47 protein-coding genes, 2 pseudogenes and 1 riboswitch (2 of these 50 running past the window's edge) are annotated in these 56,379 nt (G+C 72.1%); of the genes and pseudogenes, 21 read left to right on the top strand and 28 right to left on the bottom strand.

Translation table 11 applies throughout. The features are described from left to right. Nucleotides 1–364: the 3' end of a hypothetical protein gene (locus tag AB0J21_RS00240; protein WP_363143468.1), read on the top strand. 620 nt of this gene lie to the left of the window's left edge; the window shows 364 of its 984 coding nt (coding positions 621–984); its start codon lies off the left edge, out of view; it ends in the stop codon at nt 362–364. A 124-nt stretch (nt 365–488) separates the two neighbouring features. On the opposite strand, the gene AB0J21_RS00245 is transcribed toward AB0J21_RS00240, so the two are convergent. Both AB0J21_RS00245 and AB0J21_RS00250 read right to left on the bottom strand, forming a co-directional pair. Next, nucleotides 489–671, bottom strand: coding sequence for a hypothetical protein (locus tag AB0J21_RS00245; RefSeq protein WP_363143469.1), 183 nt, complete (start codon nt 669–671; stop codon nt 489–491). A 161-nt stretch (nt 672–832) separates the two neighbouring features. Further along, nucleotides 833–1,909, bottom strand: a complete 1,077-nt coding sequence (locus AB0J21_RS00250) for an acyl-CoA desaturase (RefSeq protein ID WP_363143470.1) — start codon at nt 1,907–1,909, stop codon at nt 833–835. Nucleotides 1,910–3,183: 1,274 nt separating this feature from the next. On the opposite strand from AB0J21_RS00250, the gene AB0J21_RS00255 reads away from it, so the two are divergent. Continuing rightward, nucleotides 3,184–3,531: an SH3 domain-containing protein gene (locus AB0J21_RS00255; protein WP_363143471.1), complete on the top strand. Its 348-nt coding sequence runs from the start codon at nt 3,184–3,186 to the stop codon at nt 3,529–3,531. A 132-nt stretch (nt 3,532–3,663) separates the two neighbouring features. Further along, nucleotides 3,664–5,007: an MFS transporter gene (locus tag AB0J21_RS00260; protein ID WP_363143472.1), complete on the top strand. Its 1,344-nt coding sequence runs from the start codon at nt 3,664–3,666 to the stop codon at nt 5,005–5,007. 67 nt (nt 5,008–5,074) lie between these two features. Here AB0J21_RS00260 and xylA read toward each other — a convergent pair whose 3' ends face one another. Further along, nucleotides 5,075–6,241 (bottom strand): xylose isomerase, encoded by a 1,167-nt coding sequence (gene xylA, locus AB0J21_RS00265; RefSeq protein ID WP_363143473.1) that lies wholly within the window; start codon nt 6,239–6,241, stop codon nt 5,075–5,077. 219 nt (nt 6,242–6,460) lie between these two features. Between xylA and xylB the strand changes: the two genes are divergently transcribed. The 3 genes from xylB (at nt 6,461) to AB0J21_RS00280 (ending at nt 10,182) form a co-directional block, all read left to right on the top strand. Continuing rightward, on the top strand, nt 6,461–7,921 hold the full coding sequence (gene xylB, locus AB0J21_RS00270; protein WP_363143474.1) for a xylulokinase: 1,461 nt from the start codon (nt 6,461–6,463) through the stop codon (nt 7,919–7,921). A 291-nt stretch (nt 7,922–8,212) separates the two neighbouring features. Next, a complete protein-coding gene (locus AB0J21_RS00275) occupies nt 8,213–9,385 on the top strand; it encodes an ROK family transcriptional regulator (protein WP_363143475.1) in 1,173 nt (390 codons plus the stop codon). A gap of 191 nt (nt 9,386–9,576) precedes the next feature. Beyond that, nucleotides 9,577–10,182: a peptidoglycan recognition family protein gene (locus tag AB0J21_RS00280; RefSeq protein WP_363143476.1), complete on the top strand. Its 606-nt coding sequence runs from the start codon at nt 9,577–9,579 to the stop codon at nt 10,180–10,182. Between the two features lie 244 nt (nt 10,183–10,426). Here the strand turns inward: AB0J21_RS00280 and AB0J21_RS00285 are convergent, their stop codons facing one another. Next, complete coding sequence (locus AB0J21_RS00285) at nt 10,427–11,536, bottom strand: FAD-dependent monooxygenase (protein WP_363143477.1); 1,110 nt, start codon at nt 11,534–11,536, stop codon at nt 10,427–10,429. Nucleotides 11,537–11,695: 159 nt separating this feature from the next. On the opposite strand from AB0J21_RS00285, the gene AB0J21_RS00290 reads away from it, so the two are divergent. Then, entirely contained in the window at nt 11,696–12,658 is a 963-nt protein-coding gene (locus AB0J21_RS00290) for a TetR/AcrR family transcriptional regulator C-terminal domain-containing protein (RefSeq protein ID WP_363143478.1), read from the top strand. A 97-nt stretch (nt 12,659–12,755) separates the two neighbouring features. Here AB0J21_RS00290 and AB0J21_RS00295 read toward each other — a convergent pair. The 8 genes and pseudogenes from AB0J21_RS00295 to AB0J21_RS00330 form a co-directional block, all read right to left on the bottom strand. After that, nucleotides 12,756–12,839: pseudogene (locus tag AB0J21_RS00295) on the bottom strand (hypothetical protein); the annotation flags it as partial. Nucleotides 12,840–13,050: 211 nt separating this feature from the next. Next, nucleotides 13,051–14,013 (bottom strand): PfkB family carbohydrate kinase, encoded by a 963-nt coding sequence (locus AB0J21_RS00300; protein WP_363143479.1) that lies wholly within the window; start codon nt 14,011–14,013, stop codon nt 13,051–13,053. Next, a complete protein-coding gene (locus AB0J21_RS00305) occupies nt 14,010–15,491 on the bottom strand; it encodes a cytosine permease (RefSeq protein WP_363143480.1) in 1,482 nt (493 codons plus the stop codon). Before AB0J21_RS00305 ends, AB0J21_RS00300 begins: the two co-directional genes overlap by 4 nt. A gap of 104 nt (nt 15,492–15,595) precedes the next feature. Next, on the bottom strand, nt 15,596–16,597 hold the full coding sequence (locus AB0J21_RS00310) for an ADP-ribosylglycohydrolase family protein (RefSeq protein ID WP_363143481.1): 1,002 nt from the start codon (nt 16,595–16,597) through the stop codon (nt 15,596–15,598). After that, nucleotides 16,594–17,313, bottom strand: coding sequence for a GntR family transcriptional regulator (locus tag AB0J21_RS00315; RefSeq protein ID WP_363143482.1), 720 nt, complete (start codon nt 17,311–17,313; stop codon nt 16,594–16,596). The genes AB0J21_RS00310 and AB0J21_RS00315 overlap by 4 nt, the downstream gene beginning before the upstream one ends. 160 nt (nt 17,314–17,473) lie before the next feature. After that, a complete protein-coding gene (locus AB0J21_RS00320) occupies nt 17,474–20,884 on the bottom strand; it encodes a CARDB domain-containing protein (protein WP_363143483.1) in 3,411 nt (1,136 codons plus the stop codon). 681 nt (nt 20,885–21,565) lie between these two features. Beyond that, nucleotides 21,566–21,958 (bottom strand): VOC family protein, encoded by a 393-nt coding sequence (locus AB0J21_RS00325; RefSeq protein ID WP_363143484.1) that lies wholly within the window; start codon nt 21,956–21,958, stop codon nt 21,566–21,568. A 65-nt stretch (nt 21,959–22,023) separates the two neighbouring features. Next, nucleotides 22,024–22,956, bottom strand: coding sequence for an NADP-dependent oxidoreductase (locus AB0J21_RS00330; protein WP_363143485.1), 933 nt, complete (start codon nt 22,954–22,956; stop codon nt 22,024–22,026). A gap of 424 nt (nt 22,957–23,380) precedes the next feature. On the opposite strand from AB0J21_RS00330, the gene AB0J21_RS00335 reads away from it, so the two are divergent. The 4 genes from AB0J21_RS00335 (at nt 23,381) to AB0J21_RS00350 (ending at nt 28,424) form a co-directional block, all read left to right on the top strand. Continuing rightward, entirely contained in the window at nt 23,381–24,940 is a 1,560-nt protein-coding gene (locus tag AB0J21_RS00335; RefSeq protein WP_363143486.1) for a Y4yA family PLP-dependent enzyme, read from the top strand. Then, nucleotides 24,930–26,249 carry a pyridoxal-phosphate dependent enzyme gene (locus AB0J21_RS00340; protein WP_363143487.1) on the top strand — a complete coding sequence of 440 codons (1,320 nt, stop codon included), beginning with the start codon at nt 24,930–24,932 and terminating at the stop codon, nt 26,247–26,249. Before AB0J21_RS00335 ends, AB0J21_RS00340 begins: the two co-directional genes overlap by 11 nt. A gap of 61 nt (nt 26,250–26,310) precedes the next feature. Then, nucleotides 26,311–27,534 (top strand): aminotransferase class V-fold PLP-dependent enzyme, encoded by a 1,224-nt coding sequence (locus AB0J21_RS00345; RefSeq protein ID WP_363143488.1) that lies wholly within the window; start codon nt 26,311–26,313, stop codon nt 27,532–27,534. A gap of 134 nt (nt 27,535–27,668) precedes the next feature. Continuing rightward, complete coding sequence (locus tag AB0J21_RS00350; protein ID WP_363143489.1) at nt 27,669–28,424, top strand: class I SAM-dependent methyltransferase; 756 nt, start codon at nt 27,669–27,671, stop codon at nt 28,422–28,424. A 30-nt stretch (nt 28,425–28,454) separates the two neighbouring features. Here AB0J21_RS00350 and AB0J21_RS00355 read toward each other — a convergent pair whose 3' ends face one another. From AB0J21_RS00355 to AB0J21_RS00365, 3 genes are all read right to left on the bottom strand, one after another. Next, nucleotides 28,455–28,613, bottom strand: a complete 159-nt coding sequence (locus AB0J21_RS00355) for a hypothetical protein (RefSeq protein ID WP_363143490.1) — start codon at nt 28,611–28,613, stop codon at nt 28,455–28,457. Between the two features lie 194 nt (nt 28,614–28,807). Beyond that, nucleotides 28,808–30,340: a DEAD/DEAH box helicase gene (locus tag AB0J21_RS00360; protein WP_363143491.1), complete on the bottom strand. Its 1,533-nt coding sequence runs from the start codon at nt 30,338–30,340 to the stop codon at nt 28,808–28,810. Nucleotides 30,341–30,649: 309 nt separating this feature from the next. Beyond that, nucleotides 30,650–30,853: a cold-shock protein gene (locus AB0J21_RS00365; protein WP_363143492.1), complete on the bottom strand. Its 204-nt coding sequence runs from the start codon at nt 30,851–30,853 to the stop codon at nt 30,650–30,652. A 900-nt stretch (nt 30,854–31,753) separates the two neighbouring features. Here AB0J21_RS00365 and AB0J21_RS00370 point away from each other — a divergent pair. Beyond that, the gene (locus tag AB0J21_RS00370; RefSeq protein WP_363143493.1) at nt 31,754–32,410 is read left to right on the top strand and encodes a hypothetical protein; all 657 of its coding nucleotides are present in this window, start codon (nt 31,754–31,756) and stop codon (nt 32,408–32,410) included. A gap of 33 nt (nt 32,411–32,443) precedes the next feature. Here the strand turns inward: AB0J21_RS00370 and AB0J21_RS00375 are convergent, their stop codons facing one another. From AB0J21_RS00375 to AB0J21_RS00385, 3 genes are all read right to left on the bottom strand, one after another. After that, nucleotides 32,444–33,397 carry an NADPH:quinone oxidoreductase family protein gene (locus AB0J21_RS00375; protein ID WP_363143494.1) on the bottom strand — a complete coding sequence of 318 codons (954 nt, stop codon included), beginning with the start codon at nt 33,395–33,397 and terminating at the stop codon, nt 32,444–32,446. Nucleotides 33,398–33,512: 115 nt separating this feature from the next. Next, nucleotides 33,513–34,148: an XRE family transcriptional regulator gene (locus AB0J21_RS00380; protein ID WP_363143495.1), complete on the bottom strand. Its 636-nt coding sequence runs from the start codon at nt 34,146–34,148 to the stop codon at nt 33,513–33,515. A 1-nt stretch (nt 34,149) separates the two neighbouring features. Next, nucleotides 34,150–35,451 (bottom strand): alpha/beta fold hydrolase, encoded by a 1,302-nt coding sequence (locus tag AB0J21_RS00385; protein WP_363143496.1) that lies wholly within the window; start codon nt 35,449–35,451, stop codon nt 34,150–34,152. Nucleotides 35,452–35,720: 269 nt separating this feature from the next. Here AB0J21_RS00385 and AB0J21_RS00390 point away from each other — a divergent pair, with 269 nt between their 5' ends. After that, complete coding sequence (locus AB0J21_RS00390) at nt 35,721–36,881, top strand: betaine/proline/choline family ABC transporter ATP-binding protein (RefSeq protein ID WP_363143497.1); 1,161 nt, start codon at nt 35,721–35,723, stop codon at nt 36,879–36,881. 60 nt (nt 36,882–36,941) lie between these two features. Here AB0J21_RS00390 and AB0J21_RS00395 read toward each other — a convergent pair whose 3' ends face one another. The 3 genes from AB0J21_RS00395 to AB0J21_RS00405 are packed head-to-tail and all read right to left on the bottom strand — an operon-like array spanning nt 36,942 to nt 39,225. After that, nucleotides 36,942–37,889 (bottom strand): ABC transporter substrate-binding protein, encoded by a 948-nt coding sequence (locus AB0J21_RS00395; protein WP_363143498.1) that lies wholly within the window; start codon nt 37,887–37,889, stop codon nt 36,942–36,944. After that, nucleotides 37,886–38,557: an ABC transporter permease subunit gene (locus AB0J21_RS00400; RefSeq protein ID WP_363143499.1), complete on the bottom strand. Its 672-nt coding sequence runs from the start codon at nt 38,555–38,557 to the stop codon at nt 37,886–37,888. The genes AB0J21_RS00395 and AB0J21_RS00400 overlap by 4 nt, the downstream gene beginning before the upstream one ends. Beyond that, complete coding sequence (locus AB0J21_RS00405; protein WP_363143500.1) at nt 38,554–39,225, bottom strand: ABC transporter permease; 672 nt, start codon at nt 39,223–39,225, stop codon at nt 38,554–38,556. The genes AB0J21_RS00400 and AB0J21_RS00405 overlap by 4 nt, the downstream gene beginning before the upstream one ends. A 157-nt stretch (nt 39,226–39,382) precedes the next feature. Between AB0J21_RS00405 and AB0J21_RS00410 the strand changes: the two genes are divergently transcribed. After that, entirely contained in the window at nt 39,383–40,348 is a 966-nt protein-coding gene (locus tag AB0J21_RS00410) for a pirin family protein (protein ID WP_363143501.1), read from the top strand. Between the two features lie 157 nt (nt 40,349–40,505). After that, nucleotides 40,506–40,967, top strand: coding sequence for an SRPBCC family protein (locus AB0J21_RS00415; RefSeq protein WP_363143502.1), 462 nt, complete (start codon nt 40,506–40,508; stop codon nt 40,965–40,967). 255 nt (nt 40,968–41,222) lie between these two features. Here AB0J21_RS00415 and AB0J21_RS00420 read toward each other — a convergent pair whose 3' ends face one another. Then, nucleotides 41,223–42,518: an MFS transporter gene (locus AB0J21_RS00420; RefSeq protein ID WP_363143503.1), complete on the bottom strand. Its 1,296-nt coding sequence runs from the start codon at nt 42,516–42,518 to the stop codon at nt 41,223–41,225. 97 nt (nt 42,519–42,615) lie between these two features. Here AB0J21_RS00420 and AB0J21_RS00425 point away from each other — a divergent pair, with 97 nt between their 5' ends. Together AB0J21_RS00425 and AB0J21_RS00430 are read left to right on the top strand one after the other, a co-directional pair. Further along, complete coding sequence (locus tag AB0J21_RS00425) at nt 42,616–43,539, top strand: LysR family transcriptional regulator (protein WP_363143504.1); 924 nt, start codon at nt 42,616–42,618, stop codon at nt 43,537–43,539. A gap of 376 nt (nt 43,540–43,915) precedes the next feature. Continuing rightward, a complete protein-coding gene (locus AB0J21_RS00430) occupies nt 43,916–44,251 on the top strand; it encodes a hypothetical protein (protein WP_363143505.1) in 336 nt (111 codons plus the stop codon). 290 nt (nt 44,252–44,541) lie between these two features. Here the strand turns inward: AB0J21_RS00430 and AB0J21_RS00435 are convergent, their stop codons facing one another. Beyond that, a complete protein-coding gene (locus tag AB0J21_RS00435) occupies nt 44,542–46,113 on the bottom strand; it encodes a CocE/NonD family hydrolase (protein ID WP_363143506.1) in 1,572 nt (523 codons plus the stop codon). 165 nt (nt 46,114–46,278) lie between these two features. Between AB0J21_RS00435 and AB0J21_RS00440 the strand changes: the two genes are divergently transcribed. Continuing rightward, nucleotides 46,279–46,920, top strand: a complete 642-nt coding sequence (locus AB0J21_RS00440; RefSeq protein WP_363143507.1) for a TetR family transcriptional regulator — start codon at nt 46,279–46,281, stop codon at nt 46,918–46,920. 194 nt (nt 46,921–47,114) lie between these two features. On the opposite strand, the gene AB0J21_RS00445 is transcribed toward AB0J21_RS00440, so the two are convergent. Then, the gene (locus AB0J21_RS00445) at nt 47,115–49,340 is read right to left on the bottom strand and encodes a CocE/NonD family hydrolase (RefSeq protein WP_363143508.1); all 2,226 of its coding nucleotides are present in this window, start codon (nt 49,338–49,340) and stop codon (nt 47,115–47,117) included. Nucleotides 49,341–49,632: 292 nt separating this feature from the next. On the opposite strand from AB0J21_RS00445, the gene AB0J21_RS00450 reads away from it, so the two are divergent. Further along, nucleotides 49,633–50,319 carry a TetR family transcriptional regulator gene (locus AB0J21_RS00450; protein ID WP_363143509.1) on the top strand — a complete coding sequence of 229 codons (687 nt, stop codon included), beginning with the start codon at nt 49,633–49,635 and terminating at the stop codon, nt 50,317–50,319. A 150-nt stretch (nt 50,320–50,469) separates the two neighbouring features. Next, on the top strand, nt 50,470–51,096 hold the full coding sequence (locus AB0J21_RS00455; RefSeq protein WP_363143510.1) for a DUF6417 family protein: 627 nt from the start codon (nt 50,470–50,472) through the stop codon (nt 51,094–51,096). Nucleotides 51,097–51,414: 318 nt separating this feature from the next. Here AB0J21_RS00455 and AB0J21_RS00460 read toward each other — a convergent pair whose 3' ends face one another. Then, the gene (locus AB0J21_RS00460; protein WP_363143511.1) at nt 51,415–52,611 is read right to left on the bottom strand and encodes an FAD-dependent monooxygenase; all 1,197 of its coding nucleotides are present in this window, start codon (nt 52,609–52,611) and stop codon (nt 51,415–51,417) included. Between the two features lie 210 nt (nt 52,612–52,821). Between AB0J21_RS00460 and AB0J21_RS00465 the strand changes: the two genes are divergently transcribed. Next, nucleotides 52,822–53,280 carry a MarR family transcriptional regulator gene (locus tag AB0J21_RS00465; RefSeq protein ID WP_363144062.1) on the top strand — a complete coding sequence of 153 codons (459 nt, stop codon included), beginning with the start codon at nt 52,822–52,824 and terminating at the stop codon, nt 53,278–53,280. Nucleotides 53,281–53,394: 114 nt separating this feature from the next. On the opposite strand, the pseudogene AB0J21_RS00470 reads toward AB0J21_RS00465, so the two are convergent. The 3 genes and pseudogenes from AB0J21_RS00470 to AB0J21_RS00480 form a co-directional block, all read right to left on the bottom strand. After that, nucleotides 53,395–53,499, bottom strand: a pseudogene (locus AB0J21_RS00470) (hypothetical protein); the annotation flags it as partial. Then, nucleotides 53,478–53,572: riboswitch (cobalamin riboswitch) on the bottom strand. Its footprint overlaps the pseudogene before it by 22 nt. 84 nt (nt 53,573–53,656) lie before the next feature. Further along, nucleotides 53,657–56,047: a SpoIIE family protein phosphatase gene (locus AB0J21_RS00475; RefSeq protein WP_363143512.1), complete on the bottom strand. Its 2,391-nt coding sequence runs from the start codon at nt 56,045–56,047 to the stop codon at nt 53,657–53,659. A 148-nt stretch (nt 56,048–56,195) separates the two neighbouring features. Beyond that, nucleotides 56,196–56,379, bottom strand: partial view of an iron-containing redox enzyme family protein gene (locus tag AB0J21_RS00480; RefSeq protein WP_363143513.1) — the 3' end only. Its footprint extends 848 nt past the window's final position; 184 of the gene's 1,032 nt are visible here — the last part of the coding sequence; its start codon lies off the right edge, out of view; it ends in the stop codon at nt 56,196–56,198.

Here is a 56,379-nt window from a genome sequence, read left to right on the forward strand (position 1 = left end):
AAAGGACGGGGCCGGGGACGGCGACGGGCGGAAGCGGGCCGGGGACGCCGACGACGGGCAGGAGCGGACGGGTTGCGCCGGCCCTTCGCCGGTCAGCCGTGGCCTCGTGCGCCGGGTGCTGGCCGAGGCGCGGGGCTACCTCAGTGCTCCGCCGCCTCCGGGCCGGGTGCGGTCGGCCTTCGCCACGGACGAGGCACGGATGCTGCGGGCCGACGGACCGGGCTGGTCGCTCGTGGCCCGGACCGACGACATCGCCTTCGTCCTTCTCGACGAGGAGCCCGGCGAGATCTTCCCGGTTGGTCGCGGGCCCGAGTTGCCCGGCCTCCTGACCGCCCTGGACGAGATAGCGGTGCACCCCGCCTGAGGAAACCGCCCGGCCCGAGCGCGGCGCGCCCGAGCGGGCCCCCGCCCGGCCCCGGGGCGCCACGCTTCCGGCCACCGGCCGTGGAGCGGGGCGCCCCGGGCCTGCTCTCAGCGCCCCGGGCGGCTCAGCGGCGCAGTTCCTTACGCCCCGCGCGGCGCAGTCTGCGTCGCTGTGAGGGGTCCAGCGCCAGGTAGGCGGCGGCCGGTACCCCGAGAATGATCAGGAGAGCCGCCCACCAGGGGAGCCAGATGAGCAGGATCAGGCCGACGACGGCTCCTCCTGCGGCTACCTTCGCGTTCTTCGACATGTGTGTCGCCTCCTTGGCGGCCACCTGCCGCCTCTGAACTGAGAACGGCATCGCGCCCGCGACGGTTCCAGTGGATCGCCGTTCCGGACCCTGACGCAACCCTGATTTCCTACCCTGACCCGCCTCCGGGTCCCCGTCCATTCTCCCGCACGGCGGTTCTTCTACTCTCCCGCCCGCAAGGGCTCTCCGACCTCGTGCAGGTGGCCGAGGGCCTGACGGTAGGAGTCGACCAGCCCGGTCTCCGTGTAGGGCAGGCCCAGGTCCCGGCAGTGGGCGCGCACCAGTGGGCGGGCCAGGCGCAGGTGGGGGCGGGGCATGCTCGGGAACAGGTGGTGCTCTATCTGGTAGTTGAGGCCGCCGAGGAACCAGTCGGTGACCGGGCCGCCCCTGATGTTCCGCGAGGTCAGGACCTGTCGGCGCAGGTGTCCCCAGCGTTCGCCGTCGGGGTCGGGCATCTCCATGCCCTTGTGGTTGGGCGCGAAGGCCATCCCGAGGTGCAGTCCGAAGGCCGCCTGGTGCAGTACGAGGAAGAGCAGGGCCTTGAGCGGGGACAGGACGGTCAGCAGCAGTGTCAGGTAGGCGACGACGTGCACGAGCAGCAGGGTGCCCTCGACCAGTCGTTCCCTCGGCGACTGGCGGCGCAGGTCCTGGAAGCCGTGCACCTTCAGGGCGAAGCCCTCCAGCAGGGTGAGCGGGAAGAACAGCCAGGCCTGGTGGCGGGTGAGCCAGCGGCGCAGCCCGGTGCGCTCGGCCACCTGGTCCTGGGAGAAGACCAGGACGTCGGCGGCGACGTCGGGGTCCTTGTCGACGTGGTTGGGGTTGGCGTGGTGGCGGTTGTGCTTGTCGTTCCACCACGCGTAGCTCATGCCGAGCAGGAGATTGCCGTGGAGGAGGCCGATCAGCCGACCGGTCCCGCGGTCCGCGGTGATCTGCGCGTGCCCCGCGTCATGCCCGACGAAGGCCGTTCGGGCCGAGAAGACCGCGAGGATCGGTGCGAGGAGCAGGGTCCACCACACGTCGCCGAGCAGGATCATCCCGGTCACGACGGCCGCGAGCGTCAGGGTGTTCACGACGATGGTGCGGGCGTACCAGCCGGTGCGGCGCTCCAGCAGCCCCTGCCCCTTCACCGCGCGCAGCAGCGGGGTGAACTCGCTGCCCTCGCGTGGTGTTCCGTCCGGCTCCACGGCGCGGGAACCCTGGGATCGCGGCAGCGTCGGGGGCGGTGTGGTCTGGGTCATGAGGACTCCGGTGGCTGGTGGATGCGGCCTGTGCGTCGAACGTACGGCGGGGACACGCAACGCGACCATGAGGCAACCCCCCGTACTCACCTGTGGTCTGCCACGCCCCCGACCCTGTGGCAGGCCACAGGGTGCGGGTGCCTCCACCCCCCGTCGGTCGCTTCCGGCCTCCCGGCCCCGGCCCTGATGAGTTGTCCTCGGCGCCCCGCCCGCCCAGTAGTCAAACTTGACGAATGCCCCGGTAGCCGTACAGGACCCTCGCAGGGAGTCGTGTTGCTCGTACCACCACCATCGGCATCCGCCTCCGGGATCGCCGTGCCGGCGGCCGCTTCCGTCGTGTTCCTGCCCCCGGGGCCGGACGAACTTCCGCGCCGCGCGCCTGGCCTTCTGGGGGTCGCAGGACCCACCGGACGCTGCGGACACCTGGCTCCACTCCGTCGCGGCGCTCCTGGGCACGGAGCCGGCCACTGTCGGACCCGCCCTGCCGGACCGCACGGGCGCCGTCATGTGTCGCGAGGTGCCCGCGCTCCTGCGCCCGGTGCGTTCCACGCTGCCTGTGCTGACCCGGCTGCGGACCGGTGAGGGCACGATCCCACCGGGCTCTTCTGGGGTGCCGCGGCCCTGCTCGCCTCTCAGTTCACCGCCAGAGGACTGCTGTTGCCCGGCCTCGACGGGGAGCCGGGGCCCAACGAGTCGCGCCGGGCGGCGTCCGCGCTGGAGTCCGCGTGGGAGGGAGGAGGGAGAGGGGCCGAAGCCGGAACGTCCGGGCAACCGCTGGACGGCGGACGAGCGGCAGGTACGGCTGGACCCGGCGGAACTGGCGGCCGTACCGCCTGGAGCAGGGCCACTGGGTGCCTGCCGGTGCCCGCTGCGACGACCCCGCGACGGCGTACGTCCTCGCTGCGGGCGACGAGGAGGACGAGGACACCACCGGGCCGTCCGCAAGGGCCTGAAGGAAGCGGGCCCCCGCCCCGGTGCCCGTCAGTGCTGTCGGGCGCCCGTCCCCCGAACGAATGTCTTCGCGGACGTAAACCTTCCAGCACGGGCGCTCCGAGGCATTCCGGGCAGGAATCCGCTGGTCGAACGGGCGCCGCGAACGCGACGGAGTGCACTCGTTCCCCTCAGCGATTGATCGCCTTCCGGTGATCCACAAGGGTGGAGCCCGTCGGACGGACCGGCCGGTGCGTGGCGTCAGGACCACGCCCGGCCCGGCCCCGGCACCACGGCCATCCGAAGGGTGCGCCGTGCCTGCGCGAGACCAACGGGAGACGCACATGCTCGGTACGAAGACGAAGCGCGCCCTCGCCCTGGGCGGAGCGAGCCTGGCACTGGCCGGGGCGGGCGTACTCGCCGCCTCACCGGCGTTCGCCGCCACCTCGGTGACCGCGTGGACCTACGGGAACGTGCACGCCGGGCCGGCCAAGGGCGAGCGGGTCGTCAGCCACGTCAACGCCAACTACAGCTACGACGCGCTGTGCTGGCTGGAGGGCGACCTCGTCACCGACAAGGGGATCAGCAACCGCAACTGGGTGCGTCTCCAGCTCAACAGTGGCGGAATCGGGTACGTGAGCGCCATCTACCTGAAGGGCAACGACAAGGGCAACGTGCCCAACCACTGCTGACCGTCCCGGCGGCCATGACGCCCCGGTGGTGGTGGTCCGTACCTCCCGGACCACCACCACCGGGGCGTCTGCCGCCGCCTTCGGCGCAACACTCCGTGGACGGCGGATGGCGGACGACCTACGCTGCCACGCATGCCCGAACCGACCGGACACCCCGCTCCTCCACGTGTCGCGCCCGTAGGTGAAGTGCGCCCGGCCCGGGGCGGATTGCTGCGCCGGCACCGGGACTTCCGGCTGTTGTGGTGCGCGGAGACCGCCGGCCGGTTCGGCGCCTCCGTCACCGGGGTGTCGATGCCGCTCGTGGCCTTGTCGGAACTGGACGCGGGCACCTTCGAGGTCGGCCTGCTGAGTGGCGCCGTCTGGTTTCCCTGGCTGCTCGTCGGGCTGCCCGTCGGTGCCTGGGTGGACCGGCTGCCGCGCCGGCCGATCATGCTGCTTGCGGCCGGTGCCTCGCTCGTGCTGTTCCTGAGCGTCCCGCTCGCCGCGTGGTGCGGTTTCCTGAGTCTCGGCCTCCTCGTGGGCGTAGCCCTGCTCACGGGGACGGCGGCCGTGTTCTTCCAGACGGCGTACACCGCCTACCTGCCGAGCGTCCTGGACCCGGCCGACCAGTCCGAGGGAAACGCCAAGCTGCACGGCAGCGCGTCCGCGGCGCAGATCGCCGGTCTGGGCTCCGGCGGTCTCGTCGCCCAGGCGGCGGGGGCGGTGAACGGGATGCTCGTGAACGCGGCGACCTTCGCGGTGGCGCTCCTGTGTCTGCGCGGCATCAGGTACCGCGAGCCCGCCCCCTCCCGGCCCGGAGGGCGAGGCCGTTCGATGGCGCGGGAGGTCGTCGAGGGGCTTCGCCTGGTGGCGCGCGACCGGTGGCTGCGGACACTGACCCTGTTCGGGGCCTGCTCGAACCTCGCCCTCATGGGATACCAGTCGCTCCAGGTGCTGTTCCTGGTCCGGGAGGTGGGGGCCGGCTCGGGGACGGTCGGCCTGCTGGTCGCGGCAGCCGGGGCGGGCGGGGTCGTGGGCGCGCTCGTGGGCCGCCGGGCCGCCCGCCGGTTCGGCTCCGCGCGGGCGACTCTGCTGTGCGAACTCGGCCTGCCGGTGGGCGCCCTGTTCATCCCGCTCACCTTCGACGGCCCCGGGCTGCTGCTGTTCGTACTCGGCGGGTTCAGCGTCTCGGCGGGCGTCGTCGGGGGCAACGTCGTCAAGGCAGGGTTCCAGCAGCGTTACTGCCCGCCCCGGCTGCTGGGCCGGCTGACGGCGAGCACCGCCTTCCTGAACTACGGCACCATTCCGCTCGGCGCCCTCCTGGGCGGGACGCTCGGTACCGTGCTCGGCGTGCGTCCCGCTCTGTGGATCATGACGGCGGGGGTGCCGCTCTCGGCGCTGATCCTGCTGTTCTCACCGGTACGCCGGGTGCGTGACCTGCCCACGGCTCCCGAGGCCGGCGCCCCGTCGGCCGCGGAGGCCGCCGGCCCATGCTGAGCCCGGCTGTCGGACGTACGACGGCCCGGCGGCCTGGACAGCGGCCGCCGGGCCGGGATTCCGCGGGTCAGCCCCGGACACCCAGCAGGTGGTCCATCGCGAGCTGGTCGAGCTGCTCGAAGGCCATGCCGCGGGCGGCGGCGGCCTCCACGTCGAAGCCCGTGTACGCGGAGTCGTCGGCGAGGAGAGAGGCGAGGCCGTCCTCGGCGGTGGGCGCGGCGAGCTGGTCCAGACGGGCCGCGCGCAGCGCCTCCTGGACCTTCGGGTCGGCGCGGAAGGCGGCGGCCCGCTCCTTGAGGATCAGGTAGTTGCGCATGCAGCCGGCCGCCGAGGCCCACACGCCGTCGAAGTCCTCGGTCCGCGGCGGCTTGAAGTCGAAGTGGCGCGGCCCCTCGTAGCCGGCCGTCTCCAGCAGGTCCACGAGCCAGAACGCGGACCGCAGGTCACCGGCGCCGAAGCGGAGGTCCTGGTCGTACTTGATGCCGGTCTGGCCGTTGAGGTCGAGGTGGAACAGCTTGCCCGACCACAGGGCCTGCGCGATGCCGTGCGTGAAGTTGAGCCCGGCCATCTGCTCGTGGCCGACCTCCGGGTTCACGCCGTACATCTCGGGGCGCTCCAGGCGCTCGATGAAGGCGAGGGCGTGGCCGACGGTGGGCAGCAGGATGTCGCCGCGCGGCTCGTTCGGCTTCGGCTCGATGGCGAAGCGGATGTCGTAGCCCTGCTGGACGACGTACTCGCCGAGCAGGTCGAAGGCCTCCTTCATCCGGTCGAGGGCCAGGCGGATGTCCTTGGCCCCGCCCGACTCGGCGCCCTCCCGGCCGCCCCAGGCGACATAGGTCTCGGCGCCCAGCTCGACGGCCAGATCGATGTTGCGGATGACCTTGCGCAGCGCGAAGCGCCGTACGTCGCGGTCGTTGGAGGTGAACCCGCCGTCCTTGAAGACGGGGTGGGTGAACAGGTTGGTGGTGGCCATCGGGACGACCAGTCCGGCGGCGTCGACGGCCTGGCGGAAGCGCTTGACGATGCCCTCCCGCTCGCTCTCCGTGGAGCCGAAGGGGATCAGGTCGTCGTCGTGGAAGGTCACGCCCCAGGCGCCGAGCTCGGCGAGCCGCTGTACGGACTCGACCGGGTCGAGGGCCGGGCGGGTCGCGTCCCCGAAGGGGTCCCGGCCCTGCCAGCCGACGGTCCACAGACCGAAGCTGAATTTGTCCTCCGGGGTGGGCTGGTAGTTCATGTGCGGCTCCCTCGCCTATTTCGTCATGCCGGTTTACAAATTAGACTCCCGAGGCGCGGCTGTGAAGAGCGGGGTCCGGAAAGCCTCCGCCTCGTCCCCCGCTCGGCTCCGCTTCGGGGGCCGCGGTACTGGACGGGGCGGGCAAAGACGGGTAGCCCTTCGGGCAGGCGTGGCAGCGGCCGGCGCGGGACGCGGCGGCCTCCCGGAACGGAGAGAGTGATGACAGCACCCGAGCAGGCCGAGGGCCCGTTCGTCGTCGGGATCGACAGTTCGACGCAGTCGACGAAGGCCCTGGTCGTGGACGTGCCCACCGGGCGGGTCCTCGCGAGCGGTCAGGCACCGCACACGGTGACGGGAGGCAGCGGCAAGGAGTCGGACCCCGAGCAGTGGTGGACCGCGCTGACCGACGCTCTCGCCCAGTGCGGTCCGGTGGCGCGGCAGGCGGCGGCCGTGTCGGTCGGCGGCCAGCAGCACGGCCTGGTGACTCTGGGCGCGGACGGCAGGCCGGTGCGGCCCGCGCTGCTGTGGAACGATGTCCGCTCGGCGCCGCAGGCCGAGGCGCTGATCGAGCGTCTGGGCGGGCCGAAGGCGTGGGCCCAGCGCACCGGCAGCGTCCCGGGTTCCTCGTTCACGGCGACCAAGTGGGCCTGGCTGGCCGAGCACCAGCCGGAGGTGGCGGGCGCCACGGCGGCGGTGCGCCTGCCCCACGACTACCTCACCGAACGGCTCACGGGACGGGGCACGACCGACCGGAGCGACGTCTCGGGAACCGGCTGGTGGAACGCGTCGACCGAGGAGTACGACCGGGAACTGCTCGACCTGATCGGCCTCGACCCGGCGAAGCTGCCGGAGATCGTACGGCCCGGGGAGGTGGCGGGCACGGTGCGGGACTCGGTGGGGCTGCCGTTCGCGGCGGGCACCCTGGTCGCGGCCGGCACCGGCGACAACGCGGCCGCCGCCCTGGGGCTCGGGCTGCGCCCGGGCACCCCCGTGCTGAGTCTGGGCACCTCGGGCACGGTCTACGCGGTCTCGCGGCACCGCCCCGCCGACCCGAGCGGCACCGTCGCGGGTTTCGCGGACGCGCGCGGCGACTGGCTGCCGCTGGCCTGCACTCTCAACTGCACCCAGGCCGTGGACCGGGTCGCGGCGCTGCTGGGCCTCGACCGGGAGGCCGTGGAACCGGGCGGGGAGACCGCCTTCCTCCCGTACCTGGACGGTGAACGCACCCCGAACCTGCCCGGCGCCTCCGGCCTGCTGACGGGGCTGCGCCACTCGACGAGCGGCGGACAACTGCTCCAGGCGGCCTACGACGGGGCGGTGTACTCCCTCCTCGACGCACTGGGGCTGGTGCTGGGGCAGGAGTCCGGCGACAGTGCGGAACCGCTCCTGCTGATCGGCGGCGGGGCGCGCGGGACGGCGTGGCAGCGTACGGTGCTGCGGCTGTCGGGCCGTCCGGTGCAGGTGCCGCAGGCGAGGGAGCTGGTCGCGCTGGGCGCGGCGGCCCAGGCGGCGGGCGTGCTGACCGGTGAGGACCCGGCCGCGGTGGCCCGCCGCTGGGGAACGGCCGACGGACCGGTCCTGGAGGCGGTCGAGCGGGACGGGGCGACCCTCGCGCTCATCGCCGGGGTACTCTCCGACGCGGCACCGCTGCTGGGTGGCGGCGCGACGTCCCCGGCATGAGCGCGTCACGGACGGGGCGCGTTCCCGAGGCGGCGGCGACGGCCCGGGCGGGCCCGGGTCTCCGGAAGCGGGCGCGTTCCGGAGGTGGGCCAATGGCGTGGGGTACGGGCGCAGGTTCCGGCCCCCGCTGGGACGGATGGACGAGCAACGAGAGGCGAGGCGGCGGGCGTTGACAGTGCGAGCGAGTGGCGGCGGGCGAACGGACGGACCGGCGGGGGCGGCGGGAGCGCCCCCGTCCACCGCCCGGGCGGGCGCCGCCGCGTCGTCGCCCGGCACGGAAGCGGGCCGGCGATGACCGCGGCACTGCCCGACACCCAGCAGGGGATGCGGCGTCGCAACCTGTCCCGGGTGATGCACACGGTCGCCGCGCACGGTCCGTTGTCACGGGCGGGAGTCGCGGCCCGGATCGGGCTGACCCGGGCCGCCGTCTCGACGCTCGTCGACGAACTGATCAGGGCCGGCCTGCTCGACGAGCTCGGTCCCCAGCGCCCCGGCCGGGTGGGGCGCCCCGGTTCGGCGCTCGCGGTCAGCTCGGAGGGGCCGGCCGGTCTCGGCGCCGAGATCGGGGTGGACCACCTCGCCGTCTGCGCGATCGACCTGGGCGGAGCCGTGCGGGTCCGGGAACTGCACCCGGTGGACAACCGCGACCGGCCGCCGGAGCCGGTCCTCGCCGAACTCGGCGCGCTCGTGGACGAGGTGGCGGGGCGGGCCCGCGCCCTGGGCCTGCGGCCCGCTGGGCTCGCCGTCGCCGTCCCGGGCCTCGTGGCCCGTGAACAGCCGCTCGTGGTGCGGGCGCCCAATCTCGGATGGGTGGACACGGATCTCGCTCCGCTGCTGCCGCACGGCCTGCCCGTCACCGTCGACAACGAGGCCAACTTCGGTGCCCTCGCCGAGCTGTGGACGCAGGAGGAGTCCGCCGAGGACTTCGTCCACGTCTCGGCCGCGGTGGGTATCGGGGCGGCGGTCGTCCTCGGCGGCCGGCTGCTACGCGGTACGCACGGTTTCGCGGGCGAACTGGGGCATGTGCCCGTACGCCCCGAGGGACCGGCGTGCCCCTGCGGGGGCCGGGGCTGCCTCGAACAGTACGCGGGACAGGAGGCGGTGTGGCGGGCGGCGGGCCTCCCCCCGGTAACGGGCGGGATCGGTCTGCTCGTGGACCGCGCGGAGGGCGGGGACAAGGCCGTGCTCAAGGCGCTGCGCGGCGCGGGCAGCGCGCTCGGCATCGCCCTGTCCGGCGCGGTGAACCTGCTGGACCCGCACGGGGTCGTTCTCGGCGGGGCCCTCTCCCCGCTCGCCCCGTGGCTGCTGCCTCCCCTGCGCAGGGAGCTGACGCGTCGTACGGCGACGGCCAGCCGCCCGGTCTCGGTGTCCGCGCTGGGCCGGGAGGGGCCGCTCCTGGGGGCGGCCCACTCGGTGGTGCGCGCGGTCCTGGACGATCCGGTGGCGGCGTCCGTCGCCGGTTGAGACGGCGCCCCCACTTCGCCCGCCAACTCCCTTGCAGCGCGTACTTGTCGGGCGGCGAGCCGCTGGTTTTCGGCCAGAGACGGCCGGAGCGCGCACCGTCTTCTTCCCCGGCCGCGGTCCAGCCCGTACCTTCGGTCACCCTGGCCGCGTCCGCGGCGGACCCGGCATTCCCATCAGGAGACGAGGCAGACATGGACCACGCGAGACCGTCTCTTCCCGGCCGACGCGCACTCCTGCGGGGAGCCGCGCTGGCCGCCGTTCCCGCGGTGCTGCTCTCCGGCGGCCCCGCCCAGGCCGAGGAATCGGTGGCCATGGACTACCCCGGGTCCGAGTGGGTCCCCGCGAGCTCCTCCAACTACACGGTGGCCTCGCGTCCTTCGCAGTATCCGGTGGACTACGTCGTCATCCACGTGACGCAGGAGTACTACCAGGACACCCTGGACATCTTCCAGAACCCCGCCAAGCAGGTCAGCGCGCACTACCTCGTGCGCTCCGCCGACGGGCACGTCGCGCAGTGCGTGCGGGAGAAGAACGTCGCCTGGCACGCGGGCAACTGGGACTACAACACGCGCAGTATCGGTATCGAGCACGAGGGCTGGGTCGACCAGCCGAAGTACTTCACGGACGCCCTGTACGCGGCCTCCGCCAAACTCACGGCCTCCGTGTGCGACACCTACGGCATCCCGAAGGACCGCACCCACATCCTCGGCCATGTCGAGGTGCCGGGAACCGACCACACCGACCCGGGCAAGCTGTGGGACTGGACGAAGTACCTGCGGCTGGTGAACCTCTCCTGAGGCCCACTTCCGCGAGGGGCATCGCGAAGTCCCCTGCCGATGAGTGACGTTGCCTCTCGCCGTCCGACGCCACCCGGAACGGCTCCCCCACGCTTGGCCACCTCCCGCACCGGAGCGCGAGGGCAAGAATCCTGGTCATGGAGACAAGTGCAGAGAAGACCCGGCCGAACTCGGCCTGCTCCGATTCGGCGACAGCACCGGTCGTGGACAAGTGGGGGCGACTCGACTCACGTTCGGCCAGGCTTCAACTGTCCAGTGACAGTGCTTTTTTGGCGTGTGTGAGGGATGCCTCGGAGGCGGGCCCGCCGGGATTCTCGGTGGCCAGGGCCTGGTTGAGGGTGACGAAGGGGCGTAGCCGCTGCTCGTAGCGGGAGTACGCGGCGCGGTGATCACCGTGTGTCCGGGCGAGGCAGTCGGCCAGCACGTGAGCGCCCACAAGGGCCAGGCTGGTGCCTTGACCCGAGAGGGGGGACGGGCAGTAGCCGGCGTCTCCGAGCAGGGCCACCCTGCCGCGTGACCAGTGGTCCATCCGGATCTGAGCCATGGCATCGCAGTAGAAATCGGGTGCGTCCCGAGCGGCCTCGGCCAGGGGGGTCCCTTCCCATCTCAGAGAAGCGAGCTTGTCGACGACGAGCTGACGAAGGGCGCTGCCGTCGCGGAGATCCTGGGCGAGGGGAGCGGACTGGAAGCCGAAGGCGATCCTGAGCTCGGTGTTGTCACGCACGGGCATGATGCCGAAGCCCGCGTCGCCATCCCGTAGCCACACCTGCCAGTCGTCCAGTGCGAGGAAGTTGTCCGCACTGAACACCGAGAGGTAGCTGCCCAGGTGATGGGCGAAGCGGCCCTCGGGGCCGAAGGCCAGACGCCGAACGGTCGAGTGCAGGCCGTCGGCCCCGATCACCAGGTCGAAGGTGCGGGACGCCCCGTGGGTGAAGTCGACTCGCACGCCGGTCTCGTCCTCGTCCAGCGCGGTGATGCTGTCGCTGAAGACGTACTCGGCTTCCGCGCGGGTGTGTTCGTACACCATCCGCACCAGGTCCTCGCGCAGCAGCTCGATGTCGTCGCTGTCGAGCCGGCCGCTGCTGAAGGTCGCCTCGGTGGAGCGATCGATCTCATGGCCTTCGGGGTCGAGGATCGACATGCCACGCATCCGGGTGCGTACGCGTCGTGCCTGTTCCAGCAGGCCCATCCGCTCGACGACGTCGAGCGCGACACCGCGGACGTCCACGGCCTGGCCGCCAGGGCGCGGACCCGGGGCGCGTTCGACGACAGTGACCTCGAAGCCGTGGCGGCGAAGCCAGTACGCGAGCACGGGCCCGGCGATCCCGCCGCCCGAGATGAGAACAGTCTGCATGTGAACTCCTCCAGTACGCTGTACGCACCCTGAACGTACGGCGTACGCGCAGCCCCCCTCAACTGGCCAGAAGACGGCTCTGTACTAGGGCAGTCGACCTCAGTTCGGAGACCTCGCTGCTACCCTCTGCACTAGTACAGATCGGGAAGGCGGCAGAGCGTGACGAACCCCACAGGCGCATCCGGTCAGCCGCCATACCTGCGCATCGTCGCCGGGATCCGCCGACGCATCATCGACGGCGAACTGGGCCCCGGGGACCCGGTTCCCTCGACTCGTCGGATCGCCAGGGAATGGGGTGTCGCGCTCGCCACCGCCACCAAGGCCCTCACCACTCTGCGCCTTGAAGGCCTTGTCGAGACCCGCCCCCGGACCGGCACCGTCGTCGCCGAAACCGCTCCCGTCACGCCGCCCCGCAGGCACTCGCCACCCGCCCCGTCCTGCGAGCAGGAGCTGACCCTGGACCGGATCGTCCGTACAGCCCTCGGCATCGCCGATACAGAGGGACTGTCAGCACTCTCCATGCGCGGCGTCGCGGCCCGGCTCGGCGTCGCCGCCATGTCGCCCTACCGGTACGTCCCCAGCAAGGACGACCTCGTCCTGCTCATGGCCGACGCGGCATTGGGCGAGGAGACGTACCCCGCGGATACGCCCGAAGGATGGCGCTCCCGCATCGAGCTGGGTGCCCGGACCCTCTGGGCCCTGTACCGCAGGCACCCGTGGCTGGCTCAGCTCGGTTCTCTCACTCGCCCCTTGCTCGTGCCCAATCTGATGGTCCACGGGGAATGGGTGCTGAGTGCCCTCGACGGCCACGGCCTCGATCCCACCACCCTGTTCGACATCCACGTATTGATCTACAGCCATGTCCAGGGCCTGGCAGTGCACCTGGAATGGGAGGCGCACGCCGAAGCCTCCACAGGTCAATCGGAAGACCAGTGGATGGACAGCCGGGCCGCCGTCCTCCGGGAACTGGTGGAATCCGGCCGTTTCCCGACCTTCACCAAGGTGGTCGGAGGCTTCGGCGATGGCTATGACCTGCGTCTCGACGCGCTCTTCGAATCCGGCCTGAAGGCCCTCCTCGACGGCCTGACCCCCCTTGTCGAAGGCCACGAGGCTGTCGGCTAGACAACACGCCACGTCGTGCCACCATGGAGCGCTTTCCGGGGCCCGGCCTTCCTCCACGAGGGAACCGGCGCAGGGTCCGCTCGGCCTCGGCGGTGCCCAGGCGCAGGGCGGTGGCGAACTTCACGATCCGGTCGCACTGCTGGGCGACCAGGTCCCAGTCGATCGTCTCGGTGGCGAGCACGGAGCCCGGTTCGGCCAGTTCTCGTCCTGACCGGCCGCCGGCCGGTACAGCTTCGCGGAGCCGATGTTCTTCAGCCTCGGCATCAGCTCGAAGTCGAGCATGTGCGCGACAACGCTCCGTTTCCTCTTCGCCGTTTCCCGGTCGTTGCGGAGCGCTACATGTCCGTTCGTCGTAGGTGTACGAGAGCAGGGCCGTCGCCGTCCGGCCCGCCTCACCCCGCCAGGGCGTCCGCGACGCGAGGCGCCAGCGGGTCGGGGCCCAACAGGGCGAGGAGTTCCGCGCGGTCGGGAGCCGTCGCCGGACCCTTCCTGCTGACGGCGTGGGCCGCCGCCGCGTTGGCCGCGCGGGCCGCCTCGGCGGGCGTCAGCCCGGCGCCGAGGAGGGCGAGGAAGGCGCCGACATGGGCGTCGCCCGCGCCGTTGCTGTCCACAGCGGTGACCGGGAACCCGGGGACGTGGAGGGGCGCCTCGTCGGCGAGCGCGAGCAGGCAGCCGTCCTTGTCGGCCCGTACGAGGACCCCCGCGCCGGGCCGCAGGAGTGTGCGCAGCTCCTCGGCGGCGGCCACCCCTCGCGTCCCGGTCAGCAGACCGGCTTCGCGACTGTTGCAGCTGAGCCAGTCGGTGCGGGCGAGGACCGGTGCGAGCACATCGGCCGGGATGTCGGCGACCAGTGGGCCCGGGTCGAGGCACAGGACGACGCCGTCGGGAAGCCGCGCCGCCAGGCCGGCGAGCAGCGGCCCGTTGCCCGGCAGGGCGAGCGCGTAGCCGGAGAGCTGGACGGTGTCCCCGGGGCGCAGCGCCTCACGCACCTGTTCGATGTCGCGCTCCGTGAGGCCGCCCTCGATGCCGAAACTCGTGACGAAGGTGCGTTCGCCCTCGTCGACGAGGGCGACGGTGAACCCCGTGTCGCCGTCGGTGCGGGCGGGCAGCAGCAGACGGACGTCCTCCCGCGCGAGGGCCGAGCGGACCAGGTCCCCGTAGGGACCAGTGCCGTGCAGTCCCGCGTACACGGCGGGCGCGCCGAGCCTGCGGGCCGCGACGAGGGTGTTGAAGCCGCCGCCCGCGGTGAGTTCGGTGCGCGTGGCGATCACGTCGCCGCCGCGTTCCGGCAGCACCGGGACGTCGAGGACGAGGTCGGCGATGACGTTTCCGACCAGGACGATCCGGGAGTTCATCGAAGGGCCTCCTGGGTGAGCTGCGGGCTGTCGTCGGCGGACGGGCCGGTGGCGGTGTCAGGGCCGGGCCGCGCGCCGAGGGCGTAGAGGACGGCCGCCACGGCCATGGTGACCGCCCAGCCGAGGCCGTTGGTGCCGAGCCAGGTGTCGGCGAACGGGCCGGAGAACCACACGTCGTCGGCGCTCGTGGACGCCTCGGTGAACAGCAGTCCCGCGAGGATCGCGAGGGCCCAGGCGGCTACGGCGGGCAGCCGGAACCCGGCGGTGTACCAGTAGCGGCTGCTGCGGGTGCGGTCCATGAGGGCTTCGGGGTCGTAGCGCCGGCCGCGTGCCGAGTCGACGAGGACGATGCCGATCCAGGCCGAGACGGGTACGGCGAGCAGGGTGAGGAAGGTGGAGAAGGGGCCGTAGAAGTCGTCGGCGACGAGCATGAAGTAGATGCCGCCGAGGAACATCAGCAGTACGTCGATCCCGACCGCGAGGGGCCGCGGCACCCGGACACCGAGGGTGATCATGGTGAGCCCGGCGGAGTAGGTGGACAGATGGTTGGACATGAGCAGTCCGCCGAAGGCCGCGACCAGGTAGGGAACGGCCATCCAGGAGGGCAGCAGGGAGTTGATCGCCGCGACGGGGTCGGCGGCGCTCGCGAGCGTGGAGTCACCGGCCGACAGCAGGGAGCCGAGCGAGACGAGGACCACGAGCGGAATACCCGCACCGAAGGCCGAGGCGGTCACGAGCCGTCCGGCGGGGACCGAGCGGGGCAGGTAACGGGCATAGTCCGCGCCGGCGTTGGCCCAGCCGATGCCGGTGCCCGCCGCGATGAACCCGATCCCGCCGATCACCGCGCTCGTGGGGCCCGCTCCGGCGTTCAGCACCTTGTCCCAGTCGACGGTGGAGACGAGGAAGCCGATCACGACGAGGTTGAGCACCCCGAACACCACGGTGGCCCACTTGTTGATCCACATGATGGTGGCGTGGCCGAGCCCGCTGATCAGCAGGGTGCACGCGATGAACACGAGGAGGCAGACCAGCGTCAGTACGGTGCTCCGCCCGACGCCGAAGAGGTGGTTGAGCAGGGCGAGCAGCGCGTACGCGGCGGTCGTGGTGGTGATGGTCTCCCAGCCGACCCGGCTGAGCCAGCTGATGAGGGTGGGGCCGGCGTTCCCGCGCTGGCCGAAGACGGCGCGGGAGAGGGTCAGGGCGGGAGCGCCGCCCTTCTTGCCCGCGAGGCTCAGCACACCGACCAGGGCGAAGGAGCCGACCGAGCCGAGGACGGCGACGAGGATCGCCTGCCAGATGTTGAGACCGCGGAAGGCGACCAGGGTGGCCCCGAGGGGCAGTCCCAGGATGCTGATGTTGGCGGCGAACCAGGTCCAGAACATCTGGTTGGCGCGGCCGTGGCGTTCACTGTCCGGGACGGGTTCGATGCCCCGGGTCTCGACGGTACCGACGCGATCGTTCGTCTTTGAAACGGTCATGACGGACCTCCTTGCTGGTGGTGCGGAGGGGGCTGGGCCGCCTGCGGTCCGCTCCCGGTGCCGCGCGGTTTCGGGCACGGCCCGGAAGACGCGGGAGCGGGGGCTCAGCGCAGGGCGAGCAGGCGGGTCGTGAGGGGTTCCAGGTCGAGGGAGTTGACCTCGCGCAGGGTGCGGACCGCGTCGGCGGGCAGCGCCGAGAGGCCGTGGACGGAGCCGGCGACGGCACCGGCGATGGCCGCGATGGTGTCGCTGTCGCCGCCGAGGTTGGCCGCCATGAGTGCGGCCCGCCAGGGGTCGCCCCCGGTGAGGGTCAGGACGGCGAAGGCGGCGGGTACGGACTCCTGGCTCGCCACGCTGGTGCCGACGAGGGCGCAGATCCGGTCGAGAGCGGTGCTCTCGTCGAGTTCGGCGGCGAGGGCGCAGGCCCATTCGATGCGGGCGGCGATGTCGGCGCCCGCGATCCAGTGGCCGCGGCGGGCCCCGGCCCGGGCGGCCTCGACGGCGGCGGCCACCGCCTCTTCGAGGCTGCCCCCGGCGACCCCGGTACTGACGGCCGCCGCGACCGCCGCGGCCCCGGCGATGCCGACGGTGGTGTCGTGGGTGACCTGGCAGGACTCCACGACCCGGTCGAGGAAGGGCTCCAGCGGGCGGCAGTCGAAGGCGATACCCACGGGGGTCACCCGCATCGCGGCGCCGTTGGTGGAGCCGTTGCGGCCCGCCTCCTTCGGGGGCACGCCGCGGGCGACGGCCTCCAGGGCCGCCTTGGTGGAGGGGCCGAGCAGGTCCAGCGAGCCCTTGGCCCGCATGTCCTTCTCCCAGCCGATCAGTTCCTCGGCGAGGCGCAGCGGGTCGACGGTGCCCCCGCCCTCGACGATGAGGCGACCGACGATGACCGCCTGGTCGGTGTCGTCGGTGACCGCCCCGGCCGGCATCCCGGCGCTGACCGGGTTGTCGGGGCGGGCCGGTTCGAATCCCGTGAGGTGTCCGTAGACACGGGCGACGTCCGCGCGGGACATGACCTGGGTGGGCATCCCGAGGGCGTCGCCGAGGGCGAGGCCGTAGTAGGCGCCTAGGGCGCGGTCGAGCTGTGGGGGGTGGCTGGTCACGGGTGGCCTCCGGGGCCTGAGCGTACGTGCAGTTCGAAATGGGCCGGGTCCAGAAGGCTCGTGATCTGTTCCACCACGGAGCCGTCCGCCGCCCGGTAGACCTGGGACAGGTGGAGGAACGCCTCCCCCGGGGTGCGGCGCAGCAGCCCGGCGTCCTCCGTGCCGAGGCCGCGCACGGTGACCTTGCCCTCACTGGAGTGGGCGACGCGGCCGTGCGCGAGGAGGGTCTTGTTGAGGGACCCCCCGCGCAGACCGGTGCGCGCCACCCCGGCCAGGTCACCGACGGCGGGCACCCGGCTGCGCTCCAGCGAGACCCCGGGCCCGTCGTCGAGGCGGCGCACCCGGTCCAGGGCGAGGAACAGGTCCTCGCCGAGTCCGAGGCCGTCCGCCAGCACGGGATCGGTGACCGTGTCGAGGCGCAGGACCTCGGTGGTCAGGGTGGTGGCCTGTCCGGCCAGCGCGTGCGTCCAGCCGAGCCGGTTGTCCAGCGGCGTACCGTCGAAGGTGACGATGGAGCCGATCCCCGCATGGGTGGCGATGAGCCCTTCCTCGCCGAGAGCGTGCAGGGCCTGTCGCAAGGTGGTGCGACTGACGCCGAACCGCTTGGTCAGCGCGTGCTCCCCGGGCAGCCGGCTCCCTCGTTCGTGGACCCCGGCCCGGATCTCGGCGGCGAGGACCTCGGCGATGCGTTGATGTTTATGTACCTGTCCAGGCATGTCTAGAACATAGACCTGCCGCCTCGCTCCCGTCCAGACCCGAGTGACGTACGTCCCCCTCACCCCGCCGGCTCCCCCACCCATGAAGCCTCCCCCTTCTTCGTCCTGGAGTGGACGGAAGAAAGGGGAGGCGGACATGTGCGGCTTCCTGGCCAGAGGCCTACGGGGCCTTGTTCGGTGATCCGTTGATGACGAACTGCGAACCGGGCTCGACGCGTACGTCACCGTCGGCCGAGTTGCCGATCGTCACGTTGGAGAGGGTCGCGCTGCCACGGGCCCCGCTCATCGCGAGGATGCCGGAGCCGTTGTTCGACTTGTCGATGCGGACGTCGGTGACCTTCACCCCCGGCATCGCGCCGCCACCCGTCTTGAACTGGATGCCGTCGTAGGTGGAGTCCAGGATGTCGGTGTCCCGGATGGTGACACCCGGGATGTCCTGCCCCTGCGCGAAGAGCGTGATGGCCCCGAACTCCTGGTCCTCGTTCCAGAACGCGCCGCCCGTGCGGTGCAGGGTGTTGCCCGCGATCAGGGTCTGCCCGGAGAACGGCAGCGGATCGTGGTCGGTGGCCAGCATGATGCCCGGGTAGTTCATGGTGTCGGAGATGACGTTGTTCTCGATGGTGTTGCCGAAGCCGCCGTAGACGGCGATGCCGTTGGCCCGCCACGGGAGCTGGATGGTGTTGTTGCGGAAGTGGTTGTTGGAGCCGACGTCCACCGAGGTGTCCTTGACGTACTTGCTGGCCCAGACGGCGAGCGAGTCGTCACCCGTGTTGCGGAAGGACGAGTTGTACACCGTGGAGTTGCGGGTGCCGTTGGAGAAGTTGATGCCGTCGGCGTAGGTGTTGCGGATGCGCATGCCGTTGAACTCCAGCCCGTCGCCGGGGCCCCACAGCTCGGGGATGTCGGAGTAGTCCCGCCCGGCCCAGACCGCGACGTTGGCGTGCTCGATCCACACGTTGCTGATCCTGGTGTTCTCGCCGAAGCGGCCGTTGAGCCCGACCCCGCCCTCCGCGTTGCCGTCCCCGCCGCGGATCGTGCCGGAGCCGAAGATGGCGATGTCGGAGATCTGCGTGTTGTCGTCGATGTCGAAGCCGAAGTTGCCCTCGTGCGGGTGGTTGATGCCGCCCGCGTCCTGCGGTGCGGTGATGGTGTAGAGCTGCGAGTGCCACATGCCGGCGCCGCGGACCGTGACGTCCCGGATGCCGACCTGGTTGTACTGGCCGCGGTTCTGCGGGTCGTCGGTCAGGATCTTCTGCTCCTGACGCCACTGCCCGGCCGGAATCCAGACGCAGGAGATCTGGCCCTTCTGGTCGGCGGTGACGGCGCGCTGGATCGCGTCGGTGTCGTCGATCCCGTCGTTGGGGACGGCTCCGTACTCGGTGATCGAGGTGCAGTTCGCGGGCTTGGCCGCGGGTGCCGCGACCTGTTCGAGGTCGATCAGGTCGATGACGTAGAAGGCGGCCGAGTCGCCCGCGTCGCGCTGGAGACGGAACTTGGTGCCCTGGGGGTAGGTCTGGGTGAGCAGCGCGTGGGACTCGTCGAACAGGCGCCTGGCGTCGCCGCCGGGGCGGTTGGTGAGCCCCTCGGGGTCGTCGGTGCTGCCGTAGAGCCAGCTGTGCTTGGAGGAAAGGTTCAGCTTGCGCACGAACTGGCCGTCCGCGTACAGGCTGATGGTCGCCTCCGCTCCCCCGCCGGCCGCGGCGTCCGGGACCGAGTTGCGCACGACGATCGAGTTGGACGCGGTGGTGGAGGTGAACTCCACGTACTCACCAGTGGAGTTGAGCCGGACCGACTTGCGCCCGGAGGACTCGGTGGCGAAGTTGGTGTGGCCGAAGGTGCGCTTGGCATCGCTGTTGAGCAGGGTGCCCTGGTACCGGGCGTCCTCCGCCTCGTACTCGGTGTACGGCACGGCGGCACCGCGTCCCACGACGATGGAGCGGGCGAAGACGTTGTTGTTCTCGTCCGTCTCGGTGACCGTGTTCGTGGCGTCGGCGGTGGCGGTGAGGGTGGCGCCCCCACTGGTGGCCTTCCAGGTCCCGGAGATCGGGACGGTGACGGACTCACCGGCGGGCACGGCCGGGGTGGTGCCGTTGAGCGTCGTCGTCCCGGCCGTCAGGCGGGTGACGGTGCCGGCGGGGACGGCTGTCGTGCCCCGGTTCTGGACGGACACGGAGAAGCTGACCGAGGCACCGACGGCCGGGTTCTCCGGGTTGGTGGTGAGGGAACGGACCAGTAGGTCGGGGCCCGGGCTCTGCGAGACGACGAGCCGTGAGGCGCCCGCGCGGCTGTTGTTGCCGTTGTCCTGCTCGATGACGGTGTCGGTCGGGTCGACGACGGCGGAGACGGCGTACGAGCCCATCGCCTTGCGGCCGATCTCCACGGAGACGGTGGCGGAGGCTCCGGCGGCCAGCGCGGGCACCGGGGCGCTGCCCGCGACGGCGCCTTCCAGGCTGACGTCGACCGTGGTGGCGGGCGCGGCGGCGTTCCCCGCGTTGCGGACGCCGGCCCGGACGGTGATCTGGTCCTTCTCCGAGGGGGTGGCCGGGGTCCAGTTCAGGTCGGTGAGGGTGAGGTCCGGGTTGGGCGCGGCGGTACCGACGACCTGGACCTCGGCGACCTGGGCGCCGGGGGCTCCGGTGTTGGAGGAGAAGGCCAGCCGGATGTCGGCGGCCCGCGCCGTGACGGGGATCGTGACGGTGTTCTTGTTCCCGGCGGGGCTGAAGGCGTACTCGGCGCGGCTCTTGAGCGAGGTGAAGCCGGAGGCGGACTGGCCCCGCCCGAGCACCTCGACGGCCTGGGTGCGCGCCGACCACGTGGCGTCCGGGTTGAGCTTGACCACGACGGCCTGGACGTCGGCGTCGGCGCCGAGCTTCAGGGTGAGCGAGGCCGGGGTGCCCGCCGACTCCCAGTAGGTGCTGAGGCTGTCGTCGTTGGCGTTGGCCGCGCCGTACGACTGGGCCGTCGAGGAGGCCTCGATGGGCTTGTTGCGCGCGAGATTGGTGCCGCTGACCGGCGGATCGCCCGGGTCGGTGCCGCCGCCCGCGCTGCCGTAGACCTCCAGCTCGGAGAGTTGTGCGGCGCTCCAGCCGGAGTTGGCGCTCACCTGGACGCGTACCTGACGGACCTCGGTGGCGGCGAAGTCGAGGGTGACGGTATTGGCCGACGAAGGGGCGAACGACCGGGCGGCCGAGGCGGCCGAGGCGGCGAGGGTGCTGAACGAGGAGCCGTCGGTGCTGCCCTGGACGCTCAACGTCTCGTTGCGCGCCTCCCAGGTGGTGGGGAGTTTGAGGGTGACCCGGTTGACGGAGGTGCGTGCGCCCAGGTCCACCTGGACCCACTGGGGGAAAGCGTTGTTCGGGCCCTCCCAGTACGACTGCTGGCTGCCGTCGGTGACGCTGCCCGCCGTGTACGGGCCGTTGGCGCCGCTCGCGGTGGCCGGCCGGCCGAGGGCCAGGTTGGGGCCCGGCGCGGCAGCGGCGGCCTGGGCCGTGGCCGGGAGGAGTCCGAGGGCGATCAGGCAGGCCGCGAGCAGGCCGGTGATCAACCGCCGGAGGGTTGGCTTCCGTCTCATGCTGTCCTCTGTTCGACGAGGGGGAGAAGAGGGCTGTGCGTGGACGTGCGGAAGAGCGGCCAACGCGCGACAGCGGAACGGGCAGCCCCGACCGACCGGCGGTTTGGCAGTTTTTTGAGCAAACTCGTCAATGTTTTGCGGGTACTTAGTGGATAGATTTCTGTTGAGTCAAAGCTTTGTCAACTGTCGCGACAGCACTCGCACCGCGCGTTATCGATCTGTCACATGAGGTGATGCGCGGCGAGCCGTCGCCATGAGCAGCCGCCCCGTACGAGAGCCACGGAACCGCACCGGCCGAACGCTGGGCGGGCGGGGACGCCCTCTCTCGGCACTCTCCGGCCCGCTACGACACCTGCGGAGAGGGCGCTCTGTCGCGCCGCACCGTCACGCGATCGACGACGCCTCCCGGACGTCCACCGCCACAAGAAAGGCCGCACGAGAAAGGCCGTCGGCCGCGTCGCCGCCCCTCGCGCGTCGACCCGCGCGGGGGCGCCCGTCGCGGCGGTGCGCCCCTCGCCCCGACTACCGCGCGCCCCGGACGCGTCGCGCCCACCGGCGTCGGCACCCCTCGATGCCCGCCGGTCCGACGCGCCCCCAGCGGCCGAAGGTCGCTCGCGTCCGCCCTGGCGAGCGGGGCTTCCTCCGGGCGGACGGCCGATTCCCGGTCCGCCCGGCCGCCCCCTAGGGGATCTCCTTGTGTACGGCCTCGATGTTGTTGCCGTCGGGATCGGTGACGAACGAACAGTAGGCGCGATACTCGCTCCACGAGCGCGGAGCGTGCCGCGACGTGCCCCCGGCCGCCACCGCAGCCGCGTGAAAGGCGTCGACCGCTTCCCTGCTGCCCGCCGTGAAGGCGATGTGCGCCCCCCGGGTCGCGGCGGCCGCCTCCTCCGCACGCTCCAGGGACAGCGAGGGCGTGTCGGACGCCGGATGCCAGTACTCGGCCACGCCCTCGGCCCGGTAACCGGCGGTGATCCCGAGAGACTCCAACGCGGCGGTGTAGAACCGCTCGCTCGCCTCGAAGTCCGATGCGAAGACGCCCAGGTGATGCACGAAGGAGGTCGGTGCTTCCATGGCGGCCGAGTCTACGGACCGGACCGAGCGGCACACGTCGCCCACACCAGCCCGACCGAGCCCCACTAAGGGATGAGCACGATCTTTCCGTGGGTGTGGCGCTGTTCGAGTTCGGCGAAGGCGTCCTGGACCCGGTCCAGCGGGTAGGTCGCGGCGACCGGGATCTCGACACGTCCGGAGGCGACCAGTTCCGCGAGTTCGCCGAGTACCTCGCGGCTGGAGGCGTCGGCGCTGCCCTTGGCGAGCGCACCGGCCTCCTGCGCCTTCGCGAAGGAGATGATCGTCTCGATCCGGTGCGGCGGGACGCCGAGGTCCAGGGCGAGCTGCACGTACTGGGGGCCGAAGAGGTCAATGAAGGCGTCGACGCCGGTGGGGGCCGCCGCGCGCAGGGCGTCCTCCAGGCCGTCGCCGTACGGGACCGGGGTCGCGCCGTGCCCGGAGAGCCAGTCGGCGTTCGCGGCCGAGGCGATGCCGAGGGTGCGCGCCCCGCGTTCCGCGAGGAGCTGGACGACCACGCTGCCCACGCCGCCGGCCGCCGCCGAGACGGCCACCACCTCGCCGGGCCGCGGCGCCACCGCCTCGACCGCCGCCCAGGCCGTGCACCCCACGATGTACAGGGCCCCCGCGACCTCCCAGCTCAGGGCGGCGGGCTTGCGGATCAGCTGGTCGGTGGGCACGACGACGTGGGTGGCGTGGCTGGAGCGCTGCCACGAGTAGCCGAGCACCTCGTCACCGATCGCGAAGTCCTCGACGCCCGCGCCGAGGGCGGTGACGACACCCGCGAGGTCACTGCCCTGCCCGGAGGGGAAGGTCGACGGGTACACCTCGTGCAGGGCGCCCGAGCGGATGCCGGCCTCCCCGGGGTTGATGCCCGCCGCCCGCACCTCCACGAGCACCTCTCCGGGCGCGGGCTGCGGCACCGGTACCTCGGCGACGTACAGGACGTCCCGGTCGCCGTAGCGGTCGAAACGTACGGCTCGCGCCTGAGTGGTGTGCATGTTCTCTCCCTGGGCGTGGACGAGGGCGCGCTCGGCATTCTGCGGCCGGGGGCACGCCAACGGGACGAACCGCTCCCGATTCTGTCGCCCCCGCCCCTCCCCCGCATCGTCGCGCCCACGTCGTGCGCCGGTGGAACGTGAGGGCGGGCAGAGGCCCTCGCGAGCCAAACTCGGCGACCCAGGCATGGAGGGCCCGCCGCCTGGACATCATCGATATGACAATCATGTCAGAAAGGGGGGTGTCGTCATCCGGTTCGCCTGCGAAACGCCCCGGGACAGCCCCTGGACGGCGCGCGCCCTGCCCCTGTCTCCCGCCCGCGGCCCGTGTCCGGCACGACGCGGTGCGGTGCGGTGCGCAGGACGCGTTCCACGCTGCGAACCCCCCGGCCCGGTCGTGTTTCCCCTCGGAAAGTGAGTGCCCTCCTTGCCCGCCGCCCCCCTGTACCTGGAGCCCAGGCTCGCTCCACGGCTGACGTCGTTACTGGCCTCCGGCGACTTCCTGCACCCCCTGGTGGACGGGCTCGGCACCCCGCTCAACGTGGTGCTGCCCGAGCAGGTCGCCGAGAACGTACGACACTTCCGCTCCGTGTTCCGCCGCCACCACCTGCGCGGTGCCGTGCACTTCGCGCACAAGGCGAACCGGTCGAGCGCCCTGGTGCGCCGTCTCGCGAGCACCGACGCGTCCCTGGACGTCGCCTCCCTGGAGGAGCTTCAGCACGCGCTGTCCTGCGGGTTCACCCCGGAGCGGATCGGTGCGACGGGCCCCAAGGAGCCCGAGTTCCTCTGGCTCGCGGCGCGCACGGGGGTCACGGTGAATGTCGAGGGCGCGGCCGAACTCGACGCGCTGGCCGCTCTCGTGCGCCGTCACCGCCTGCGCCGCGCCCGCGTCCTGCTGCGCCTGTCGGACTTCGCCGGCGAGCGCCCGGGCGGCGGGGTGCGCCTGTTGAGCCGACGCAGCCGGTTCGGTACGCCGGTGAGCGCGCTGGACACTCTGCTGAAGGTCGCGGAGCGCCACCGGGACGCCGTGGAGATCGCGGGAGTCGCCTACCACCTGGACACCACCAGCCTCCAGGAGAAGGCCGCCGCCCTGGAGGGCTGCGTACGGGCGATGAACGAGTGCCTGGAGCACGGACTGCGGCCGACGGTGATCGACATGGGCGGCGGATTCGGCGTCAACTACCTTGCTCACGAGGCGCAGTGGGAGACGTACACGACGCAGCTCACACTGGCCGCGCTCGGCCGCCGGCCGCCGATGACCTGGCGCCGGCACGGCTACGGGCTGAGCAACGACGCGGGCACGCTGCGCGGCAGTCTGGAGCTGTACCCCTCCTACCGGAAGGTGGCCGGCGCGGACTACCTCGACGCGCTGCTCGCGCAGGCCGCCCCTTCGCTGGGCCGTCCGCTCGGCGAGGTCCTGCTGGAGCACCTCTTCGACCTGTCGGTGGAACCGGGCCGCGCTCTGGTCGACCAGTGCGGGGCGACGCTGGCCCGGGTCCTGGAGGTGCGCGGCGGGGACGAGGCGGAGGAGGTGCTCACGGTGCGCCTCGGGATGAACGCGGACGACTGCGCCCTGGAGGAGCACGGCATCCTGCTCGATCCGGTCCTCGTACCGCGCCCCGGAGCGGGGCGGGGGGATACACGCGACGAGGACGGCCGGCCGGTCCGCGTGTACCTGCACGGCAACCTGTGCCTGGAGTCCGACCTGATCACCCGGAGGATCGTGCACCTGCCCCGGCGGCCCGCCCCGGGCGACCTGCTGGCCTTTCCCAACACCGCCGGTTACTGCATGGACTTCAACGCCTCGCACGCCCAACGGCGTCCGCCGGCCCGCAAGGCCGCCGTCCACGACGAGGGCGGCGTCTGGCGCTGGAGTCTCGACGATCTCTACTGGCCCCTGCACGTGCCGGAGGACCCGGCGGCCCCCGCCGCACACCCCCCGGCCGCTTCCACAGCCGACGTTCACGAGGGATTACATGAGGTATGACAGCGTTCTCGACACCATCGGGGACACCCCGTTGGTGCGTATCGATCCGGCTGTGCACGGCCTGCGCAACATCGACCTGTACGCCAAGCTCGAACTCGCCAACCCCTTCGGCTCGCTCAAGGACCGGGCGGCCTGGAACATGGCCCGCCCCGGGCTCGCCTCGGCCGTCGAACAGGGCGGCGGGATCGTGGAGTTGTCGAGCGGGAACACCGCGAAGGCGCTGGCCGTCATCGCCGGGATGCACGGAATCGGCTTCACGAGCGTCACCAACCGCATGAAGATCCCCGAGATCAAAGAACTGCTCCTGCTGCTCGGCGCGGAGATCGAGGAGCTGCCGGGGCAGAGCGAATGCCTTGACCCGAGCGACTCCGACGACCCGCTGACCCTGTTCCACCGGCGCCTGTCCGAGCCGGGCAACCCCGCCCTGCACACCGACCAGTACTTCAACGCGCGCAACGCCGAGGCGCACGAGAGCGGGACGGGGCCGGAGATCGTGGCGGACCTCGACGGACGGGTGCCGGACTGGTTCGTGGCCGGGGTGGGGACGGCCGGCTCCTCGTCCGGGGTGGCCCGGGCGTTTCGGGAGCGGGACCCGAAGGTGCGGGTACTCGGGCTGGTCGCCGGAAAATCGGACTTCGTGCCGGGGATCCGCAACATCGACGAGGTGCAGGAGGTGGGGCTCTTCGACCCGGCGAACTACGACCTGATCGACACGGTCAGCTCCGACGACGCGATCGACGGAATGCTCGTGCTCAACCGCCGTTGCGGCATCCTCGCCGGGCCCACGGGCGGGGCCGCCTACTTCGGCGCGGTGCGCCACCTGCGGGAGGTGGACGCGGGGCTCACCGAACGCGCGACCGCCGTGTTCATCGTGTGCGACCGGGTCGAGAGCTATCTCAGCTACGTGCGCGGGCGGCGCCCCGAACTCCTCGGGCGGCGCCCCACCGGGAACTCCCTCGGCACACTCAGCGAGACGGAACTGAACGCGGCGACGGTCATCGGCGTGAACGAGGCGCAGGAGTGGCTCCTGCACGAACGGCCGCTCGTCGTGGACCTGCGCGGTTCCTACGCGTACGCCGCGCTGCACATCGAGGGGGCGATCAACATCGTCGACGAACTGTTCGAGGAACTGCTGCGCGGCGGCCTGCCGTTCAGTAAGAAGCAGCCCGTCCTGCTGGCCTGTCCGGTCGGGGAGAAGTCCGCCCGGTACGCCGCCCTGCTGAGCCGCATGGGCCATCCCGACGTCCGCAGCCTGTCCGGCGGGATCGTCGCGTGGCGCGACGCGGGCGCGCCGCTGGTCCGCGAGTGAACGCCCGTCCCGGCACGTGCCCTGCCCGTGCTTTTCCGCTCCCCTCAGGAAGTGACGTCCCATGACGATCCCGGGTCCCGCCGCGCCGGAAGCGGCCGCGTCGGACGAACCGTCCGCTTGGCAGCGGGAGGTGCGCGCGCAGTTCCCGATCATCACCGCGCACCCCCGGCTCGCCTACCTCGACAGCGCGGCGACCGCGCAGAAGCCGCAAGCCGTCCTGGACGCGGTGCAGACGTACCTGACGACGTCCAACGCCAACGCGGGCCGGGGCACGTATCCGTGGGCGAACCGGACCACTCGCCTGGTCGAGGAGGTCCGCGAGCGCGTCAAGTCCTTCCTGGACGACCCCGATCCCGCGCACTCGCGGGTGCACTTCGTGAGCGGGACGAGCGAGGGGCTGCGGACCGTCGCGCGTGACTGGCTGGTCGCGGAACTCGTGGACGGCGACGAGATCGTGGTCCCCTTCGCCGACCACGAGGCGAACACGGCGCCGTGGCTGGAGGCCCGCGACCTGCTGGCGGCGCGCGGGGTGCGCGTCACCGTGCACGAGCTGCCCTGCCAGCCCGGCTCGGGGGACTACGACATCCCCGCCCTGACCCGTCTGCTCTCCCCGCGGACCCGGTTCGTGGCCGCGACGCACGTCCACCACGTCTACGGCGGGGACATGAACGTGCACCGCATCCGGGAGGCGGTCGGGCCGGACGTCGTGATCTGTCTCGACGCGGCCCAGAGCATCGGGCATCTCCCGGTCTCCGTAAGGGCGTTGGACGTCGACTTCCTGGTCTTCTCCGGGCACAAGGCGCTGGCTCTGCCCGGCACGGGGGCCGTGTGGTCGCGCGGGCGGCGTGGCGCCCCCTTCGCCCCGGCGGGCTGGGAGGGCACGCCGAACACCGTGGGCGTCGCGAGCCTCGGCGCGGCCCTCGACTGGCTCGACGCGACCGGCCTCGAACGCATCGAACGCTGGACCGTGGACCTCGCGGCGCGCCTGACCGAGGGCCTGCGCTCCCTGCCCGTCTACGAGGTGGTCGGCTGTCAGCTCAGCCTGGCGCGGGACTCCCCCGTACAGCGACGGCACGGCATCGTGACCTTCCGGCACGGGGACATCGACGCGGCTGACCTCGGATTCATCCTGTTCAGCCACGGCTTCATGGTGCGGGCGGACGCGCTGTGCCAGGCGAGCGGCGGAGAGAAGCGCCGTTCCGTACGGGTGAGCCTGCACGCGTACAACACTCCTGCGGAGATCGACCGGCTGCTGGAGGTGCTCGCCGGGCTGACTCCGCACTGACCCGCGCGGCCTCTTGGGGCGTCACCCGTTTGCCGCCTCGCCGATTTGCGCCTTCCCCAGCTTTTGGAAATGATTTTCACCTGTAGATTCGGGGTCTGTGCGCACGGACGACACGGTAGAGGTGGTAGAGCAAGATGAGTGTGAGCATGCCGACGGCCGCACGGTGGGTGAACCGCTGGGAGCAACAGCAGCAGCGGTACGCCATCGACCGGGAGGAACGCTTCGTCGTCGTCGCCGACGTGGTGGAGCACGTCACGGCGGGCCAGGACCGGCCGCGGGTACTGGACCTGGGCTGCGGCCCGGGTTCGCTCCCGGCCCGCCTCGTACGGCGGCTGCCGGGGGCCGAGATCGTCGCCGTCGACATGGACCCGGTCCTGCTCGAACTCGCCCGCGCCCGGCATCCGGACGCCGCGCGTTACGTCGAGGCGGTCATCGGCGAGCCGGGCTGGACCGAGCGTCTCGCCCTGTCCGGGCCGCTGGACGCCGTCGTCTCCACCACCGCCCTGCACTACCTGTCCGAACCGGTACTGCGGCGCACCTACGCGCGGCTGACCGGACTGCTGCGGTCCGGCGGGGTGCTCATCAACGCGGACCACCTCTCGCAGGACGCGCTCGGCGTCGCCGAGATCGCCGCGTACGTGGGGACCCGGCGGGCGGAGCGCAAACACGCCTTCGACCACGAGGACTGGGAGACCTGGTGGGCGGAGGCGGAGCGCGATCCCGAACTCACCGACCTGTGCGCACGCCGCCGCACGGGCTCCTCGGCCGGCAACGCCGGTTCGCTCACCCTGGCCCGGCACGTGGAACTGCTGCGCGAGGCCGGGTTCGGCCCGGCGAGCCCGGTGTGGCAGGTGGGCAACAGCTACGTCCTGGTCGCCGTCAAGGAGTGATCGCGGGACGTCGTGCCTGCCCGGCGCGGGTCAGCCCGCGGTCAGGTAGACGCCGCCCGCCACCACGATCACCGCGAAGACGAGGAAGACGCCGAGGAAGAGCAGCAGCTTGCCGACGGCGGGAGCGGGCTCGTAGGAGCGCGGCGCCGGGGCCTCGCCCGGCTCCGGGGGCGGGTCCGTCGAGGTCACGGCCGGTCCTCTCGTCATGGCGGTGGGACGCCCGTGGCCGGGAGGCCGTCGGCGGGGGCCGAGAGGTACCCCGGTCCCACCTCTCACCGTACGACGCGCCCTCCGCGAGCCCGACAGCGGCTCCCGCCCCGGGAACGCGAACGTCCGCGGCGCCCCGGGAAGTGGGGGCGCCGCGGACGGTGGGCGATTTCCGGTCAGGCGGCGTCGCGCCGCACCCGCGCGGCCTTGCGCGCCTCGGCGGTCTGCCGGGCCTCCGACACCCGTCGCGAGGAGCCACCGGAGCGGCCCGGCCTGCTGCCCATGCCGCGGAAGGGGGCGCCGCCCCGCTGGCGGGGCCGCTCGGCGGCGACCGGCGCGGCGATGACGGGCACCCCGGAGGGCGCCTTGGCCCCGGTGATCCGGCTCAGCTCGGCCTCACCGGAGTGGACCTGGGTGACCTGCGGGGTGATCCCGGCGGCGACCATCAGACGGGTCATCTCACGCCGCTGGTTGGGCAGGACGAGTGTGACGACGCTGCCGGACTCCCCGGCCCGGGCGGTACGGCCGCCCCGGTGCAGGTAGTCCTTGTGGTCGGTGGGCGGGTCGACGTTGACGACGAGGTCCAGGTTGTCGACGTGGATGCCCCGGGCGGCCACGTTGGTGGCGACGAGCGCGGTGACGTTGCCGTTCTTGAACTGGGCGAGCGTGCGGGTGCGCTGCGGCTGGGACTTCCCGCCGTGGAGCGCGGCCGCCCGGACACCGCTGTTCAGGAGGTGCTTGGTGAGCTGGTCGACGGCGTGCTTGGTGTCGAGGAAGAGCATGACGCGTCCGTCGCGGGCCGCGATCTCGGTGATCGTGGCGTACTTGTCGGCGTTCTGCACGTGCAGGAGGTGGTGCTCCATGGTGGTGACCGCGCCCGCCGAGGGGTCCACGGAGTGGACCACCGGGTCGTTGAGGTAGCGGCGCACCAGCAGGTCGACGTTGCGGTCCAGGGTCGCCGAGAACAGCATGCGCTGTCCGCCCGGACGGACCTGGTCGAGCAGCTCGGTGACCTGCGGCATGAAGCCCATGTCGGCCATCTGGTCGGCCTCGTCGAGGACGGTGATACTCACCTGGTCGAGGCGGCAGTCCTTGCGCTCGATGAGGTCCTTGAGCCGCCCGGGGGTGGCCACGACGACCTCCGCCCCGGAACGCAGCGCGCCCGCCTGCCGGCCGATCGACATGCCGCCCACAACCGTGGCCATGCGCAGCCTGAGCGAGCGGGCGTAGGGGGTGAGCGCGTCGGTGACCTGCTGGGCCAGTTCCCGGGTGGGGACGAGGATCAGGGCGAGCGGCTGTCGCGCCTCGGCGCGGCGCCCCGCCGTACGGGCCAGCAGCGCGAGCCCGAAGGCGAGGGTCTTGCCGGAACCGGTGCGGCCCCGGCCCAGGACGTCCCGGCCGGCGAGCGTGTTGGGCAGGGTGGCGGCCTGGATCGGGAAGGGCTGGGTGACGCCGACGGCGCTGAGCGTGGCGAGCAGCTCGGCCGGCATGTCGAGGGCGGCGAAGTCCTCCACCGGGGGGAGCGCGGGCGTCACGGTGACGGGAAGAGCGAACTCTCCCTGCACCGAGGGACGCCGGCCGTGGCCGCCGGAGCGGTTGCCGGGCCGGCCCTGTCCCTGGCCCTGCGGGCGGAAACGGGCACCCCGGTCCCCACCGCCGGAGCGGCGCGGATTGGAATAGCGGTCGTTCGTGCGAGATGAGCGGTTCACAGAGAACCTTTCCTCGATATGGCACGTATCGAGGAATTCCCGGCGAGTACGCGCCGCATGAATCACAAGAACGAGCCGGACAAACAGAAGGAGCGGCAGCGGCGGACCGGAACGGCCCGCAGTGACGCGGTGCGCCGGACTGTCGCATTCCACCGGATCGGTGAGTGCGGCGCGGTCGGGCGCGGAGAGGGGCACACGCAGTGGCGTGTCACCGCCCTCGGTACACCTTACGGGGCGCGGCCCCGAAAACGGCAATGGGCTGGGGCCCGCACCACGGGTGCGGGCCCCAGCCGAGTCCTTCGCCAGGTGTCAGGCGGGGACGATGTTCTCCGCCTGCGGGCCCTTCTGGCCCTGCGTGACGTCGAAGTTCACCTTCTGGCCCTCCGTGAGCTCACGGAAGCCCTGGGTGGCGATGTTCGAGTAGTGGGCGAAGACGTCGGGGCCGCCACCCTCCTGCTCGATGAAGCCGAAGCCCTTTTCGCTGTTGAACCACTTCACGGTACCGGAAGCCATGTGCATCTCCTTCGGAGCAGTGTCCGGTACCCGCACTTTACGGGCACCGATGTCGCCGCAATGTGCCCCGTCCGGAGAAAATCACCAGAAATACAAAAGTGCCCGGCCGCCGAAACGGCCGAAGGCACTTGAAGTTTATGGGAACCACAACTGCAACTGGATCAAGATTAGCACGGCTGGGCCGCCGTGGCACGGCGTACCTGCCGTGAGTTTTCGGTCCACCGCGAATCCTGCCCGCACTGGCAAGATTTTCTGATGCGGCAAGGACAGATTTGATGTGCCGCCCCGGGGAATCCTTGCGGGATGGCCCGGAATCCCCGGGAATCGGCGCATCCGAGGAGCGAGGGCCGCCGCCAGGACCCTCCGCCCCCTGAGGTGGGCCCGGCGGGTCGAGCGGTCCCCCACTCGGCGTGTCGGCGGGGCGGCCGGGTGGCCGGCCCCCGCCCCGGGCACAGGACACACCGGCAGACACACTGTGCACAGTGCAGAATGGTCAGGCCGAATTGCTTTTCCCAGAGTTCCGCCCGACAGGGCGCCGGCGCTCGCCCCGTCTTCACGGCACCGCCCTCCGGATTCCCTCCTTCCGCATTAGCCGGCGACTGTCGGCCCCGGCTCGGCGTCCAGCGAAAGGACGAGGTCACGGACACTTTCCGTGAAGCTCTGCGGTCCGGTGGCGGATATCGGCCGTCCGCCCGGCAATTGCCGCGCAAATGTGGCGGGAATTGAGCGGAGTTCGCTGTCCCGGGCGCTGGATAATCATGGCCCGACGAGGGATTCGCGCCCCGGACGGCCTCGTGCGCAACGGCAGCCTCTTCGGCAGCTGTTCCTTCGGCGGAAAGCGGACCGCCTGCGCCCGCAGGTGACAGGGCCGGTTGTCGACGCGAAGGACTGCCTGCTGCCATGCACGAAGAATTCCTGTGCCACGTCACCGCCTACGGCGTGAGCGGCGGTGTCCGGGTGGGCGTGCCGCTCGGTGTCTACCGCGCCCCCTCCCTGCCGTTGGCGGTCGCGTGGCTCAGGGAACGTGCCGAGTGGCTGGCCCGGCTGCTGGACCCGGAGCCCGACGCCCCGTGGCTGCCGGCCGGCTCACTGATCGAGGCCGCCGAACGGGCCTGGGCGGTGCCGGACGCGCTGCGGGCGTGGAGCAGCGACATCGACGGGCACTTACGGCTCGCCGAGGACTTACTGGCCGGAGAGCTCGTCGAGGTCCGTTGGCACGACGAGTCCGTCGAGTACGAACTGCTCGCCGAGTCGGTGGACGCGGCCCGGATGCGCCGGGTGAGTCCGCCTCCCACGAACACGGGGGCCGGCGCCGGACCCGGCGAGGTGCTCGGTGAGGACACGAAGCGGCGCGCGGCCGCCGCGGCCGCGGTGGAGGAGAGCGCGACGCTGAAGTTCGCGGCGGTACGGCTGGAGGCACGCAGCCGGGGCCCGAACTCGTACTTCGGTCTGCGGGTGCCCGCCCCCGCACGCACCCCGGAACCGCAGCGGGGTGGGCGGGCCGGCCGGAGCGGTGGCCTGCGTCTGCGGGAGCGGCTCAGCCGCAGGAGGAACTGAGGCTCCGTGCCGCTCCCGTCCCGGTGCGAGCGCTCAGGGGATGACGCAGATGCGGCCGGTGCTGGCGCCGTCCGCGACCTTCTGCACGGCCTCGGCCGCCTGCTCCAGCGGGAGGCGCGCGGAGACCAGCGGGGCGATGGCGCCCTCGGCGGCGAGTTTCGTCAGTTCCCGGTGGCACGCGCCGATCGCCGCGGGATCGTGCCGGGCGTACAGCCCCCAGTGCAGCCCGAGGATCGAGTAGTTCTTCACCATGGCGTGGTTGAGCGCGGGCGCCGGGATGGTGCCGCTGGTGAAGCCGACGATCACGATGCGCCCCTCGAAGGCCACGCACTTGGCGGACTTCGTGTAGGCGTCGCCGCCCACCGGGTCGTAGACGACGTCGGCGCCGCGGCCACCGGTGAACTCCTTGACCCCGGCGATCAGGTCGTCCGTGTGCCGGTCCAGCACGAGGTCGCAGCCCAGTTCACGGGCGGTCCGCGCCTTCTCGGGGCCACCGACGACGCCGATCACCTTCGCGCCGGCCGCCCTGCCCAGCTGGACGGCCGCACTGCCGACCCCACCGGCCGCGGCGTGCACGAGCAGCGTCTCGCCGGGCCGGATCGCGGCTCGGCGGTGCAGCCCGAACCAGCCCGTCTGGTAGCCGATGTGCAGGGCGGCGGCCTGCGCGTCGTCCAGGGAGTCGGGGGCGGGCAGCGTGGCCGCCTCCTCCATGACCGCGTAGTCGGCGAAGCCGCCGTACGGGAGGGCGGGCGTTCCGATGACCCGTCGTCCGTCCTCGGTGAGACCGCACAGCTCCACTCCTGGCGTGAACGGCAGGGGCGGCCTGATCTGGTACTGGCCCCGGCACAGCAGCGCGTCGGGGAAGTTGACGTTGGCGGCGCTCACCCGCACGAGCAGTTGCCCGGGCCCCGGCACGGGCCGCTCCACCTCCGCCAGCCGCATCGACTCGACCGGTTCGCCCGTCTCCCGCACCTGCCATGCCCGCATCGGATCTCCCAGCGCCTTCGGGGGTGTGTCCTCGCTCGGCATACTAAGCGGTCGGTAAGGCGCCCGGGAAGGCCTCTGGAAGAGCGCGGGGACCGGGCCCCGCGCCACTCCCCTCTCAGTCCGCCGTACGGCTCTTCGGGCGAGCCCGGACGTGCATGCGCTCGCCCTGCGGGCCGAAGAGGCTGAGCAGTTCGACGGGGCGGTCCTCGGCGGGCCCGAACCAGTGCGGCAGGCGGGTGTCGAACTCGGCCACCTCCCCCGGGTCCAGGACCAGGTCGTGCTCGGCGAGCACCAGCCGGAGTCTGCCGTGGAGCACGTACAGCCACTCGTACCCCTCGTGGGTGCGGGTGTCCGGCTCCTCCATGCCTTCGATGACCATGCGGTAGGCCTGGAGTCCGCCGGGGTGGCGACTGAGCGGGTACATCCTGCGGTTGTGCCGCAGGATCGGTTCGGCGCGCACCCGGGGGTCGGCCACGGGCCGGGTGCCGACGAGTTCGTCGAGGGCGACCTGGTGGGCCCGGGCCAGGGACAGCAGGAGTTCCAGGGTGGGCCGGCGCAGCCCCGACTCCAGCCGGGAGAGCGTCGAGACGGAGATCCCGGTCGTCTCGGACAGCTCGGCGAGGGTCGCGCCACTTTCCTTGCGCAACCGGCGCAGGCGGGGGCCGACCCCGGCCAGGACGTCCTGCGCCGCGCGGGCCTCCTGGACGTGGTCCGGTGCCTCGCCCGGGCCGGTCGGCCACCTCTCGCTCATGTCACATGTCCCCGCGCACGAGCCCCAGCAGCCGGTCGAGGACCCGCTCGCCACCGGCGCGCAGCCCGTCGTGCTCGAACTCGTCGGTGACCCAGGTGCGCAGCCCCTTGACGGTGCGCGCGGTGCGCAGGGAGTGGGCGGTGTCCACGTACATGTCGTCGTGGTAGACGGCGGCGGCCACCGGCACCTCGTTGCGCTCCAGGCGCGCGGGGTCGTACAGCGGGGCCCAGTCGGTGCGCTGTGCGAGCAGTTCGGCGGTCTCGCGCAGCGGGGCGAGGGAGGGATCGCAGTGGAAGGCCCAGGGGTGCACCGACTCTCCGGTGAACAGGACGGGCGTGTGGGAGGCGAGGGCCTTCTCGGCGTCGAACTGCGGGAACTCTGCGCGCACCCGTTCGGCGGCCCAGCCGGTGGGGCGGTGGTCCTGGGCGTAGATCGCCTCGTGCAGAAGGGCGTACAGCGGGTGGGCGGCGTAGGAGAGCGCGGCCTGCGCCGCCTCCTGGAAGGCGTCGGAGAGCTTGGGCCCGGTGGCCGTCCGCACGAAGGCGTTCTCCAGCAGGTAGTGCAGACGGTGGCTGCCGTCGCCGCCGCCGAGCATGATGCCGAGGGACTGGAACGCCTCGACGGTGAGGCGGTATCCGCCGTTGAGCACCGGCCGGTACTCGGCGAGGTGTTCGGCGATGCGGCGGACCCGGTCCACGTCCTGCGGGTAGCGGGCGTAGTGCGCGGTGACCTTGCGCTCGATCCTCGGGTACGCGGCGCGGTACACGTCGTCGGCGTGCGCGTCGAGGGAGGGCAGACCGCCGGTGAGCAGGGCCGCGCTCAGCCCCTCGGGCGCGCTGGAGAGGTAGCGCGTGACACAGAAACCGCCGAAGCTCTGGCCGAGCACGGTCCAGGGGGCGCCGCCGGTGAGGGTCTCGCGGATCAGCTCGCAGTCGCGCACGATCGCGTCGGAGCGGAAGTGGGCGAGGTAGTCGGCCTGCTCGCGCGGTCCGCCGCGCAGGGGCAGGGTCTGCCGGTCGGCGGGGGTGGACCGCCCGGTTCCGCGCTGGTCGAGAAGGAGGACCCGGTAGTCCTTCAGGGCCCGGCCGAGCCAGGCCTCCCGGCCCACGAACCGCTTGGCCCCGAAGCCGGGGCCGCCCTCCAGGTACACGAGCCAGGGGCGTTCGCCCGCACCCCGGTCGGTGGCGACGACCTCGCGGCCGTACACCTCGATCTGCTCGCCCTCGGGCCGGTCGTGGTCGAGGGGGACGGTGAAGAGCCGGTCGGTGAGGACGACTCCGGGCTGGCGGTAGGTGGCGGCCATGGTGCTCCTGCGGTGGCGGTGGTGGTGCGCGGACCTCCCAGTTCAGCACATGCCCGCCGCCCGCTCCTCCCCCGGCCGCCCGGTGTGCCCCGCGCCCTCGTGCGCGCGCACCTGATGCCGCATCGGGCGATGCGTGCTTACGCTGACGGGCAGCCGTTGATCGACGAGGGAGCCGCGATGCGCGTCGCTCTGTTCCTGACCTGTGGGCACGCCTCTCTCTCCCCCCGGGCGGGGCCGTACGCCCGGTGGCGTGTGAGGGGCGGGCCGCGGTGATCCGCTTCGACCGGGTCGGCAAGCGCTACCCGGACGGCACGGACGCCGTCCACGATCTCTCCTTCGAGGTGGACGAGGGCGAGCTGGTCACCCTCGTCGGCCCCTCGGGCTGCGGAAAGACCACCACGATGATGATGGTCAACCGGCTCATCGAGCCCACCTCGGGCCGCATCGAGGTGGCCGGCGAGGACGTGATGTCCGTGGACCCGGTGCGGCTGCGGAGGCGCATCGGCTACGTCATCCAGCAGGTCGGCCTGTTCCCGCACCGCACGGTCCTCGACAACACGGCGACCGTCCCCGAGCTGGTCGGCTGGAAGCGCTCGCGGGCCCGCTCCCGGGCCGCCGAGCTGCTCGACCTCGTGGGGCTCGACCCGAAGACGTACGGCGGGCGCTATCCCGGGCAGTTGTCGGGCGGCCAGCGTCAGCGCGTCGGGGTGGCCAGGGCGCTGGCCGCCGATCCGCCGGTGCTGCTCATGGACGAGCCCTTCGGCGCGGTCGACCCCGTGGTGCGGGAGAGGCTCCAGAACCAGTTCCTCGACCTCCAGCGTTCCCTGCGCAAGACGGTGCTGCTGGTGACGCACGACATCGAGGAGGCGGTACGGCTCGGCGACCGGATGGCGGTGTACGGGCCCGGGAGGATCGAGCAGTACGACACGCCCGCGACGGTCCTGGGCCGCCCGGCGAGCGCGTACGTGGCGGAGTTCGTCGGCGCCGACCGCGGGTTGAAGCGGCTGTCGGTCACCGAGGTGCGCCCCGACGACCTGGAGGAGCCGCCGGTCGCGCGCTGCGCGGAGCCCGCCCGGCACGCGGCCGACCGGATGCGCGCCGAGGGGGCCCGCTGGGCCGTCGTGCTGGACGACGGGGGCGAACTGCACGGCTGGGTGGGTCTGGAGGAGGTCGCGCGCGCCGAGGGGCGCACGGTCGGCGACCTCGCCCACCGCATGAACGCGTGGGTCCCGGTCGGCTCACCGCTCAAGCAGGCTTTCGGGGTGATGCTCCAGCACGACGCCGGCTGGGTCGCGGTGCTGGACGGGGCCCGCTTCCTCGGGGTGCTCACCCCGGCGAAGCTGCACGAGGCGCTGCGCCGCTCGGTGGACGCGGACGCGCGCGGTGTGGGCCGCGAGGAGGTGGCCTTCGACTCGGTCTCGGACGCCTGAGCCACGCTGCGGGTTCTCCGCGGTCGTCGGGGGCCCTTGTGAGCGCGGGTGCGGGCGCCGTCAGACGAGGTGCTTGCTCCTGAGGTAGTCGCGGGCGACGTCCTGCGGCAGCCGGCGCCAGCTGTCCACGCGCCGGTTGAGGTCGGCCAGGTCGGCGGTGGTGAGGACGGCGCCCAGCCGGCCGAGGGCCTTCGCGATCCGCGCGGAGCCGGCTTGCGCGCGGTTGACGACGGGCACGAGGTAGTCGGCGTTCTGCAGCTTGCGGTCGTCCTTGAGCAGGACGAGCCCGAAGTCGGGGAGGGTCGCGTCGGTCGTGGTCGTCGCGACCATCTGGGCGGTGCCGTCCTGCACGGCCTTCTTCGCCTGGGTGGTGCCGAGGCCCTTGGGGTCGATGCCGGTGATGTCGATGCCGTAGGTCTTGCGCAGTCCGGGGGCGCAGTAGGGGCGGGTCGCGCATTCGTCGCCGGCCGCGATCCGTACCCGCAGCCCGGAGCGGCCCAGGTCGCTGAGCGTGCGAAGCCGGTGCTCGCGCGCCCAGGCGGCGGAGACGGCGTAGGCGTTCTGGTCGACGGCGCGGCCCGGGTCGAGGACGCTCAGGCCGCGCGGGGCGGCCAGCCGGCGCAGTGCGCGCATCGTGGTGTCGAGGTCCGGTGAGCCCACCGGGGGTGCGTCCGCTCCGTTCTTCTTGGTGTGCAGCCAGTCGGCGAAGGTCGCCGCGTACTCGGGGACGACGTCGATCTGCCCGGACTCCAGAGCGGGTTCGTACAGTTCGCGGTTGGAGACGGTGATGGTCTCGGTGCCGTACCCGGCCTCGCGCAGCAGCAGGGCGTACATCTGGGCGAGCAGATCGCTCTCGGTGAAGCCGGCCGAGCCGATGGTGAGGTGCTTGTTGTCGCCGGGCGGGGCGGTGACCTCGCCGCGGTTCTCCAGCGAGGGCCCGGTCGAGCAGCCGGCGAACAGGAACAGGACGGCGAGGACGACCACGGCGAGCGTGTTGCGCGGGCTCATGCCGGCGCCCTCCCCCGGCGCGGCAGGAGGCGTTCCGCGAGAGCGAAGGCGCCCTCCACGAGCAGCGCGAAGACGGCGACGAGCACGGCGCCGGCGACGACCTGCGGGGTGGAGGCGAGGTTGAACCCGGCGGTGATGATCCGCCCCAGTCCGCCGCCGCCCGCGAGCGCGGCGATGGTCGCCGTGGCCACGAGCTGGACGGCGGCGACGCGTACGCCGGTGAGGATGAGCGGCAGGGCGAGGGGGACTTCGACGCGACGCAGCATCTGGGTGCCCGTCATCCCCATGCCGCGGGCGGCGCGCACGATCTCCCGGTCGACGCCGCGCATACCGACGTAGGCGTTGGTGAGCAGCGGCGGCAGGGCGAACAGGACGAGTGCGACGACGGTGGGGCCTTCGCTCCAGCGGCCGACCGGGGTCAGCAGGAGCAGGACCAGCACGGCGAAGGTGGGGACGGCCCGGCCGATGTTGGACAGGTTGACGGCCAGGGCGCCGCCCTTGCCGAGGTGGCCGAGGACGAGGGCGACGGGCAGCGCGATCAGGCAGCTGACGGCCAGGCACACCACGGTCAGCACGGCGTGTTCGAGCAGGCGGTGGCCGATGCCGTTCTCCCCGGCCCAGTGCGCGGAGTCGGTGAGCCAGTCCCAGGAGTCGCCGAGGGTCTTCATACGCGGGTCCACGGGGTGAGCAGCCGCTGGGCCAGGAGCAGCACCAGGTCGGCGAGGACGGCGATCACGACGCACAGCACGGAGGCGGTGAGGACCTGTGCCTTGAAGAAAGTGTTCATCCCGGAGTAGATGAGGTTGCCGAGTCCCCCGAAGCCGACGATGGCACCGACGGTGACGAGGGAGACCGCCGAGACCGCCGCGATCCGCAGGCCCGCCATGGACGCGGGCAGGGCGAGGGGCAGTTCCACGGTGAGCAGGAGCCGTACGGGTCCGTATCCCATGCCGCGGGCCGCCTGCCGGGTCTCCTCGGGCACGGCGCGCAGTCCGGCGAGGATGTTGCGCACCAGCAGCGTCAGTGAGTAGAGGACGAGTCCGGCGACGACGAGGGTCGCGGAGAGCCCGTAGAGCGGCAGCAGCAGTGAGAACATGGCCAGCGACGGGATCGTGTAGAGGACGGTGGTGGCGGCGAGCACGGGCCCGGCCGCCCAGCCCCAGCGCCGGGCGAGTACGGCGAGCGGTACGGCGATGACGAGGGCGATGCCGACGGAGACCGCCGTCAGTTCGACGTGCTGCACGACGGCGTCGAGCAGGATGTGCCGCCGGGTGCTCAGGTACTCCCCGCAGATCCACTCGTTGCGCGCGAGGCAGTCGTCGGGGGTGGCTCTCACCCGTTCATTGCACCGGCGTGGGCGCCGCGCGTCGCGCTGGGCGGACCCGTACGGGTGGGACGCGGGCGCGCTCCCGGCACCCGGCGCGGCCGCCGGCCCGGCGGGGCGACGTAGGCGCGGCGCGGCACCTTCGCGGGCATCCTCTAGGTTGAGCGGCATGAGCAACCTGGACACGCGTCCCGAGCCGAAGGTGTGCGGCGGGCGCGGCTTCGTCGTCGCCGAGCCCGTCCGTGAACTGCTGAGCCCCCGCCGGGTACGGCTCGGTGAGTCGACCGAGGTGAGGCGTCTGCTGCCGAACCTGGGCCGTCGCATGATCGGCGCCTGGGCCTTCGTCGACCACTACGGGCCCGACGACATCGCGGACGAGCCCGGCATGCAGGTCCCCCCGCACCCGCACATGGGGCTCCAGACCGTCAGCTGGCTGCACGAGGGCGAGGTGCTGCACCGGGACTCGCTGGGCAGCACCCAGACCATTCGCCCCCGCGAACTGGGTCTCATGACCTCGGGCCGGGCGATCTCCCACTCCGAGGAGAGCCCGAAGTCCCACGCGCGGTTCCTGCACGGTGCCCAGCTGTGGGTCGCCCTGCCCGACGCGCACCGGCACGTCGAGCCGCACTTCGAGCACCACCCCGACCTGCCGACCGTCGAGGCGCCCGGACTGACCGCGACCCTGCTGCTCGGCTCCCTCGACGGGACGGCCTCGCCCGGCACCGCGTACACCCCGATCGTCGGCGCCGACCTGAGCCTGGCCTCCGGTGCGCGGGCGCGGCTGCCGCTGGAGCCGGACTTCGAGTACGGCGTCCTCGCGATGTCCGGCGAGGTCGTCGTCGACGGCGTCCCGGTCTCCGCCGGCTCCCTCCTCTACCTGGGCTGCGGCCGCGGCGAACTGCCTCTGCGGGCGGAGTCGGACGCCTCGGTGATGCTCCTGGGCGGCGAGCCCTTCGCGGAGGAGCTGATCATGTGGTGGAACTTCGTCGGCAGGACGCAGGACGACATCGAGCAGGCCCGGGAGGACTGGACGAACGGGTCACGGTTCGGTGCGGTGCGCGGCTACGAAGGCGCTGGCCTGCCCGCGCCCGAACTGCCTCCGGTGCCGCTCAAGCCCCGAGGCAGGGTGCGCTGAACCGGCCGTACGCCGTCGGCGGCGACGCCGGAGGGTCCGACCGTCCGGCCTTCTCGTGGGTCGCTCAGTCGCTCAGCCTCGGGTTCGAGTCAGGAGGGGCGACCCACGAGGAGTTCCCCGTGCGGGTGGCCGCGACCTCGTGTGTGAGGGTGGGGGCATGACGACCGAGCGATTCGACGTGACCCGACTGATCGCCGCGCCTGCGTCAGCGATCTTCGAGGTGCTGCGGTCCCCCCAGGGGCATGTGGCGATCGACAGTTCCGGGATGCTGCAGTCCGCCGAAGGTGGCCCTGTCGGTGCGGTCGGCGACGAGTTCACCGTGCACATGGACCGGGAGGCTCTCGGCGACCTGCCCATGGGCCGGTACGACGTGACCGTGATCATCACCCGCTACGAGCACGACGCGCTTTTGGAGTGGACGATCTCCGGCACCGTCCAACCGCCGATCCGCCACCTGTACGGGTACCGCCTGGAGCCCACCGCCACGGGCACCCTCGTCACGTCCTTCTACGACTGGAGCCAGATCGACGAGAGGTACCGGCAGGCGGACGTCTTCCCCGTCATCCCGGAGGCGGGGCTGCGCGCCACACTCGGAATCCTCGCCCGCACCGTCGAGTAACCGGTCCGGCCGCGAGCGGGAGGTCCTCGTCGTGGGCCTCTCACCCGAGGACGGCGGCGACTGCCTTGTCGTCGGCCGAGGGCGCGGTGCCGCTCAGACGATCGGCTGCTCCCCGCCGTTCTGGTCGCCGTCGTCGCGCCGCCCGAACGCGACGAGCACCTGGCGGCCGTCGACCGCCGCACTGCCCCGTACCGCGCCACGCCCTGCCACCTGTCGGCAAGCGGCGCACGACGGCACTCCCCCTGGCCCGGCCTCTCAGGCGGCGGGGTCGCCGGTCCGGGTGCCGGCCGCGTTCTCGCGGGCCCGTTCGGGTGCGGCGCTCGCACGTGCCGTCCGGGCGGGCCCGGAGGCGGGACGGGGGCCGACAAGTCCGACGGCCAGGGCCACGACCGCCAGTCCGGCCGCGCTCCACAACAGGGAGGTGATGCCGGCCTGCTCCACGACGACGCCGCCGAAGAAGGCGCCCAGCGCGATCGCCGCGGTGAAGACACCGACGTACAGCCCGGTCACGCGCTCGACGTCGTGCGGGGCGGCCTGCGTCATCCAGATCTGGCCGGACACCGACAGCCCGCCGTACGCGAGACCCCACAGGGCGACACTCACGCCGGTGGGACCGGCGAAGCCGCCGAAGAGCGCGAGCAGCGTGATCGCCGCGCCGATGCCGACCGTCAGGCCGAGGACGGTCACGCGGGCGCGGCGCGCGGCGAGGGCGCCGGCCGCGAAGTTCCCGGCCAGTCCGAAGACGCCGTAGACCAGCAGGACCAGGGCGACGGCGCCCGCTGCCATACCCGTGCGCTCTTCGAGGAGGGGGCGTACGTAGGTGTAGGCGGCGAAGTGCGCGGTGACGAGGAGGGCGATCAGCACCAGACCGGCCATCACCGGAGCGCCGCGCAGGGAGCGTTGGCGGTCCGGTGCGCTGTCCGCTCCGGCCGAGGGGGCGGGGCGGGGCAGGCGGGGCAGCGCGAGCGCGAGACCGGCGGCGAGGAGCAGAGCGGCCGCGGACAGCGCGGTGAACGCGGCACGCCAGCCGAAGGCGTCGCTGACGAACGTGCCGAGGGGGACGCCGATCACGGAGGCCACCGCGACCCCGCTGACGGCGACGGACACGGCGAGGGCCACGTTGCGGGGTGCCACGAGACGGGTCGCGACCGCGGCCGCGAGGCCCCACACGGCGCCCATCCCCAGGCCCAGGACGACGCGCGAGACCACCAGGAGCCCGAAGCCGTGCGCGACCGCGCTCAGCGCGTTCCCCGCGGCCAGCACCACCATCGCGACGGCCAGCACGAGGCGCCGGTCGACGCCGCCGAGCAGGCGGGGCACCGCCGGGGCGGCGACCGCGGTGACCAGTCCGGTGACGGTGAGGCTGGAACCGGCCTCTCCCGCGCTGATCCCGAGCCCCTCGGCCATCGGGGTCAGCACGCCCACGGGCAGCATCTCCGAGGTCACGACCACGAACGTGCTCAATGCCACCACGGTGACCGTCACCCACTGCCAGGGGGTGGTGCGTGCCGGAGCTTGGCCGGTGTTCTCCACCGGTGCGTGCGAATCCATGGCACCACCAAAGCAGTGCGCCCTGGCGGGATCAACGGCCAACTTCTCAAGGGTCGATGAGTTAGAGTTATCGATCCCGCACGGGGAAAGGGACACGATGAACCAGGTCCACGTCCAGGAGATCGAGTGCCTGCTCGTGCTGGCCGAGGAGTTGCACTTCGGCCGCACCGCCACCCGCCTGGGCTGCTCCCAGAGCCGGGTCAGCCAACTCGTCGCGGCTCTCGAACGCCGGGTGGGGGCCCGGCTGGTCGACCGCACCAGCCGCAGCGTGGCGCTCAGCCGCTTCGGCGCCCAGTTCGTCGAGGAAGTGCGCCCGGCTCACGAGGCGTTCGCTTCCGTGATCGCCCGGGCTCGCGCGCGGGCCGGCAGCGGCAGCCTGTGCCAGCTGCGCATCGGCTTCCACGGCAGCGTCTACGAGGAGGTCACCGAGGCGTTCCGCCGGCTGCGCGCCCAGCACGAGGTCACCCTGGTGTTGAGCGAGATCCCGCTCGGCTCCCCCTTCTCCGCCGTACTGGCGGGCCGGCTCGATGCCGCCGTGGTCGAACTCCCGGTCAACGAGACGGCCTTGACCATCGGCTTCCGCTTCCCCCCGCAGGACCGGCTGCTCGCCCTGGCCACCTCCCACCCGCTCTCGGGCGCCGCACGCGTGCACGTCGAGCAACTCGCGTCCCTGGACCTGCTGCACCCCGTCGGTGACGCCCCGGACTACTGGAAGGCCGCCCGCGTACCCCGCTCCACCCCCGAGGGCACACCGATCCGCTCGACCACGGGGATCACGACCGCGCAGGAGGGCCTCGCGCTCGTCGCCTCCGGCGAGCACGGCATGCTGGTGTGCCGGCCGCTGGCCGAGCGGGCCACCCGCAGCGATGTGCGCTACCTCCCCGTCGACGGTCTCGAAGAACCCTCCCAGCTCGGCCTGGTCTGGCGCACCGACCGCGCCTACCGGCAGCTGGCCGCGCTCGCGCGGTTCCTGCACCAGGAGTTCGCCCGCCCGAAGGCGCCGGCACCTCTCCCCATGTGAGCGCGCCCCGCACGGTCACTCAATGTTTCGGCTTACAACAGCCGTGTAAATCAAGGGACTTGAATGGCCTCGGACATCCGGGTTGCGGCCGTCTCGCATGATGGGAAGGTTGCCGAGACGGCTTGCGCAGGCCCACCGCGCGCCGCAATCATCCAGGCATGAGCGCTCCGACCACCACACCTGACACGCCCTCCGGCGTGCGCTGTGGCATGGTCACAGGCTTCTGTTGTCGGTTCTGAACCCCTCCCCCTCGGTTCGGTCCCGACCCCTGCCGGCACGCCGCGCCTCCTCGCGCCGCCACCAGCACTGACGCCATCGGAGTCACCATGGTGAACGACACCACTCCCCTTCCCGGGAGCCCCCGGCCCCGCGCGGAGTGTCCCGCCGTCCGCCGGACGGGGGCGTCATCCTGGGCCCCGCCGTCTTCGCCGTCGCGGACACCGAGGACCGGCTGCTCGCGAGGGAACTGCCGTTCCCGTGCGTGTGGGTCGCCCCCTGGAGGAAGGCCGACGGCCCGGGCCCGCTGCGCGGTTCGCTCGTCGTCAACGCGCTCACCCGGGACGCGGACCTCGTGGCCGCGCTGCTGCGCGAGCCGAGCATCGGGAACGTCCACCTGGACGCGCCGACCGTGTACAGCCGGGGCACCCTCCCGCACGAGGACTACGTCGGGGACTTCCTCATGCGGAGCAAGGCGGTCGTCGTGGCCTTGTGACTCCTTCGCCGCCCGCGATACCCCGGGCGGGCGGCGAGGGGCGAGGCCGCCGGACCGCGCGTGAGTCACGCGCGGTGGGGGCACGGCTGACGCCGGCCCTGACCGGATTGCGCGGAGTTCCCTGGACGTGTCCCCGCTGTCCGCCGATTCCCTTCGATCAGTGCCTTCACGGCCCGGTCCGTCGCCACCGTCCCCGGCGCACCCGTCGGGGTGCTGCTCGCGAGGCTGCGAACGACCGCGTACGGCTTCGGCCCGCCTCCGTCCGAAGGGGCGGGGGCGGGCCGGCCGGGTCACGAGGCCCTGATGGGGAGTTGGAGGTACGACGCGCGGTCGCCCCCGGTGTGGATGACGTGCTGTCCGCCGTTGGCAGGGGCGTACTCGCGGATGCCGGGCATCATCGTGCCCAGGACCGAGTGGCCGCTGACGACGAGGCGGAGCTGTTCGCCAGGGTGGAAGGTGAGCCCGACCGGGAGCAGGTCGATCTCGATGTCGACGACCTCGCCGGGGGAGAGTTTCTCGATCCGGTCGAAGGTGTGGGCGGGGACGTCGTCGGTGGCCAGCGCCTTGTCCAGGTGGCGCATCGAGACGCGCAGGCGGCCGTCCGAGCCCTTGTACCGCAGGATCGAGGCGCCCCGCTCGGTGACGTCCTGGATCATCGCGCCCTGATGGGGCACGGTGAACTGCCGCAGCGGCGTGCCGTACGCGTCGAGCTTCTGGACGAGGAGGAACAGGTCCATGTCGTCGGAGCCCTTCGCCTCGACCCACAGACGCGCCTTCGGGTACCCGACCAGCACGGTCTCCCGCTCGAAGCGCGTCACGAACGAGACGGTGTCGGGGTTGGAGCCGAAGGTGTAGCCCGCCGTGGCCCCGGTGGTGGGTGCTTCGGTCGCCAGGGTCCGTGAGCGGCCGTCGAGGTAGAACTTCGTCGACGTGACGTCCGCCGGCGGGAACTGGTCCGCGGGGACGTTCACCTGGTCCCCGCCCTCCAGATCGAGGACGTCGTAGCGCACCCGGGGGGTCCGCTCCCATCCGTTCGCCTCGCCCTTGAGGAAGTGGTCGAAGAAGCGGCGCAGATCCTCCCGGTTCGCCTCGTCGTAGTAGTCGGGCCACTCCTGACTGTTGTGGACGCGCAGCCACTTGTCCGGGGAGGCGATCCGGCGCCAGGCACGGAAAGTACCGGCGGTGTGCAGCGTGTTGGAACAGCTGGCGACGACGTACGCGGGCACGGTGATCCGGTCGAAGAGCGGGATCTTGTTCTCCCACAGGTCGTCCATCAGCGGGTGGCGCTCGGCCTCCGTGAGGACGTCCTCCTTCTGGCCCTTGCCGAAGTAGCTGTTGCCCTGGAGCTGCCGGGCGAAGCCGGTGTCGGGCATGCCGCCGCGCAGCACCAGGTCGCGGTAGACGTCGCTCACGCCCTCCCACGGGTTGATCGCCGCGAGGTGCGGCGGCTGTTCGGCCGCGGTGAACCACGGGGAGACCGCGAGACAGGACGTCCCGCTCATCGCGAACTTGCCGGTGCACCAGTCCTGGACGCCCAGCCACTCGACGAGGTCGTGGCAGTCCCGGCCCTCCTGCCGGTCCCACAGGACGCTGTCGCCCTCGGAGTCCGCCACACCCCGGATGTCGGGGTTGCGGATCGCGTAGCCCCGCGCACACCAGTACGCCGGGTCCGGGCCCTCGAACTTCTCCAGGCCCGAGACGACGCCGTTGTCCAGCCCGACCATGCCGAAGATGCCCATCACGCCGGCGGACGTCCCCTGGGCCTTCCCGTACGGGCTCCACGCCACGATGACCGGCACCCGCTCCGCCCCGGCGGGACGGAAGAGGTCGACGTGGATCGTGACTCCGTCACGCAGGGTCACCGGCTCCAGCGGCGGGACGGCGTGAAGACCTTCTTGTCATCGCTCACGAGGAGTACCTCGCATCACTTCGTCGCGTAAAGGCTCTGGCAACAAGGCGACCGTACGTCTGCGGACCCCACAACTCAACCTGCGTTGAGATTATGGTCCGGGAGGTATTTTCAGCACATGACCGCACACACGAGTCCCGCCCCCGCCGGGCGCCGCGGACGCCGGCCGGGAACGAGCACGACCCGGCAGGCCGTCCTCCACGCGGCCCGCGCCCGATTCGCGACCGACGGCTTCACCGCGACCACGATCCGACGGGTCGCGGCCGACGCCGGAGTGGACGCTTCGCTCGTCATGCAGTTCTTCGGGTCGAAGAACGAGCTGTTCGCCGCCGTCATGTCCATCCCGGCGGACGCGTTGACGGGCTTCAGCGCGGCGTTCGAGGGACCCGACGAGGGGCTCGGCGAGCGCGTGGTGCGCGCCTTCATCGAGATCTGGGAAGGCGACGCGCGGAGCGCGGAGCCGCTGATGGCGATGCTCCGGGGCGCCATCGTCAACGAACGGGCGAACGAGCAGTTGCGCGCATTCCTCCAGGAGCGGCTGCTCGTCGACGCCATCGCCTCGCGCGCGGTCGACGAGGCGACGCTCCGGGCGGGGATCGTTTCCTCGATGCTCGTCGGGCTCATGGTGGGACGGGGTGTCGTCGGCGTCCCGACACTCACCGGGGCGGAGCGCGAAACCCTGATCACGCTGGTCGGACCCGCCGTCCAGAGCGTGCTGGTCCCGCCCCCGGCCCCCGAGAACGGGCGGCCGGGCCGATGACGGCACCCCGGGGGGTGCCCCCCACCAGACACGGCCGACCACGCCATGGGGGTCTTCCTCGGAGCGCGGGCATCCTGTACTCGCCGTACGCGAGACAGCTCGACGCGCCGAGACGTCGATCGGCGCCCGCCGGGGCGTCCGGCTCCGGGGGCCCGGGCGAGCCACCGGAGCCGGACGGTGCGTTGCCCGGCTGTCTACGGCGTGGGACGGCGCGGCACGACGGGGAGTTGCACGTAGCCCGCGCGGCCCGGTCCCGTGTGCACGGCGTTCACCGCGCCCGCGTGGTAGCCGGCGTCGTAGGCGTGGTGCATGCCGTGCGCGACGCCGTCGTACGGCTGAATGTCGATGCGGAGACGCTGGCCCGCGCGGATCAGCCCCGTGTTGGGGACGAGTTCGATCTCGACCGGCACCACCTCACCGTCGCGCAGGAGCGCGTGGTCGCCCTTGAGGTGCGTGTGCTTGGGCGTGTAGGCGGTGGAGCGTTCGACGTCGAGCTTGCGGTGGGAGGCCTTGAGCCACCCCTTGGCGAGCGGAGCGATGCGGTCCGGGTAGTTCATCGTGGTGATGCCGGGGAAGTCGACCTCGCGATCCTGCGCGTCGACGACGCGCACCGAGACGTAGATGTCCATGTCCTCACTCGTGGACGACACCCACAGCGCGACCTTGCCGTATCCGGCGACGACCGCGTCCTCGGCCAGGGGCTCGCTCACGAACGATATGCCGGTCGTGCGGGGGTCGGCCGACTCGACGTCCGCGGAGTAGCTCGCGTCCCGGTCGGCGGTCGGCGCCGCCTGTGACAGCCGCAGGAAGTCGCGGCGCGCCGGGTCCTCGGCCCAGTCCGAAGGGCTCGCGTCGAAGAACCACCTGGTGTAGTTGGTCCTCGCGATCGGCCACTCGTGCTCCTCCTGGATGTAGGAGGCTCCGTTGCCGGTGCGGATCTCCAGGCGCACCGGCGGGGTGTCCATGATCCCGTTGTCGATGCCCTTGAGCCAGTGGTCGAAGAACGCTTTGTGCTGGACGACCGTGTCCGCCGCATAGGACTTCTGGAACCAGTCCTCCCAGAAGTCGAGCTTCTTGTCCGGGGCCGGCGTGCCGAGATACGCCTCGCTGCCGCCGAGCTGGTGGAAGTGGGCGAGGTGCGTGGTGGCGGCGACGGACCACAGCGGCACCGTGACCTCGCTCAGGTCCGGGCTCATGAACAGTTCGGCGCGCGGCCCGAAGATGAGGTCCGGATCGGAGTCCTTGAAGGGGCTCTCCTTCATGATGCGTGTGAAGTCCGCGATATCGGGTTCGCCGCAGACGGCCGGCACGAATCCCGAGCGCTTCCAGATCGGGAAGAACTGCTCGTTGAGGATGCCTCCGTTGTAGGCGACTTCCTCGTACAGGTCGACATCGGTTCCGATGGCGATCATCGCCTTGAGGTGCGCGGGGCGCAGGCTCGCGGCGGCGTGCTGGCTGACGGCGAGGTACGACATCCCCCACAGACCGACCGAGCCGTTCGACCAGGGCTGAACCCCGGCCCACTCGATCGCGTCGCGGAACGCCTCGGCCCCGGCGATGCCCCAGGGGGCCAGTTGGCCGGGGCTCCTGCCCGAGCCCGGCATGTCCACCCGCACGACGGCGTACCCGTCGGGCACCCACGTCGCGGTGTTGACGGTCTCGTGGTTCTCGAACTGCTGGCCCCCCTCGTTGCCGAGGAAGTAGTCCTCCTCCATCTGTTCGTGCGCCTCCAGGTCGGCGTCGTCGCAGATGGAGTGGTGGTTGAAGGCCTTTCCGTACGGGCCGCAGCTCACGATGACCGGGTAGGTGCCGGTCTCCGCGGGGCGGAACACGTCGGCGAAGACATGGGAGCCGTTTCCCAGCGGGATGAGCACGTCGCGGAAGCGGAGGATGCCCATGGCGTTGCGGCGCAGTTCGTTGCGGGCGTTCGCGGGGGTGCACAGCTCCCGGGGCCTCGCGTCGGTGAAGACGCCGGCCCGGTTGAGGTCGTCGAGGAGTGCGAGGACGACCTCGTCCTCGGTGAACGCCCGCACCTTGTCGGCCACGCCGGTGCCGGAGTAGTCGGCGTCGTGGCGGAAGTCGATCCTCCGGTCGCCGATGATGTCGTGGACCTCGGGGGCGATGGTGGTTCCGTTGTCCCGGATGCCGCTGCGGCCGAGCGTGAACACCAGGCGGGCGATGTTCGTGACGCCCGGGTCCTTCAGCTTGTTGATGTCGCCGTCGACGCGCGCCACGATCTGCGCGAGATGCAGCCGAGGCGCTGCCGGAGCGTGTCCGATCGACGTGTTGCCGACGAGGAACGCGACACGTTCACCGTCCTCGTACTGGAATTCGCCGCGCTCGTTGGTCAGTCCGTGGCAGCTGGGGGTCTCGTACTTCAGCCCCGCTATGGGCCCTGCCAGGACCCCTGTGTGCGTCATCGTCTCTTCCTTACTTTCGATCACGGGTGCCGCAGGCGCGGTCCGGGGCCGGCCGCAGGCGTGAAGCCGGCCCCGGAGCGCGCCGGCGCCGACCGCGGGGAGGGCGCCTCGTCATCGGAATCGGACCGGCGGGCCGCCCTGCGGCCCCCAGCGGCAGCCGGAGTTCCGCACGCCGGTGCGCGGGCGGCTCGCGGCGGACCGGCCGGGCCGCTCCGCTGTCGGGCAGCCTAGGATCACGATCACATTAAATCAACCGTCGTTGATATCTTTGACGGCTCGCTAGACTGCCGGCATGCCCGCAGAATTCACCGCTTCGCCCTCGCGTCCACCGCGCGGGCGGCGCCCGGGGCGGAACGCGACGCGTCAGGCGGTCCTCGACGCCGCGCGTGCCCGTTTCGCCGCAGACGGCTTCAAGGCCACGACGATCCGCGGGATCGCCGCGGACGCCGGCGTCGACGCCGCGCTGGTGATGCAGTTCTTCCGGTCGAAGGACGAGCTGTTCGCCGCGGTGATGGCGATCTCGCCGGACGCTCTCGCCCAGCTCGCCGACGCGTTCGGCGGCCCGGAGCACTCGCTGGGCGAACGGGTCGTCCGCGCCCATCTGAGCGTGTGGGAGGGCGGTTCGAAGGACGCGGCCGCCCTGCTCGCGATGCTGCGTGGGGCGATCACGAACGAAGGAGCGACGGCGCAGCTTCGCGAGTTCATCGAGTCACGCCTGACAGAAGAGTCGAACCGGCGCGCGCTCGACGACCACGACAGCGCGGTCCGGGTCGCTCTGGCGGCGTCCATGCTGATCGGCATCGTGGTGGGGCGGAAGGTGGTGCGGGTGCCCCTGCTCGTCGGCGAGGACACCGAGTCGATCGTCGAGCGGGTCGGGCCCGCACTGCAGGAGATCCTCGCGCCCGGGCCACGGCCCGTGTCGTCCCCGGCCGGTGGCCAAAGCGCAGACGGCCAGAGGCGCGCCGAGAACATCGACTGACGGGGCCCCGGGAAGGACGAGCTTCCGTGCGCCGACCGCCCGGTGCACGGATCTCCCCAACCGGTGATCCTCCGGCGTTCTCCAGTACGCGCCGGGGCTGAGGTCTACCGTCGTTCGTCAGAGGGTCGGCCGTCGAAGTGCGGGGTGGGGATGAGTATCAGCAGCGCGGCGCGCGCCAGGGCACTCCGGGTCCTGCGGGACGGGGAGCGGGAAGCCCTCCGGGGCTGGGTGCTCCCCGGTGCCGTCTCTGCCGAACAGCGGCGGGCCGTCGAGGCGGCCGCCCGTCAGGGTCTGGCCGAACTGGCCGGCCCCGAGGTCCGCGCGGAGCTGTCCGTGGCGCACGCGGGGCGGCCGGTCCTCTGGGCGGCCCGGCTCACCGGGCAGGGCCACGATGCCGTCGCCTACGCGGAGGCGAGTGAGGCTCCCCTCCCGCGAGCGGAGACGCACGAGGCCGGTGCCGACGAGGAGGTGGTCGAGCTGCGGCCGACCGCGATGGACGTGCTCCGGGTGTTCGTGCGCCTCGGGCCCGAGCTGCGCGTGCCGCCGGCCGAGGGGCTGGCCGAGCGGGTGCGTACGGCCTTCTTCGACCGGTCGGCCAACTGCTGGACGCTGTGTCTGAACTCCGGGCAGATGCAGTCCGCCGCCTACGCCTTTCACCTGCACGCGCTCGCGCTCAGCGGCACGGTCACCGAGGCCAATCGCTTCGCACGGGAGCACGGCTTCATCGTGCGGCTCGACGAGTCCACGGGCAGCTTGCGGGTGACGCGACTCCGCTGAGCCCTGACCGCCTCGCCCGTCCGGGCCACCTCACCCTCGATCACGCGTACGGGCTTGTGGAACCGGCCGGTGGTAGCCCGGGAACCAACCGGAGCGCGCCTCGGCCGCCTCGGCCACCGGTGTCGCGTCAGGCGTCATGGACCGCTGGACGTCGCCAAAAGTGCCCCGCGACGGTGCAGTGGAGAGGTGCGGGGAGACTTCGTTCCGCCGGTACGGCATGCACGATCCGGGCTCAGCACGCCCACCCCCCCCACTCAATCACGGATGTTGCGTGCCGAGGACAGTCGTGCCGTCCGGCGGAGGACGGTGTACACGCGCTCAGCTCCTCGTGTAGTCGGGCAGCGTCAGAGCGGTGTGCGCCTCTTCGCCCGCGTCGCCGGGAAGGAGGCCGGGCGCGCCTCGCAACGCCTCGTCGCGGCGGGCCAGTTCCTGGGCGGTGCGGGGCGCTAGGGTCGAGCCTCCCGCGGTGGCGAGCGCCTGGTTCTTGCGTACGAACTCGCGCATCACCTGCTCGTAGGCGGCGAAGGCCGTGCCGTGGTCGGCGTGCGTGGCCAGTTCACCGGCGAGGACGTAGGCGCCGACCAGCGAAAGGCTCGACCCCTGACCGGACATGAAGGACGGGGCGTGGGCCGCGTCGCCGACCAGGGCCACTCGGCCCCGGTGCCAGGACGGCAGGTGGATCTGGCTGACGACGTCGAAGAACAGGTCGTCGGCCGCCCGCATGGCGGCCACCAGGCGGGGCACCTCCCACCCGTCCCCCTCGAACCGGGCGGCCACCAGATCGCGCTGCGCCTCGGGAGCACGGAAGGCGCTGTAGGGGGCCTCGGTCCGGGCGAAGTTGAGGAAGCCGTACACCGGGGCCTGCGGATCGGTGGCGTAGAGGACGGCGGCCCTTCCCGGCGCGTTCCACGCGAGGCCCTCGTGCGAGAGGTTCAGGTGGTTGGGCAGGGTGAAGCCGGCGAAGCAGTAGCCGAGGTAATGATGGAACTGCTCCTCGGGCCCGAAGACCAGGCCGCGGGTGTTCGAGTGCAGTCCGTCGGCGCCGATAACGAGGTCGAAGACGCGTCGCTCGCCGCCCCGGAAGGCCACCTCGACGTGGTCGGGACCGTCGGTGAGGGTGTCGATGGAGTCGCCGAAGACGAACTCGACCCGGTCACGGACGAGTGTGTACAACTGGTCGGCGAGGTCCCCGCGGCGCACCTCCAGGTCGCGGCCCTCGACACCACCGGTCACCGCCTCCGGGCGCAGGGCGGCGATGAGCGCCCCCTCCTGGTCGACGAAGGAGATCCGCCTGCTGTCCACGTGGGCCTGCTGAAGCCGCGACCGCAGACCCATGCGGGTGACGACGTCCACCGCGGTCCCGCGGATGTCGATGGGGTAGCCGCCGGCCCGCAGGTACGGGGCCTTCTCCACGACGGTGACGTCGAAGTCGTAGTGGTCGAGCCAGTGGGCCAGAGCCGGTCCGGCGATGCTGGCGCCGGAGATGAGGACGGTCCTGCGGGGGCGGTGCTTCATGGGTCGCTCTCCCAGCCGTGCGTGACACGCTCAATGGTGCCTACTTTAGGTATCCTTTTCGGGCGGAGACGTCCCCTCGGACGACTCCACTTCCACCACCATATAGATACCTACTTTAGGTATGCAAGCGAGGCGAGGATGAGCAGTCCCCCACCCCTCCCCGGGGGCGACCCCACCCGGCCCACGGACGACGCCCTGGGCCGGGAGGTGATGCCCCGACTGATGCGGCTGAGCAACGCCCTCAACCGGGGCCGGCTCACCGAGCGCGCGATGGAGTCCGTGGACCTGAGGCTGGACCGGCCGGCCCTGTCCGTCCTCCTCACGCTGCACATGGCCGACCGTCCCCTGCGCGTCGGGGAGATCGCCCAGCGCATGGAGCTGGTCGGTCCGCACATCACCCGGCAGGTGAAGGAGCTGGAGCGCCGGCACCTGGTACGGCGCGTCGCCGACCCGCTGGACCGGCGGGCCAGTCTCATCGAGCCGACCGAGTCCGGCACCAACGGCGCCGCCCAGTACGTCAACACCCTGTTCGGCTGGTTCGCCGAGGCGGTCGCCGACTGGGAGGAGGAGGACAGGAGGACCTTCGGCCGCCTCCTGACCCGCTTCGCGGACGACTTCACCGCCCGCCTGGCGGCGGCCGACGAGCGGACGCCACCGGACTCCCCCTGAGCACGCCCGCCCGGCCGCCTCCCCGGGCCGACGCGCGACGGCTCAGCATGCGCATGCCGGACGTGACGCTCCGCGCTGCCAGGGCGCGCGCCCCGGTCCTTCCGGTCCCTGCGGTCAGGACCTTCCGAGCTCCTCGCGGACTGTCCGGGCGGCCGCCACGAGGTGTTCCAGGGAGGTGCGGGTCTCGGGCCAGATGCGGGTCTTCAGGCCGCAGTCGGGGTTGGCCGTATGACGGCGGTCGTTCCCCCTCACCGCTGCGGGGCGGTCCCGGATTCCCACCCGGTTCCCTCTTGCGACGCCTCCCGCCTGGCCGGACGGGGCGGACCAGCTGCGTCGGCCACCCTACGGGCCGTCGGCACCTGCGGCGGCCGCCCGCTCAGTCGGCGGACAGTTCCTGCTCGACCCAGATCGTCTTGCCCGTCGCCCCGTATCTGCTGCCCCAGCGCAGGCTGAGCTGCGCCACCAGGAACAGCCCCCGCCCGCCCTCGTCGGTGGAGTGCGCGCGGCGCAGCCTGGGCTGGGTGTTGCTGGGGTCGCTCACCTCGGTGATCAGGAGCCGGTCCCGGATGAGTCGTACCCGGACGGGGCCGCCCGCGTGGCGGACGGCGTTGGTGACCAGTTCGCTGACGATGAGGGCGTGGGAGAAGCTCAGTTCCTCCAGTCCCCAGGCGGCGAGCTGGCCGGTGGCGGCGTCCCGGGCCCGCGCCACCACTTCCGGCGCGGCGGAGAACTCCCATTCCGCCACGGCGTCCGGCCCCAGGGCGGCGGTCCTGGCGAGCAGCACCGCGGTGTCGTCGCGGCGCGGGCCGTGGTCCTCCTCCCCGCCCATGAGGGCACGGCCGACGGACGTCAGGTCGTCGTCGCCCTGGTGCTGAAGCGCGTGCAGCCGCTCGGCGAGCCCGACCACGTCGTCGAGATCCAGGTCGGAGCCCTGGAACACGCCGTCGGTGTACAACGCGAGCACGCTGCCGGGAGGTACGTCGACGGTGGTGGTCTCGAAGGGCTGCCCACCGACTCCGAGCGGGGGTCCGGGCCGGACGGCGAGCGGCGTGGTCACGCTGTCCGGAAGGCTCATCAGCGGGGGCAGATGGCCCGCGGAGGCGATCGCGCAGGTGCTGGAGACCGGGTCGTGCACGGCGATCAGGCAGGTGGCGCCGACCGTGTCGCGGTGTTCGGGTTCCGCTTCGGAGGCGAGTCGGGCGACGAGGTCGTCGAGGTGGGTGAGCATCTCGTCGGGGCCCAGGTCCATGTCGGCCAGCGTCTGGACGGCGGTGCGCAGCCGTCCCATGGTGGCGGCGGCGTGCAGTCCGTGTCCGGTCACGTCGCCCACGACGAGCGCCGTGCGCAGGGAGGACAGGGCGATCGCGTCGAACCAGTCGCCGCCGATCTCCGATCCCTCCTCGGCGGGCCGGTAGCTGCCCGCCGTCTCCATCGCACGGGTGCGGGTCATGAACTGCGGGAGCAGACGCCGCTGGAGGGACACCACGGAGCGGTGCTCGCGCCGGTAGCGGCGGGCGTTGTCGACGCTGAGCGAGGCGTGCGCGGCGATCTCCGTCAGGAGGTCGGCGTCCTCCTGGTCGAAGGCGTGGGTCTGGCGGGTGCGCCACACGCCGACCACGCCCAGCAGCAGGTCGCGGGCGAACAGCGGCGCGAAGATCACGGAGCGTCCCTCGCGCGGGGTGAGGATCGGCAGTTGCGGGGTGCCGGCCAAGCGGTGTTCCACTTCCTCGCGGCTGACGACGACGGTGCGGCCCGCCTGGAGTGCGCGCACCAGGGGGCGGTCGGGGAAGGGGGGCACGGACTCGCCGGGCTGGAGCAGTCCGGCCGGCCAGCCGCCGTCGGCGCAGCGCACGGCCGTCCTGCGCAGGTGCGGGTCGCCGCCACCACTGGTCCGGGGCGGTTCGTCCCCGGCGAGGACGGCTTCGGCCAGGTCGACCCAGGCCAGGTCACCGAAGGCGGGCACCAGGACGTCGGCGACCTCCTGGGCCGTCCGGAAGACGTCGAGCGTGACGCCGATGTCGGCCGCCGCGCGGTGCCGCAGCTCGCGCCGGCGTTCCGCTCTCCAGTGCTCGGTGGCGTCCGAGAGCAGGACGGCCACCCCGGTCGGGCGGCCGTCGCGCCCCGTCGTGCGGACGGCGGTCACCGAGAACGACCAGTCCCCGTGCTTCCCGTCCCTGGAGGTGACGCGTTGTTCGTCGCCGACCAGTGGGTCGCCGGTCTCCAGCACGTGGCGCAGGGCCGCCTCGGCGGACCGGCTGTCCTCCTTCGTCATGACGTCGCTCAGGCGGCTGCCGACCGGGAGGGTCAGCCCGGCGAAGGTCTCCTCCATGATGTTGGTACCGACCACGACCAGGTCGGTGTCGCGCAGGACCATGCCGATGCGCTTCTGCCCGAGCAGCGCCCGCACCAGTGCCTCGCCCTGCTCGGAGCGGGCGGCCTGTTCGGCGGGGACCGCGAGGACGAGCCGCCGCGAGGAGCTGTCGAACGGCTTGTTGCCGTAGCGGACGGTGATGACGTCTCCCCGCGCGGTGCGCAGCACGGCCGTGCCGTAGCCGGGGGCGGGGGCCGAGGCGGCGGCGTACCGCGCCCAGGCGGGCCGCTCGGCGAACAGCCGCAGCACCGAGCGGCCGAGGACGGCGGAGGCGGGTCGCCCCAGCAGTTCGGCGGCGGTCCGGGACCACTGGGTCACGATGCCGCGCCGGTCGAGGACCGCTGCGGCGACACCGGCGAACAGCTCACCGTCGTCGGGTGCGCTGGTTGCGCTCATGCCGGGGTCACCGCCTTGGGGGTCGACTGCTACGACCTGCTGCTCTGCTCATTCTTGCCAGCTGCAGCCGGTGTTTTCCTGTTGAGCGGCGGCTGAAGGGACCGTCCGGTGGGCGGCGAGGCCCACCGGACGGCCGGTGGGTCGCGTCTCATCGCTCCGGCACCGAGCGGGCCGGCGCGCCGAGTGGGGCGCGCAGCGCGCTGCGGCCCGAGCGCCAGGAGGGGAGGAGGCGGGCGCCGAGCCGGTTCTCCAGCAGGGTGGTGGACTCGACGCCGAAGACCACGTCGGCCTCCAGTTCCGGGTGGTCCTCAAGCAGTCCGCCGACCACGTCG

This window comes from Streptomyces sp. NPDC049954 (assembly GCF_040656295.1).
In the GTDB taxonomy this organism is placed as follows: Bacteria; Actinomycetota; Actinomycetes; order Streptomycetales; family Streptomycetaceae; genus Streptomyces.

Bases quoted from the DNA above. Each gene is read 5' to 3' on its own strand.
- AB0J21_RS00245 (WP_363143469.1), bottom strand. From the start codon at position 671: ATGTCGAAGAACGCGAAGGTAGCCGCAGGAGGAGCCGTCGTCGGCCTG.
- AB0J21_RS00250 (WP_363143470.1), bottom strand. From the start codon at position 1,909: ATGACCCAGACCACACCGCCCCCGACGCTGCCGCGATCCCAGGGTTCC.
- AB0J21_RS00255 (WP_363143471.1), top strand. From the start codon at position 3,184: ATGCTCGGTACGAAGACGAAGCGCGCCCTCGCCCTGGGCGGAGCGAGC.
- AB0J21_RS00260 (WP_363143472.1), top strand. From the start codon at position 3,664: ATGCCCGAACCGACCGGACACCCCGCTCCTCCACGTGTCGCGCCCGTA.
- xylA (WP_363143473.1), bottom strand. From the start codon at position 6,241: ATGAACTACCAGCCCACCCCGGAGGACAAATTCAGCTTCGGTCTGTGG.
- xylB (WP_363143474.1), top strand. From the start codon at position 6,461: ATGACAGCACCCGAGCAGGCCGAGGGCCCGTTCGTCGTCGGGATCGAC.
- AB0J21_RS00275 (WP_363143475.1), top strand. From the start codon at position 8,213: ATGACCGCGGCACTGCCCGACACCCAGCAGGGGATGCGGCGTCGCAAC.
- AB0J21_RS00280 (WP_363143476.1), top strand. From the start codon at position 9,577: ATGGACCACGCGAGACCGTCTCTTCCCGGCCGACGCGCACTCCTGCGG.
- AB0J21_RS00285 (WP_363143477.1), bottom strand. From the start codon at position 11,536: ATGCAGACTGTTCTCATCTCGGGCGGCGGGATCGCCGGGCCCGTGCTC.
- AB0J21_RS00300 (WP_363143479.1), bottom strand. From the start codon at position 14,013: ATGAACTCCCGGATCGTCCTGGTCGGAAACGTCATCGCCGACCTCGTC.
- AB0J21_RS00305 (WP_363143480.1), bottom strand. From the start codon at position 15,491: ATGACCGTTTCAAAGACGAACGATCGCGTCGGTACCGTCGAGACCCGG.
- AB0J21_RS00315 (WP_363143482.1), bottom strand. From the start codon at position 17,313: ATGCCTGGACAGGTACATAAACATCAACGCATCGCCGAGGTCCTCGCC.
- AB0J21_RS00320 (WP_363143483.1), bottom strand. From the start codon at position 20,884: ATGAGACGGAAGCCAACCCTCCGGCGGTTGATCACCGGCCTGCTCGCG.
- AB0J21_RS00325 (WP_363143484.1), bottom strand. From the start codon at position 21,958: ATGGAAGCACCGACCTCCTTCGTGCATCACCTGGGCGTCTTCGCATCG.
- AB0J21_RS00330 (WP_363143485.1), bottom strand. From the start codon at position 22,956: ATGCACACCACTCAGGCGCGAGCCGTACGTTTCGACCGCTACGGCGAC.
- AB0J21_RS00340 (WP_363143487.1), top strand. From the start codon at position 24,930: ATGAGGTATGACAGCGTTCTCGACACCATCGGGGACACCCCGTTGGTG.
- AB0J21_RS00345 (WP_363143488.1), top strand. From the start codon at position 26,311: ATGACGATCCCGGGTCCCGCCGCGCCGGAAGCGGCCGCGTCGGACGAA.
- AB0J21_RS00350 (WP_363143489.1), top strand. From the start codon at position 27,669: ATGAGTGTGAGCATGCCGACGGCCGCACGGTGGGTGAACCGCTGGGAG.
- AB0J21_RS00365 (WP_363143492.1), bottom strand. From the start codon at position 30,853: ATGGCTTCCGGTACCGTGAAGTGGTTCAACAGCGAAAAGGGCTTCGGC.
- AB0J21_RS00370 (WP_363143493.1), top strand. From the start codon at position 31,754: ATGCACGAAGAATTCCTGTGCCACGTCACCGCCTACGGCGTGAGCGGC.
- AB0J21_RS00375 (WP_363143494.1), bottom strand. From the start codon at position 33,397: ATGCGGGCATGGCAGGTGCGGGAGACGGGCGAACCGGTCGAGTCGATG.
- AB0J21_RS00380 (WP_363143495.1), bottom strand. From the start codon at position 34,148: ATGAGCGAGAGGTGGCCGACCGGCCCGGGCGAGGCACCGGACCACGTC.
- AB0J21_RS00385 (WP_363143496.1), bottom strand. From the start codon at position 35,451: ATGGCCGCCACCTACCGCCAGCCCGGAGTCGTCCTCACCGACCGGCTC.
- AB0J21_RS00395 (WP_363143498.1), bottom strand. From the start codon at position 37,889: ATGAGCCCGCGCAACACGCTCGCCGTGGTCGTCCTCGCCGTCCTGTTC.
- AB0J21_RS00400 (WP_363143499.1), bottom strand. From the start codon at position 38,557: ATGAAGACCCTCGGCGACTCCTGGGACTGGCTCACCGACTCCGCGCAC.
- AB0J21_RS00410 (WP_363143501.1), top strand. From the start codon at position 39,383: ATGAGCAACCTGGACACGCGTCCCGAGCCGAAGGTGTGCGGCGGGCGC.
- AB0J21_RS00415 (WP_363143502.1), top strand. From the start codon at position 40,506: ATGACGACCGAGCGATTCGACGTGACCCGACTGATCGCCGCGCCTGCG.
- AB0J21_RS00420 (WP_363143503.1), bottom strand. From the start codon at position 42,518: ATGGATTCGCACGCACCGGTGGAGAACACCGGCCAAGCTCCGGCACGC.
- AB0J21_RS00425 (WP_363143504.1), top strand. From the start codon at position 42,616: ATGAACCAGGTCCACGTCCAGGAGATCGAGTGCCTGCTCGTGCTGGCC.
- AB0J21_RS00440 (WP_363143507.1), top strand. From the start codon at position 46,279: ATGACCGCACACACGAGTCCCGCCCCCGCCGGGCGCCGCGGACGCCGG.
- AB0J21_RS00445 (WP_363143508.1), bottom strand. From the start codon at position 49,340: ATGACGCACACAGGGGTCCTGGCAGGGCCCATAGCGGGGCTGAAGTAC.
- AB0J21_RS00450 (WP_363143509.1), top strand. From the start codon at position 49,633: ATGCCCGCAGAATTCACCGCTTCGCCCTCGCGTCCACCGCGCGGGCGG.
- AB0J21_RS00455 (WP_363143510.1), top strand. From the start codon at position 50,470: ATGAGTATCAGCAGCGCGGCGCGCGCCAGGGCACTCCGGGTCCTGCGG.
- AB0J21_RS00460 (WP_363143511.1), bottom strand. From the start codon at position 52,611: ATGAAGCACCGCCCCCGCAGGACCGTCCTCATCTCCGGCGCCAGCATC.
- AB0J21_RS00465 (WP_363144062.1), top strand. From the start codon at position 52,822: ATGCCCCGACTGATGCGGCTGAGCAACGCCCTCAACCGGGGCCGGCTC.
- AB0J21_RS00475 (WP_363143512.1), bottom strand. From the start codon at position 56,047: ATGAGCGCAACCAGCGCACCCGACGACGGTGAGCTGTTCGCCGGTGTC.